This is a genomic window from Klebsiella sp. JB_Kp042 (genome assembly GCF_040065275.1).
In the GTDB taxonomy this organism is placed as follows: Bacteria; Pseudomonadota; Gammaproteobacteria; order Enterobacterales; family Enterobacteriaceae; genus Klebsiella; species Klebsiella quasipneumoniae.
The window spans coordinates 56,260-113,930 of sequence record NZ_JBEAJL010000115.1 but is presented as its reverse complement, the minus strand read 5'-3'; the positions used below and the strand labels follow the sequence as shown (position 1 = coordinate 113,930).

The following is a 57,671-nucleotide window of genomic DNA, read 5'->3' as shown; positions in this document are numbered from 1 at the left end:
CCGATTATCTGGATATTTTGTGGGGCGCGGAGACCATTCCGTGGTCGATGTACTATCTCAATGGTCTGGATAATAGCCTGATTCTCATCTCCACCCTGCCGTTGAAGGACCTCTCCTCAAGCTTTAAAGAGTCAACCATCAGCAGCGTGGTGGAATCCCGGCGCGCGGAAATGCTGCTGCAGGCCAATACCCTTGATGAGCGCGAGACCTTCTCGCCGCTGCGCCATCTTGCCTGGCAGAACGCGCACTACTTTACGTTACGTACTACCTTCAATCAGCCAGGACACCTGGCGACAGTGGTCGCCTTCGACCTGCCGATTAACGATCTGATCCCGCCTGGCATGGCGCTGGACAGCTTCCGTATCGAGCCTGATCCCTCGCAAAATGTTGCCGCCAGCCCCGAGAAAGAGGCTAGCGATCATATCGGGATCACCTTCAACGGCATGCAGATTGACATCGCCACCGACATCAGCACCACCGGTATGCAGGTGCTGTGGACGGTCCCGATGAGCACCATGCTGCTGGAGTCCCTGCAGAACATTCTTCTGCCGCTCCTGCTTAACATTGGCCTGCTGGCGCTGGCCCTGTTCGGTTTCACCGCCTTTCGGCATTATAAAGGACGCAGCAGCGCCTCGGGCGCCGGGCTCCCCTCCGCCGCCAATAGCGAACTGCGTTTACTGCGCGCCATTAATGAAGAAATTGTGTCTTTGCTGCCGCTGGGGCTGCTCGTCCACGATCAGGAAGCCAACCGAACGGTGATCAGCAACCCGATTGCCGACCATCTGCTTCCGCACCTGAACCTGCAGAACATCACCAACATGGCGGACCAGCATCAGGGGGTGATCCAGGCCACCGTCAACAACGAACAGTATGAGATCCGCCAGTATCGCAGCCAGGTAGCGCCGCGTACGCAGATCCTGATTATCCGAGACCAGGACCGCGAAGTGCTGGTTAATAAAAAGCTCAAACAGGCCCAGCGCTTGTATGAGAAAAACCAGCAGGGCCGGGCGGCATTTATGCAGCATATCGGCAGCGCCCTGAAGCAGCCCGCCCTGAACCTGGCGGCCGAGGCAGCAGCGCTCGACGGCGCGGAGAACCGGACGCTGGCGCAGCATGCCGATGAGCTGGTCACACTGATCGATGACATTCAGCTGGCTAACCTGCTGGAAAGCGATGCCTGGAAAACCAGCCAGTCGCTGTTCTCGGTGCAGGAGCTGATCGACGACGTCGTACCGGAGGTGCTGCCGGCGATGAAGCGCAAGGGGCTGCAGTTGCTTATCAATAACGCGCTGCCTGCCGGCGAGCAACGCTATGGCGACCGTGAAGCGCTGCGGCGCACGCTGGTGCTGCTGATCCAGTATTCCGTCACCACCACGCCGATCGGCAAGATCACCCTCGACGTCTGCCAGGAAGAGTCGGCCAGCGATCGCCTGACCTTCCGCATTCTCGATACCGGCAACGGGGTCTCGGCTAACGAGATCGACAATATGCACTTCCCGTATCTCAATGAGACCCAGAGCGATCTGTACGGCAAAGCGAACGCCCTCACCTTCTGGTTATGTGACCGCATGACGCGCAAGCTGGGCGGGCAGTTGACCATCAAAGCGCGGGAGTCGCTGGGGACTCGCTATAGCCTGCATCTGAAAATGCCGGCCAGCGAAGAGGCGCCAGAGGCGGGAGAACATCTGCTGGATGACGTTATCGTCCTGCTGGATGTGACCTCCAGCGAAGTGCGGCGAATTGTCACCCGCCAGCTGGAGAGCTGGGGGGCGTCCTGCATCACGCCGGACGATCGGGCGACAAGTCAAGCGTTCGATCTGTATTTAACGGATAATCCGTCTAATCTTACTGCTTCGGGCTTGCTTTTAAGCGATGATGAGGTTGGGATACGCAAAATCGGCCCGGGCCAACTGCGGGTCAACTTTAATATTAGCACGGCGATGCAGGAGGCTATCCTGCAGCTTATTGAGCAGCAGCTGGCGGAGGAGGCGGTTCAGCCCGCCACCTCAGGAAACGAGAGTAACGCCGAACTCCATGCCAGCGGCTATTACGCACTGTTTGCCGATACGGTACCGGATGATGTTCAGAGATTGTATACTGAAATCGAAGCGGGCGATTTTGCTGCTCTGGCACAAACCGCCCACCGCCTCAAAGGGGCATTTGCTATGCTTAATCTGATACCCGGCAAGCAGTTATGTGAAACGCTTGAGCATCTGATTCGCGAAAAGGATGCGCAAGGCATAGAAAAATATATCAGCGACATTGACGCTTACGTCAAGAGCTTGCTGTAGAAGGTAGCCTTATACATGAACACTATGAACGTAATTATTGCCGATGACCATCCGATCGTACTGTTCGGTATTCGTAAGTCACTTGAACAAATTGAGTGGGTGAACGTCGTTGGCGAGTTTGAAGACTCCACGGCCCTTATTAACAATCTTCCGAAGCTGGACGCCCATGTGCTGATCACCGATCTGTCCATGCCCGGTGATAAATACGGCGACGGGATCACGCTGATTAAATACATCAAGCGCCACTTCCCGGATCTGTCGATCATTGTTCTGACCATGAACAACAACCCGGCGATCCTCAGCGCGGTGCTGGATCTGGATATCGAAGGGATCGTCCTCAAGCAGGGGGCGCCGACCGATCTGCCAAAAGCGCTGGCCGCGCTGCAGAAAGGGAAGAAATTCACCCCGGAAAGCGTCTCTCGTCTGCTGGAAAAAATCAGCGCCAGCGGCTATGGCGATAAACGCCTGTCGCCGAAAGAGAGCGAAGTGCTGCGTCTGTTCGCCGAAGGCTTCCTGGTGACCGAGATCGCCAAAAAGCTTAACCGCAGCATCAAAACCATCAGTAGCCAGAAAAAGTCGGCGATGATGAAGCTGGGCGTCGAAAACGACATCGCCCTGCTGAACTACCTCTCCTCCGTCTCGCTGAGCGCGACGGACAAAGAGTAATCCTACGCTCTCTCCGTCTCGCCCCGGCGAGACGGAGTTCCCCGTTATTCCCGCCCTTTACGTACCCGCGCCGCATATACCGTCAGCGTTTGCTTCAGCACGTCAAGCGTCACCGGCTTGGACAGACAGCTGTCCATCCCCGATTCCAGACAGCGCTGCTTCTCTTCCGCCAGGGCATTGGCCGTGACGCCAATCACCGGCAGCGTCAGGCCAAGCTGACGAATGCGCTGCGTCAGGCGATAACCATCCATATTAGGCATGTTGACGTCGCTGAGCACGATATCGATGTGCTGCTTGCTGAGGACGTTGAGCGCGTCGACCCCGTCGTTCGCGGTCACGCACTGGTAGCCGAGCGATCCCAGCTGATCCGCCAGCAGGCGCCGGTTGATCGGATGATCGTCGACCACGAGGATCATCATGTCGTCGTTATTGCCGGCCTGCGCCTCTGGCGCCATCAGCGCCCGGCTATTGTCCGCACTGGCCAGCGCGACGTGGAAAATACGCCCCAACAGTGGCAGCAGTTCATGCGGCGTCGTCACGCTATGCAGCCACTCGCCGGCGGCCCGTTCCTGCGGAATACCGATATGACGACGGCAGAAGATGACCATCGCCCTTCCCTGCCAGCCGCTCAGCGCTTCATCGTCAGTGAGTAAGACATCCTCGGCGTCCGGGGTTTCTCCGGCATGACGACGTACCGTAAGGCCGTGATAGCTGAGCAGCGAGGTGACGAACATCGCCAGCGAGGTGTTGTGGATGGCCAGCCAGCAGGTCTTGCCAGCGAAACCGTTCGCCGTCATCTGCGGCGTGTTCTGCACGCCATACAGCGGGATGCGGATGGTAAAGCGGCTGCCCATTCCCGGCTCCGTTTCCACGGCGATATCGCCATCCATCATGCTGATCAGTTTTTCACAGATCGCCAGGCCAAGGCCGGTGCCCTGGAAGTTGCGCTGCACGCCGGTCCCCACCTGGAAGAAGGGGTCGAAGAGACGCAATACCTCTTTCGCCGGGATCCCCTCCCCGGTGTCGCGGACGCTAATCTGCAGATAATCCCCCGCGCACTGGACGTGCAGGATAATGCAGCCGGTGTCGGTGAACTTGATCGCATTGCTCAGCAGGTTGGAGATCACCTGCTGCAGGCGCATCGGGTCGCCGGACATCTGTTCCGGAACGTCCGGTTCGATAAAGCAGTACAGACCCAGCTGCTTGCGCACCACCAGCGGCAGATAGTTGGCGGAGATATGGTTCATGACCTCGCGCGGGGAAAATTCCCGCGGCTCGATCTTCAACTGCTCGGACTCGATTTTGGAGAAATCGAGAATATCGCTGATGATTTTCAACAGCAGGCTTGAGGAGTTGTTCATCGCCGTCACCAGGCGATCGACGCCCTTCGGCAACGCTTTGGTCTGCAGCAGATCGAGGTTGCCGATGATGCCATACAGCGGAGTACGCAGCTCATGGCTGACGGTGGCAAGGAACATCGATTTCGACTGGCTGGCCTGCTCCGCCGCCTGGGCCATCTCCTGCAGCGACTCTTCCATCTTCACGCGGGCGGAAACGTCCACCAGCACGCAAATCGCCACGTTTTCGTTGCGATAGCGCGAGTGGACAAAGCTAATCTGCAGATTGGTATGGTTGCTGGTCAGCACATCGACAAAGTTGACCTGCTGGCCGCAGATGATCTGCGTCAGCCGCTGGCGGTCCTCGTGGGTCAGCATGTTCAGATAGTTGTGCGCCAGCTCGTTACTGAGAATGTTGGTCCCGTCGAGGGTGCGCAGAATACAGATCCCCACCGGGGCGGAGGCCACGATTTTGCGGTTGAACTGCTCATGCTCTTCCAGCCGCTGAGCGTCATTTTCCGCAGGGATAAAAATGCGCCGCTCATACATCCGCGCCAGCGCAAACAGCATCGCGCCGCTGAGGATATTGAGAACGATGGCGTTGATGATCAGCATACGGATCCGCTCCAGCACCTGGTCTACCGAGACGGAATAGACGATGCTCAGGGAGGACGGCGCGAGGCTTTTCTTCAGCACCAGCTCGCGGAAACCCGCGCTGTAGCCAAACCACATTCGCTCCTGCATCCATTTCGCTTCGCTCTGGATTTTGCTTTCCGCGCCGGCCAGGGAGATCAGCGGCTGGCCGTTATCGTCGAAGATAGTCACGCTCATCGGCAGGCTGCCCGGCGTAAAGAAGCTTTCCATGCGGATGGTCTGCTCAACGCCGAGCATCGCCTGCAGGCGATTGGCCATATAGATCGGCGTCAGGGCGTAAAAGTAGCCCACTCCGGGGCGCATGCCCTGGCTTATCCAGAACAGGTTGTTGCCGCGCTCGTTTTGCGGCGCATTGCGGTATTGCTCAATGCGTTGATGCAGGACTTTCAGCGCCTGATCGCGCTCAATCGGCACGTCACGCAGGCCAAAGTTGGCCATACAGAGATTATCGCTGCCGATGAGAAAGATACGGTTAAGGTCGTAGGCGGCGGTAAAATTATCCCGCCAGTAGCGCATAAACCACGCCAGCGATTGGAGCGAATTACGCCAGGCGCTACTCATCGCGCTGCAGTCGGAGTCAGGATACAGGGGTTCAAAGCTGGGGATCGCAATATCGCCGCTTTGCCCTTGCGCTACCGCATCCCCTGCCGACAGCCGGTTACCGGCGACGTACTTCAGCTCTTTAATCACATCCGCCGTACGCTGAATGTAGCGCTGGGCCTGATCGGCGTTGAGATTGAGCTCCTGATGGATCTCGGCTTCCCGCTCGTGGAGCGCGTTGACGATATAAAATACAGAGACAAACGCAATCAGCAGCCACAGCAATACCGCCAGCGCTCTGAACAGATAACGTGAAACCTTCAGGGTTGTGTGAAAAGAGGCAAGATATTTCAATGTGGCGATGCTCGGCCGTCAGGGACTCAACAGAATGGGGTTAAAGTAGCGGTAAACCGGCTTTGCCGCAATGTTAATGCAAAAAGGGCCGGGAGAATACCCGGCCCTTTCAGAACATTTACCTGGGACGATTACTCTTCGTCTTCGGCGATGTCGTCATCGGTATCCGCTTCCGGGGCGATATCGTCATCGCCTTCCGCCGCGCTACCGTCGATGGCGTCCAGTTCTTCGTCGTCGACCGGCTCAGCGACGCGCTGCAGCCCCACCACGTTTTCATCTTCCGCGGTGCGGATGAGGATCACGCCCTGGGTGTTACGGCCCACGATGCTCACTTCGGAAACGCGGGTACGCACCAGCGTCCCGGCGTCGGTGATCATCATGATCTGATCGCAATCATCCACCTGTACGGCGCCGACCACGGAACCGTTACGCTCGGTGACTTTGATCGAGATAACGCCCTGGGTGGCACGCGACTTGGTCGGATACTCAGCCGCGGCGGTACGTTTACCGTAACCGTTTTGCGTCACCGTCAGGATCGCGCCTTCGCCGCGCGGAATAATCAGCGAGACGACGCTGTCGTTTTCCGCCAGCTTAATGCCGCGTACGCCGGTGGCGGTACGGCCCATGGCGCGAACGGCATCCTCTTTGAAGCGCACGACCTTGCCGGCCGCGGAGAACAGCATCACTTCGTCCTGACCAGAGGTCAGATCGACGCCGATCAGCTCATCGCCTTCGTTCAGGTTCACCGCGATAATGCCGGCAGAACGCGGACGACTGAACTCGGTCAGCGCGGTTTTCTTCACGGTACCGCTGGCGGTGGCCATAAAGACGTTGACGCCCTCTTCATACTCGCGGACCGGCAGGATAGCGGTGATACGCTCATCGGCTTCCAGCGGCAGCAGGTTGACGATCGGACGACCGCGCGCGCCGCGGCTGGCCTCCGGCAATTGATAGACCTTCATCCAGTACAGACGACCGCGGCTTGAGAAGCAGAGGATGGTGTCATGGGTGTTGGCCACCAGCAGGCGGTCAATAAAGTCTTCTTCTTTAATGCGCGCTGCCGATTTGCCTTTACCGCCACGACGCTGTGCTTCGTAGTCGGTCAGCGGCTGATACTTCACATAGCCCTGATGCGACAGGGTGACCACCACGTCTTCCTGGTTGATCAGATCTTCGATGTTGATATCAGCGCTGTTGGCGGTGATTTCGGTACGACGTTCGTCGCCGAACTGGTCGCGGATCAGCTCCAGCTCTTCGCGAATCACTTCCATCAGACGGTCGGCGCTGCCGAGGATGTGCAGCAGTTCCGCGATCTGCTCCAGCAGCTCTTTATATTCGTCGAGCAGTTTTTCATGCTCAAGGCCGGTCAGTTTCTGCAGACGCAGATCCAGAATCGCCTGGGCCTGCTGCTCGGTCAGGTAGTATTTACCCTCGCGCACGCCGAACTCTGGCTCCAGCCATTCCGGACGCGCGGCGTCATCACCGGCACGCTCCAGCATCGCCGCGACGTTACCGAGATCCCACGCCTGGGCAACCAGCGCCGCTTTCGCTTCAGCCGGGGTCGGCGCGCGACGGATCAGTTCGATAATCGGGTCGATATTGGCCAGCGCCACGGCCAGCGCTTCGAGGATATGCGCGCGGTCACGGGCTTTACGCAGCTCGAAAATGGTGCGACGGGTCACCACTTCGCGGCGGTGGCGCACGAAGGCGGCGATGATGTCTTTCAGGTTCATGATCTTCGGCTGGCCATGGTGCAGCGCAACCATGTTGATGCCGAAGGAGACCTGCAGCTGGGTCTGGGAATAGAGGTTGTTGAGCACCACTTCCCCTACCGCGTCGCGCTTCACTTCAATCACGATGCGCATCCCGTCTTTATCAGACTCGTCACGCAGCGCGCTGATGCCTTCCACGCGTTTTTCTTTTACCAGCTCGGCGATTTTCTCAATCAGGCGCGCTTTGTTCACCTGATAGGGAATTTCATGCACGATGATGGTTTCGCGGCCGGATTTCGCGTCCACTTCCACTTCCGCGCGCGCGCGGATGTAGACTTTACCGCGACCGGTGCGGTAGGCCTCTTCAATACCGCGACGGCCGTTGATAATGGCGGCGGTCGGGAAATCAGGGCCAGGAATATGCGCCATCAGCCCTTCAATGCTGATGTCTTCATCGTCGACATAGGCCAGACAGCCGTTGATCACTTCCGTCAGGTTATGCGGCGGTATGTTGGTGGCCATCCCGACGGCGATCCCGGAGGCGCCGTTTACCAGCAGGTTAGGAATTTTGGTCGGCATGACGTCCGGAATACGCTCCGTGCCGTCATAGTTGTCAACGAAATCGACCGTCTCTTTTTCAAGGTCGGCCATCAGCTCATGAGCGATTTTCGCCAGACGAATTTCGGTATAACGCATCGCCGCGGCGGAGTCGCCGTCGATGGAACCAAAGTTACCCTGGCCGTCCACCAGCATGTAACGCAGCGAGAACGGCTGCGCCATACGCACGATGGTGTCGTATACCGCGGAGTCGCCGTGCGGGTGGTATTTACCGATTACGTCACCAACGACACGGGCTGATTTTTTATAGGCTTTGTTCCAGTCATTGCCCAATACGTTCATGGCGTAAAGTACGCGACGGTGTACCGGCTTCAGGCCATCTCGGACATCCGGCAGCGCACGGCCAACAATGACCGACATCGCATAATCCAGATAAGAGTTCTTAAGCTCTTCCTCAATGTTGACCGGTGTAATTTCTCTCGCAAGGTCGCTCATCTAACCGCTATCCCTCTACTGTATCCCGGATTCAAAGGTCGCAAATTATAACACAGCCGCGCTAAGAGAGGTAAAGCAATACGGTTTATTCATGGCGCGCTGCTGATATACTCGCAGGTCTGAACAGAAAAGGAGTAAAAGCGCCCATGAATGCCGAAAAAACGTCGGTAGCCCCTAACGTCGATCATGCTGAAATCGCCAAATTCGAAGCCGTCGCCTCGCGCTGGTGGGATCTGGAGGGCGAGTTCAAACCGCTCCACCGCATTAACCCCCTGCGGCTGGGCTATATCGCCGAACGCTCTGGCGGCCTGTTCGGTAAAAAAGTCCTCGATGTCGGCTGCGGCGGCGGCATCCTCGCCGAGAGCATGGCGCGCGAAGGCGCGACGGTCACCGGGCTGGACATGGGCGCCGAGCCGCTGCAGGTGGCGAAACTGCACGCCCTGGAGAGCGGAATTCAGGTGGAGTATGTTCAGGAAACGGTTGAAGAACATGCCGCGAAGCATCCGCAGCAGTATGACGTCGTCACCTGCATGGAGATGCTGGAGCACGTCCCTGACCCACAGTCGGTCGTCCACGCCTGCGCGCGGCTGGTGAAGCCTGGCGGCCAGGTCTTCTTCTCCACCATCAACCGTAACGGTAAAGCGTGGCTGATGGCGGTGGTCGGCGCGGAATATGTCATGAAGATGGTGCCCAAAGGCACTCATGATGTGAAAAAGTTTATCAAGCCGGCCGAACTGCTGGGCTGGGTAGATCAGACTTCTCTGAAAGAGCAGCATATCATCGGCCTGCATTATAATCCGTTGACCAACACCTTCAAGTTGGCGCCGGGGGTTGATGTTAACTATATGTTGCATACCAGCGCCAAAAAAGCGTGACGTCAGCACCTGCGCTTATGATGATTGCGCGGCATCAAGCCGCGTGATTATTTCTTCCGATGAAGAAATCAGCACTCGATCAAATTTTCATTTTTTTTTCTGTTTTATTGACTTCTTCTCCAGGCCTTATGCGACGTGGACTTGCGGATTATTACCCTTCCGCAACCTCAATTTAACGTCAAAATCAACCCTTGTACTCAAAAGATTCCTTACTAAAATACTCACCATATAGCGTTCCTTTTATCGACAACCCCCTACATATAGTATTTATCCACAGAGTTAGTCACAACGGCCTTCTGTGGATAAACGGGGGATATTTTCTTTCACGGACAGGTAAAATCCACATGAATCAGAGTCTGCTGGTGACAAAGCGCGACGGAACCACCGAGCGCATCAATCTCGACAAAATCCATCGCGTACTGGATTGGGCGGCAGAAGGACTGAATAACGTTTCGATTTCCCAGGTAGAGCTGCGCTCGCATATCCAGTTCTATGACGGCATTAAAACCGCGGACATCCACGAAACCATTATCAAAGCCGCTGCGGATTTGATCTCCCGCGAGGCGCCGGATTACCAGTACCTCGCCGCGCGTCTGGCGATTTTCCATTTGCGTAAAAAAGCCTTCGGCCAGTTTGAGCCGCCGGCGCTTTACGATCACGTGGTGAAGATGGTCGAGAAGGGTAAATACGATCATCATCTGCTGGAAGACTACACGGAAGAAGAGTTCCAGCAGATGGACGGTTTCCTCGACCACTGGCGCGACATGAACTTCTCCTACGCTGCCGTTAAGCAGCTGGAAGGCAAGTATCTGGTACAAAACCGCGTCACCGGCGAAATTTATGAGAGCGCGCAGTTCCTCTATATTCTGGTGGCTGCCTGCCTGTTCTCTAACTACCCGCGCGAAACGCGTCTGGACTACATCAAGCGTTTCTACGACGCGGTGTCGACCTTTAAAATCTCGCTGCCGACGCCGATCATGTCCGGCGTGCGTACCCCAACCCGTCAGTTCAGCTCCTGCGTGCTGATCGAGTGCGGCGACAGCCTGGACTCCATCAACGCCACCTCCAGCGCGATTGTGAAATACGTTTCCCAGCGCGCCGGCATCGGCATCAACGCCGGCCGCATTCGCGCGCTGGGCAGCCCGATCCGCGGCGGCGAAGCCTTCCACACCGGCTGCATTCCGTTCTACAAACATTTCCAGACCGCGGTGAAGTCCTGCTCGCAGGGCGGCGTACGCGGCGGCGCGGCGACCCTCTTCTACCCAATGTGGCATCTGGAAGTGGAAAGCCTGCTGGTGCTGAAAAACAACCGCGGGACCGACGCCAACCGCGTTCGTCACATGGACTACGGGGTGCAGATCAACAAGCTGATGTACACCCGTCTGCTGAAGGGCGGCGACATTACCCTGTTCAGCCCTTCCGACGTCCCGGGCCTGTATGACGCTTTCTTCGCCGATCAGGACGAATTTGAGCGCCTGTACACCCAGTACGAGCAGGACGACAGCATTCGTAAGCAGCGCATTAAAGCGGTTGAGCTGTTCTCGCTGATGATGCAAGAGCGCGCCTCCACCGGCCGCATCTACATCCAGAACGTCGACCACTGCAACACCCACAGCCCGTTCGATCCGGTGGTCGCCCCGGTGCGCCAGTCTAACCTGTGCCTGGAGATCGCCCTGCCGACTAAACCGCTGGAAGACGTCAACGACGAAAACGGCGAAATCGCGCTGTGCACCCTGTCGGCCTTCAACCTCGGGGCTATCGACAGCCTCGACGAGCTGGAAGAGCTGGCGGTGCTGGCGGTGCGTGCCCTGGACGCGCTGCTCGACTATCAGGATTACCCCATCCCGGCCGCCAAACGCGGCGCGATGGGCCGCCGTACGCTGGGCATCGGCGTGATCAATTTCGCTTACTATCTGGCGAAGCATGGCAAACGCTACTCCGACGGCAGCGCCAACAACCTGACCCACAAAACGTTCGAAGCGATTCAGTACTACCTGCTGAAGGCCTCCAACGAACTGGCTATCGAACAGGGCGCTTGCCCGTGGTTCAACGAAACCACCTATGCGCAGGGTATCCTGCCGATCGATACCTATAAAAAAGACCTGGACGGCATCGTCAGCGAAGCCCTGCACTACGACTGGGAAGCGCTTCGCGCGTCCATCAAAACCCACGGACTTCGCAACTCCACGCTCTCCGCGCTGATGCCGTCCGAGACCTCGTCGCAGATCTCCAACGCTACCAACGGCATCGAGCCGCCGCGCGGCCACGTGAGTATTAAAGCGTCGAAGGATGGGATCCTGCGCCAGGTGGTGCCTGACTACGAAAACCTGCAGAACGCCTACGAACTGCTGTGGGAAATGCCGAACAACGACGGCTACCTGCAGCTGGTGGGTATCATGCAGAAGTTTATCGACCAGTCGATCTCTGCGAATACCAACTACGATCCGACGCGCTTCCCTTCCGGAAAAGTGCCGATGCAGCAGTTGCTGAAAGACCTGCTCAACGCCTATAAATTCGGCGTCAAAACGCTGTACTATCACAACACCCGTGATGGCGCTGAAGACGCTCAGGATGACCTGGCCCCGTCCATCCAGGACGACGGCTGCGAAAGCGGCGCTTGTAAGATCTAAGGTATTTTTGCCGGGTGGCGCTACGCTTACCCGGCCTACGATTTTGTAGGCCCGGCCAACGCATCGCCGCCGGGCAATACAGTTCAACAGGACTCACTTCAATGGCATACACCACTTTTTCACAGACGAAAAACGATCAGCTGCTTGAGCCAATGTTTTTTGGCCAGCCGGTTAACGTGGCCCGCTACGATCAGCAAAAATACGATATCTTTGAAAAGCTGATTGAAAAACAGCTCTCCTTCTTCTGGCGCCCGGAAGAGGTTGACGTCTCCCGCGATCGCATTGACTACCAGGCGCTGCCGGAACATGAAAAACACATTTTCATCAGCAACCTGAAGTACCAGACGCTGCTCGACTCCATCCAGGGCCGCAGCCCGAACGTGGCCCTGCTGCCGCTGATCTCCATCCCGGAGCTGGAGACCTGGGTGGAAACCTGGGCCTTCTCCGAGACCATTCACTCGCGCTCGTACACCCATATCATCCGCAACATCGTCAACGACCCGGCGACCGTGTTCGACGATATCGTCACCAACGAACAGATCCAGAAGCGTGCCGAGGGGATCTCCCACTATTACGATTCGCTGATCGAGATGACCAGCTACTGGCACCTGCTGGGCGAAGGCACCCACACCGTCAACGGCAAGACCGTGACCGTCAATCTGCGCGAGCTGAAAAAGAAACTCTATCTGTGCCTGATGAGCGTCAACGCCCTGGAAGCGATCCGCTTCTACGTCAGCTTCGCCTGCTCCTTCGCCTTTGCCGAGCGCAAACTGATGGAAGGCAACGCCAAAATTATCCGCCTGATCGCCCGCGATGAAGCGCTGCACCTGACCGGCACTCAGCATATGCTGAACCTGCTGCGCTCCGGCAGCGACGATCCGGAAATGGCGGAAATCGCCGAAGAGTGCAAGCAGGAGTGCTATGACCTGTTCGTGCTGGCGGCGCAGCAGGAGAAAGAGTGGGCGGACTATCTGTTCCGCGACGGCTCGATGATTGGCCTGAACAAAGATATTCTCTGCCAGTACGTCGAGTACATCACCAATATCCGCATGCAGGCGGTGGGCCTCGATCTGCCGTTCCAGACCCGCTCCAACCCGATCCCGTGGATCAACACCTGGCTGGTCTCCGACAACGTCCAGGTGGCGCCGCAGGAAGTAGAGGTCAGCTCTTACCTGGTCGGCCAGATCGACTCTGAAGTCGATGCCGACGACCTGAGCAACTTCCAGCTGTAATGAAGCGGATCTTCTTGAAAATCTCTGACACTCGCCTTGAGTGTCAGGATGAACACCCTTCCCTGTTGGCTGCTCTTGAATCGCATAATATCGACGTCGAGTATCAGTGCCGCGCAGGCTATTGCGGCTCCTGCCGCACTCGTCTGGTCTCCGGCCAGGTTGACTGGCTGACCGAGCCGCTGGCCTTTATCCAGCCGGGAGAGATTTTGCCCTGCTGCTGCCGGGCGAAGGGCGATATTGAGATCGAGATGTAGTCTTGTCAGGTGGCGCTACGCTTACCTGACCTACTGTTCCAGGACCGGCCGTTTACGCACTGCCGCCCTGGGCTGCTGAAACTGCTGGTGTTGCGGCCTCAAAATCGCTGAGACGTTCCCGGAAGGCCGGGGCAGCCCGCATGGATGCGGGCTGAGGGCCGTGTTTTGCACGGACGCTGCCTCGGCCCGACCCGAAGCCTGCAGGGATAAGTCGAAGGGACCGCGCAGCGGCGATTTTGCTGGCCGGAGCCCGGGGGTACAGGGGGCGGCGGCGACTGGCCGCCCCCTGTGCGCTCCCTGCGCTATGAAAGGCATAACGCAGAAGAGATATCGGGAGCGCAATCTTCCAGGAAATAACATAGAACAAACGTTATTCCCGGGTCGAAATCGTTGCACACCGAGAACAGTGTCAACAAAACCGCAGTTCGTACGCCGGGTAAGGCGCAACCGCCACCCGGCTTTTTAGCGTTTAGCGTCCAGGAATTGCACCGCTTTATCCGGGAAATCGGTAAACAAGCCATCGACGTCCGCCTGGCGATACAGCAGGTCATAGAGCTGATTGACGTTGCTGGCGTACTCCGGCAGTTGATCCGCGCGCACAGTATACGGATGCACCTGCAGATGGCTGGCGTGCGCCTCCTTCACCATCGCCGTCAGCTTCACCGCCCCCGGTTTTGAGCCTTCCGCCACCAGCATATGATAATCCGGACCAATGCCGTCGGCGTACTGCGCAATCTGCGCCATGGCCCCCGGCTTGAACATCCAGTCATAGCTGTAGTTCACCCACTTGCCGTCAGCCTGCCGCTGCTGGGTTTCATTCCAGTCGGTATAGGCGATAAGCTGCACCAGCTTGAGATCCATGCCCATCTTCGGCTCCAGCTCATGCTTAATACGCTTGAGCTCGTTGGCGTCAAAGCACTGCAGATAGACCTTATCCTGCTTGCTGGTGTAGCCATATTCTTTCAGCACTTTCAGCGTGCTGGCGGCAATATCTTTGCCTTCCTGATGGTGGAACCACGGCGCTTTGATTTCCGGGTAAATACCGATGTTTTTGCCGGTGGAATGATTCAGCCCCTGGACAAACTCAATCTCTTCTTCAAAGGTATGAATGCGGAAATCGGATTTGCCCATCGGGAAACGCCCGGGATAGGTTTGCACATTCTTGCCGTCTTTCGGCTCAAAGCCTTCGGTAAACGTCAGCGACTTGATCTCGGCCAGGGTAAAGTCGATGGCGTAAAAACGGCCATCTTGACGCGCCCGCTGCGGGAAACGCTGAGCGACGTCGGTCACCCGATCCAGATAGTGGTCGTGCAACACCACCAGTCGGTCGTCTTTGGTCATCACCAGGTCTTGCTCAAGGTAATCCGCCCCCTGAGCGTAAGCCATCGCTTTCGCCGGCAGGGTATGTTCCGGCAGATAACCGCTGGCGCCCCGGTGGGCGATAACCATTTTATCCGCCGCTGCCGCGCTGAAGCACAGCGCCGAACTGGCCAACATCATGCCGCTCATTAGCGCGGTGAGTTTCATGTTCATCGCCGCTCCTTAGGCTTGCTTCATCTGTTGATGGTGGCGTCGTTCACCCAGCATCACGATAATCAGCAGCACAACCGCCAGCACGCTGCCGCCGATCATCACCATAAAGCCGCCGTCCCAGCCGAAGAAATCGACGGTGTAGCCGACGATGGCGCTCGCGGCCACGGAACCGCCGAGGTAACCGAACAGGCCGGTGAAGCCTGCGGCGGTGCCGGCGGCTTTCTTCGGCGCCAGCTCCAGCGCATGCAGGCCAATCAGCATCACCGGGCCGTAGATCAGGAAGCCGATAATAATCATACAGGCCATATCGACGCCCGGGTTACCCGGCGGGTTCAGCCAGTACACGACGGTGGCGATGGTCACCAGGGTCATAAAGAACACGCCGGTGGCGCCGCGGTTGCCTTTAAACACTTTATCCGACATCCAGCCGCACAGCAGGGTGCCCGGGATCCCCGCGTACTCGTACAGGAAGTAGGCCCAGGAGGATTTATCCAGCGCGAAGTGCTTCACCTCTTTCAGGTAGGTCGGCGACCAGTCGAGAATGCCGTAGCGCAGCAGATAAACGAAGACGTTGGCGACCGCGATGTACCACAGCAGCTTGTTCGGCAGAATGTACTGCATAAAGATCTGCTTCGCCGTCAGCTCTTGTTCATGCTCTTCGCTGTAATCGTCCGGGTAGTCGTTTTTATACTCTTCGATCGGCGGCAGGCCGCAGGATTGCGGCGTATCGCGCATCATCGCGAAGGCGAAAATCGCCAGCAGAATAGCGCCGAAAGCCGGCATATAGAGCGCCGCATGCCAGTCGTTAAACCAGGCCATACCCAACAGGAACAGCAGCGGCGGAATCCCCCCGCCGACGTTATGCGCGCAGTTCCACACTGAAACAATTCCGCCGCGCTCTTTCTGCGACCACCAGTGGACCATGGTACGGCCGCACGGCGGCCAGCCCATTCCCTGGAACCAGCCGCAGAGGAACAGCAGTACGAACATGATCATGATGCTCGAGGTGGCCCACGGTACGAAGCCCATCACCAGCATCACCAGCGCGGCGAGGATCAGCCCCGCCGGCAGGAAAATGCGCGGATTCGAACGGTCAGAGACCGATCCCATGATGAATTTCGAAAATCCGTAGGCAATGGAGATGCCGGAAAGGGCGAAACCGAGATCGCCGCGGGAGAAACCTTGCTCGATAAGATAGGGCATCGCCAGGGCAAAGTTCTTACGAACCAGATAGTAAGCGGCATAACCAAAGAAGATGCCGATAAAAATCTGCCAGCGTAACCGACGATAGAGCGGGTCGATCTCCGCGGCTGGCAAACGCGCTTTATGCGCGGCGGGTTTAAAAATACTTAACATATCAGCCTCCGTGGCCCTTGCTGTTTTTTACTGACGTCACGACAACAATCCCAGATTAATCACCAACTTCGAATCTGGCCGCGGTGGTAGGCAATACGTAGAGCTGATACTGTGAAACATCGCACAATTTGTTACAGAAATATGACAAAAGGTTCCAATGTGAGCACAAAATCACATAATGCGCTCAAATAACGCGCGAATATGCTCGAAATCAAACAATAACCTTATTGATTGTGGCTAAATGGCGGTAAACGAAAGCAGAGGAGCTGAAGATGACGGGACGTCTTGATAGCGAGGTCATCATCATCGGCGGCGGAGCAACCGGCGCCGGCATCGCCCGCGACTGCGCCCGACGCGGATTACGTACAGTGCTCATTGAGCGCCATGATATCGCCACCGGGGCCACCGGCCGTAATCATGGGCTGTTGCACAGCGGCGCCCGCTATGCGGTGACCGACAACGAATCCGCCCGCGAATGCATCAGTGAGAACCGCATCCTGCGCCGCATCGCCCGTCACTGTATCGAACCGGCCGGCGGTCTGTTCATTACCCTGCCTGAAGACGATCTGGCCTGGCAGCAGACCTTTATCGCCGCCTGCCAGCAGGCTGGCATAGAGGCCACGCCGCTTTCTGCGCAGGAGGCGCTGCGCCGCGAGCCCGCCGTCAACCCGACGCTGCTGGGGGCGGTGCAGGTCCCGGATGGCACCATTGACCCGTTTCGCCTCACCGCGGCCAATATGCTCGACGCCCGCGAACACGGCGCGCAGATCCTCACCGGCTGCGAAGTGACAGGCCTGCTGCGCCAGGGCGACCGCGTCTGTGGCGTCCAGGTATACGATCGTCAGCTTCACCAGACCCGCGCCCTGTACGCCGGGGTAGTGGTCAATGCCGCCGGGATCTGGGGGCAGCGCATTGCGGAATATGCCGACCTGCGCATCACCATGTTCCCGGCGAAGGGATCGCTGTTGATCCTTGACCACCGGATTAACAACCTGGTGATCAACCGCTGCCGTAAGCCGGCCGATGCCGATATTCTGGTGCCCGGGGATACCATCTCGCTGATCGGCACCACCTCGATGCATATTCCTTATGACGAAATTGACGACAACCGGGTAACGACCGCGGAAGTCGAAACCCTGCTGCGCGAAGGTGAAAAGCTGGCGCCGGTCATGGGCCGCACCCGGATCCTCCGCGCCTACTCCGGCGTCCGCCCGCTGGTGGCCAGCGACAACGATCCCAGCGGACGCAGCGTCAGCCGCGGCATCGTCCTGCTCGACCATGCTCAGCGCGACGGCATGGAAGGCTTCATTACCATCACCGGCGGCAAGCTGATGACCTATCGCCTGATGGCCGAGTGGGCCACCGACGCCGTCTGTCGTAAGCTGGGCAACACCACCCCCTGTTCCACGGCCGAGAGCCCGCTCCCCGGGTCGCAGGAGCCGACGGAAAGCACCCTGCGAAAAATTATCTCCCTGCCGGGCCCGCTGCGCGGCTCTGCTGTCTACCGCCATGGCGATCGCACGCCGGCCTGGCTTGGCGACAGCCGCCAGCACCGTAGTCTGGTCTGCGAATGCGAAGCCGTCACCGCTGGTGAAGTGAAATACGCGGTGGAAAATCTGGCGGTCCACACCCTGCTCGACCTGCGCCGCCGTACCCGGATTGGCATGGGGACCTGCCAGGGGGAACTCTGCGCCTGCCGCGCCGCCGGTCTGCTGCAGCGCTTTAACGTCACCACCCCCGCGCAGTCGTTGACCCAGCTGTCGGCGTTTCTCAATGAGCGCTGGAAGGGCGTGCAGCCCATCGCCTGGGGCGACGCGCTGCGCGAAAGCGAATTCACCCGCTGGGTCTACCTCGGCCTGTGCGGACTACCACAGGAGCATCAGGATGAAATTTGACTGCGCGATTATCGGCGGCGGACTGGCCGGCCTGCTGTGCGGCCTGACGCTGAATCAGTCCGGCCTGCGCAGCGTTATCATCAGCCGCGGGCAAAGCGCGCTGCATTTTTCCTCCGCGTCGTTAGATCTGCTCTCGGCGCTGCCGAGCGGCGATAACGTCACTGACCTCGCGCAAGGTCTGCAGCAGCTCGCTGAACTGCTTCCTGAGCACCCTTATTCCCGGCTCGGCGCCGGGGCGGTGCTCGAATACGCAAAACAGACTGAAGCCCTGCTGGCGGCCTGCGGCGCGGTGATGCAGGGCGACGCGCACCGCCCGCACCGGCGGGTAACGCCGCTGGGGACGCTGCGCGCGGCGTGGCTATCGCCGCAGGAGGTTCCTGTCGCGCCACTCCCCCGACAGGGGGTCTGTCTGGTGGGGATCAGCGGCTTTGCCGATTTTCAGCCGCATCTCGCCGCCGCCGCGCTCGGGCAAACCGGCGTCACCGCCGTGGCGGTGGAAATCGAGTTACCGCTGCTGGATGTTTTACGTGACAACCCCACCGAGTTTCGCGCCGCCAATATCGCCCGCCTCCTCGACGATGAAAACCACTGGCCTGCCCTGCATGCGGCGCTGCTGCCGCTGGCGCAGCAGCATGAGCTGCTGATCATGCCCGCCTGCTTTGGCCTCGCCGACGATCGCCTGTACCACTGGCTGCAGGCGCGCCTGCCCTGCCCGCTGCGTCTGCTGCCGACGCTGCCGCCTTCGGTTCCCGGGATGCGCCTGCACAGTTTGCTGCAGCGGCAGTTTATTCGCGGCGGCGGCACCTGGCTTGCCGGCGATGAAGTGGTGAACATCAGCCATCGACAGGGCGCCGTCGAGGCTGTCTGGACGCGAAATCACGGCGATATTGCGCTGCGTCCGCGTTTTACCGTGCTGGCCAGCGGCAGCTTTTTCAGTAACGGTCTTGTCGCCACGCGGGATAGCGTGCGCGAACCCATTCTCGGTCTCGATCTACAGCAGACCCTGCCGCGCGACGACTGGTACCAGCGCGACTTCTTTGCCTCCCAGCCGTGGCAACGCTTCGGGGTGAAAACCGATGCCCTGCTGCGCCCCATGCTGGGCGGGCAGCCGTTCAGCAATCTTTTCGCCATCGGTTCGCTGCTCGGCGGGTTCGATGCCATTCAGCTCGGCTGCGGCGGCGGGGTCTGCGCCGTCACCGCACTGCACGCCGCCAGACAGATCCACGCCCTCGCCGGAGGCCGACCATGAACGATACCCGTTTTGAAAGCTGCATTAAGTGCACGGTCTGTACCACCACCTGTCCGGTCAGCCGGGTCAATCCGCGCTATCCCGGGCCGAAACAGGCGGGGCCGGACGGCGAACGCCTGCGCCTGAAGGATGGCGCGCTGTACGATGAGGCGCTCAAGTACTGCATTAACTGCAAGCGCTGTGAGGTCGCCTGCCCGTCGGATGTGAAAATTGGCGATATCATTCAGCGCGCCCGGGCACAGTATGGTCAGCAAAAACCGACCCTGCGCGACGCTATTCTCAGCCATACCGACCTGATGGGCACCCTTTCCACCCCCTTTGCCCCACTGGTAAACGCCACCACCGGCTTAAAACCGGTGCGCCGCCTGCTCGACGCGGCGCTCAATATCGATCATCGCCGCACGCTGCCCAAATATGGCTTCGGTACCTTCCGCCGCGCTTACCGCCAGCTCGCGGCCAGACAGGCGCAGTACCCTGAGCAGGTGGCCTTCTTTCATGGTTGCTACGTCAACTATAACCACCCGCAGCTGGGCAAGGATCTGATTCGCGTCGTCAATGCGCTGGGCACCGGCGTGCAGTTGTTATCAAGGGAAAAATGCTGCGGCGTGCCGCTGATCGCCAACGGCTTTTTTGACAAAGCGCGTAAGCAGGCGCAGAGCAACGTCGCCGCGATGCGGGAAAACGCGCTGCCGATCATCGCCACCTCCTCGACCTGCACCTTTACGCTGCGCGATGAATACCCGCACCTCCTTGATATCGACAACAGCGATCTCCGCGACCGGGTGGAGCTGGCCACTCGCTGGATCTGGAAACAACTGGATAGTGGCAAAACGCTGCCGCTGCGCCCGCTGCCGCTGAAGGTGGTCTATCACACGCCGTGCCATATGGAGAAAATGGGCTGGTCGCTGTATACCCTCGAACTGCTGCGGCTGATCCCTGGCCTGCAGCTGGAAGTGCTGGATTCGCAGTGCTGCGGCATCGCCGGCACCTACGGGTTTAAGACTGAGAATTACGCGGTATCCCAGGCTATCGGCGCCCCCCTGTTCCGTCAGATTGAGGAGAGCGGCGCCGACATCGTCGTCACCGACTGCGAGACCTGTAAATGGCAGATAGAAATGTCCACCAGCAAACGCTGCGAACATCCGCTGACGGTGCTGGCGCAGGCGCTCGCCTGAGTCCGGCGCCAGCCTGCGCCGTCAATAGCTCGCTTTCTCCTGCGGCTGAGCGCTGGCGGATTTAAACATCGCCAGCCGGCGGTCCAGCGCCTGGGTGTACAGCATGGTATCGACCCCGACGGCGACGAAATTGGCCCCCCAGGCGAGACATTTTTCCGCCATCGCCGGGTCGACCGCCAGAAATCCGGCCGCTTTTCCCGCCGCGCGAATGCGCCGGATGCTCTGCTCAATCACCCGCTGCACGTCAGGATGGCCAGCATCGTCCGGGTGTCCCAGCGAAGCGGAGAGATCCGCCGGCCCGATAAACACCCCGTCAATGCCCTCCACCTCGAGGATAGCGTCCAGATTTTCCAGCGCGGTTCGGCTCTCCACCTGAATCAGCAGACAGAGTTCGTCATTCGCCTGCGCCATATAATTCTCCACTCTGCCCCAGCGCGCCGCCCGGGCCACGCCGGCGCCAACGCCGCGGCTACCGACGGGAGGATAACGGGTTGCCGAGACGACTTCCCGCGCCTGCTCGGCGGTATCGACCATCGGCACCAGCAACGTTCTGGCGCCAATATCCAGCACCTGTTTTATCAGGCTGCGGCTGCCCTCCACCGGACGGATCACCGGCTGACTGGCGTAAGGGGCGATGGCCTGGAGCTGATGATAAAGGTCCTGAATAGTGTTCGGGGCATGCTCGCCGTCGATCAGCAGCCAGTCATATCCGGAAGTGGCGGCAATCTCCGCCAGATAGGAGGAGGTCGAGCTCAGCCACAGGCCTATTTGCGTCTCACCGCGTAATAATCCACGTTTGAAGGGGTTTGATAACAGTGCGTTCATAGCGATTCCTTTAATCAATGCTGTACGCCGCCGCGCTGAGGAACCGCGCGGGTGAGGCTTAATGAGAAGATGATGATCACCCCGATGATGGCCACGCCGGCCAGGGTTAACAGTCCAGCGGCGCTGCTGGCGAACAGCGTTTCGGCCTGCACGCGAACGATCGGCGCCAGAAAGCCGCCGATGGCGCCAAACAGGTTAACGAAGCCAATCCCGGCGGCCAGCGCCGTGCCGGAGAGCAGCTGCGTCGGCATCGTCCAGAAGACCGGCTGCACGGCAATCACCCCAACCGCCGCCACGCACAGCGCGATGATAGCCAGCACCGGCGCCACCAGCCCGGAAACCGCAATCCCGACCGCTGCCGCCAGCAGCGTCAGCGCGGCAATATTGCGCCGCTCGCCGGTACGATCGGAGTAGCGAGGGATAAGCCAGGTACCGAACAGCGCCGCCACCCACGGAATAGCCGTCACCACCGAGGCAATGAAGCCGACTTTGGTGCCCAACAGCGCGGCGACCTGAGTGGGCAGGAAGAAAATCAGGCCATAGACCGCCACCTGAATGGTCATGTAGATCAGCGCCAGCTGCCAGACCCGCCCGTTACGCAGCGCATCGGACAGACGCGAGGTGACCTTTTTCTCCTCCTCTCGCGCCAGCTCGCTTATCAGGGCCTGTTTCTCCGCCGCGCTCAGGAAGCGGGCATGCTGCGGCGAATCGTCCAGCCAGAAGAAGGTGAACGCTCCTGCGGCGACGGCGAGCAGGCCTTCAATCACAAACATCCAGAACCAGCCGGGATGGCCCATAAACCCATGCATCTCCAGCAGCGCGCCGGATAAAGGCGAACCGAGGGTCAGCGCCAGCGGCGCCCCCATATAAAAAAGCCCCATAATGCTGGCGCGGTTTTGCTGGGGAAACCACTGAGACGTGAGGTAGATCATGCCGGGGAAGAAGCCCGCCTCCGCCGCGCCCAGCAGGGTACGTACCAGCAGGAATTTCGCTTCCGTATCCGCCCACGCCATCGCCGCCGACAGCACGCCCCACAGTAGCGTGGTGCAGCCGATCCATTTTCTGGCGCCAAATTTGCGCATCAGCAGATTGGCCGGCACCCCAAGAAAGGCATAGACCACAAAGAAAATCCCCGCCCCCAGCGCATAGGCTTCGTTGCTGAGGCCAGTGTCCAGCTGGTAGGTCTCTTTGGCGAAACCGATATTCGAACGGTCAAGAAACGCCAGCACGTACAGCGCCAGCATAAAGGGGATTAAGCGGGCGCGGTTTTTCTTCACCACGCTCTCCAGCAGAGTGTTGCTCATCATAATATCCTCAGGCGTGGGCCGCCGGGCGGCCCGGGGGATCAGTGTTGATAAGGACGTTTCAGGTTGCAGTCGCGATTGAGCTCGACGCCAAAGCCGGGTTTATCCAGTACCGATTTATGAATGCGCCCCCTCTCCGGCACCGGCTCGCCGAGCAGGATCGGGTCGAACTGCGGACGCAGCGTGGCGCAGTCAGGACTGGTCATCAGAAACTCGCTGAACGGCGTGTTGGTGAAAGTGATCACCGCATGATGTGAGTAAACCGACGAGCCGTGCGGCACCACCAGCTGCCCGCGCGCTTTAGCAATAGCCGCTATCTCCACCAGCGTGGTTAAGCCGCCGCACCAGCCGACGTCGGGCTGCATAATATCGATTCCGGTCTCCGACAGGGTGCGGAAGGACTGCAGGGTGCCGTGGTGCTCGCCGCTGGTCACCATCATCCCGGCCGGCGCCTGGCGCTTCAGCTCGCGATAACCTTCATACTGCTGCGGCGGCAGGCACTCCTCGATCCACTTGAGGTTGTAAGGGGCGCAGGCATGGGCAAGTTTGGTGGCATAGTTAACGTCCTGTCTCATCCAGCAGTCCAGCATTAACCAGAAATCCGGGCCGCATTTTTCGCGCATGTCCGCCACCATGGCGACGTCTTTGCGGATCCCGGCGTCGCCATCGTGCGGGCCCCAGTGGGTGGGCATTTTGCCGCCGATAAAGCCCATCTCTTGCGCCAGATCCGGACGAGCGCCGGTGGCATAGAACTGGATTTCGTCACGCACCGCTCCGCCCAGCAGTTTGTAGACCGGCAGGCCAACCACTTTCCCGAACAGATCCCACAGCGCGAGGTCGACACAGGAGATAGTGTTCATCACCAGACCACCGGATCCTGCGTAGTAAAGGGTGGCGTTGAGCATCTGGTCGTGGATCAGTTTGATATCGCTGACGCATTTGCCTTCGATAAAGCGGTTGAGATGTTTTTCCACGATAAAGCAGCCCATCTCTCCGGCCGTCGACACGGCAAAGCCGGTCTGCCCGTTGTCGGCTTCCACTTCCACAATCAGCGTGCCCAGCACGTTGATGCCAAACGACTGGCGGGACTGCTCATACTGTTTGTATTTGCTCATCGGGGTGGCGATATGATCGTCAATCCAGTGGTTAGCCCCCTGATCGTGGTAATCGCCGCCGCCGGCGCCCTGCTCTGCGGTGGCGCCGCCGGTAAACCAGGCGCGGACGTGTTTAATTTTCGGTAGGGTCATGGTGTTCTCCTTATGATGAGGCGAGTTGTTCAAAGGGGCTTTTCCACCCCAGCAGTCGTGAAATATCTTTCGCGCAGGCAATCGCCTTACCGGCAAGGTAATCGCGATTGTCTTCATTGATTTGCAGACGGGTACCCACCACCGAGATGGCGGCGGTCAGATCGTTATTGGCGTTAAAAACCGGGGCGGCCACGCAGCGCACGTCCGGATAGTCCTCGCCATTATCAAAGCTCCAGCCCCGGGCGCGGATCCGCCCCAGCTCCTCCCGCAGCTGTTGAGCATTGCTGATGGTCGTTGGCGTAGCCCGCTCCCACTGCAGATCATCGATAATCGATGCCTGAACCCCGGCGGGCTGCCAGGCCAGCAAACATTTGCCGATCCCGGAGCGGTAAAGCGACAGGCTCTTTCCTTCGTGCGAACGCACGCTAATGGTGGCGGGTGATTCAATTTTCAGAATGTAGTAGGCGTTACCGTGATCGATAATGCCCAGATGGCAGAGCAGGCCGCACTCATCCATCAGGCGAGTCAGGCGCGGCCGCGCCAGCTCGCGCAGGTCCATTTTGCTTAGCGCCTGCCCGGCCAGCTCCACCAGTTTGGTCCACAGGCAGTAGTTATCCTGATTATCCATACTGATGAAGCGCTGCTTTTTCAGCTCGCCCAGCAGCAGATAAACCGTGCTTTTCGGGATCCCCAGCTCCGCTATTATCGTCGCCGCGCTGCAGGGTCCGATGCGGCCAATTAAATTGAGGATCTCAATCGCGCGGGTCAGCGCCGGGACTTTCGTTGATTCCAACATACTGGACTCCAATCCTGAATACTGGAATCAGTGTTGCGGTTGTCCGGGCGGTAAAGTGTGAGCGACATCGCGGGGCAATCGCTTTCCCGTATGCTGGACCGTTCGCAGCGGAAAATTGCGACTTAACGCACAGAATTTTTTCAGGAGAGTACAACAGGCTGGACAACCGGCGCCCGGGAGAAGCCCGCGCGCCGGGAAACGACTTACATTGAGAGGGAATCCACCACGTTAATCCAGCCATGTTCACTGGCCAGCGGTTGGCCATTCAGCCAGCGACGCAGCAGGTTTAATGCCATCATGGCGCAGACTTCCTGGCGTACCGCCAGGCTGTGGCGGGTGACGCTAAACTTCACCCGCAGCGCGAAGGTGCCGTCGGGGGTGGCCAGGGCCACGTTAAGATGATCGTTTTCCTGGCCGCTCACCGCCAGGGCCAGGCCGGCAAAATGGTTAATGCGCCGCTCGGCCGCCCAGCGGGCCGCCTGCGCCAGCGTCTCCTCCTGCGCCGGGACCACTTCGCTGGCCAGCAGCGGCGCGCCGGCGCGGGACAGCTGGAGCGCCAGCAGACCGCCGGTAAACTGCTCGCTGAGCGTCAGGCTCAGCTGCCGCTCCTGCAGGCAGCGTGCAATCTGCGCCGGTAACCCTTCAGTGCCTTCGAAAATCAGGCTGTCGCCAGCCACTTTACGCACTTCCGGCCACAGGGCCAGCATGGCGTCACGCTGGTCAGCCGGTCCGGTCAGCTTCAGCTCAATGATCGGCATCGACGAGCGGTAGCCCATTACTACGCCAGGCGGTAACGTCAGCGGATTGAGGTTTTGCGCCAGCTCGCTTTCCGAGCGGCCAAAAGTGGTCAGCCGCAGGCATACCGGCGGTTCCGGCAGCGTAAAGCGCTGGCGCAGGCGCGGTAAAATCTCCTGCTCGACCATCACTTTGAATTCAGAGGGAACGCCGGGGGTGAAAAACATCAGGCAGCGATTGAGCTGGATGGCAAAGCCGCAGGCCGTGCCCACCGGGTTATTGATCATCTCGGCGCTGGCGGGGATTTCCGCCTGCTTACGGTTGCTTTCCGCCATCGGCCGCCCGCGTTCAGCAAAGAAGCGGGTCATGGTTTCCAGCCACTCCGGATGCAAAATAAGTCCTTCGCCTTTCGCGGTGGCCGCGGCCAGCGCGCTCAGGTCGTCGCTGGTTGGGCCGAGGCCGCCATTGACGATCAGCACATCCGCCTGTTCGCTGCGTTCGCGAAGAATCGCCACCAGCGCATCGAGATCGTCGCCGACGGTATTACGGCGCGTTAATGGTAAACCCTGATTAAAAAAGAAATCCGCCAGCCATGCTGCATTGGTGTCAACGATTTGACCATGCAACACTTCATCGCCAGTGGACAGCATTTCCACATTCAACATTGCTCACTCCTTGCCTGCCAGGTGGCAAATACTATAACGCAAAGCGGGAGGCTGACGAGGAGGAAAATCTGGCGCGGCAAGAAGAGACCGCGCTGGAGGAGATTAGAAGCTGGCGCTGGCGCCGATGTACGGGCCGTCGGCGATGGTGTTATCGCGGTTGCCATCTTTGCCCGCCAGGTTCAGATAGCGATAGCCTGCCTGGATGCTGAGCGGACGCATAATGGTCCAGCTGGCGCCGACGTTGGCTTCCTGATAGCTGTCAATGCCGCTGGAGAGGGAATCTGGAGAGTAGTAGTAGTCGCCATACAGACGGAAGCTGTCGCCGATTTTCCACTGCAGGCCGCCGCCGACCGCGGCCGCATAACCTTCATCACCCTGTTTCGGGTTGGTGTATACCCCTTTACCGCCCACGGTCGCCAGGAACGGCCCCAGCGGAATATTCAGGCCCAGGCCTAAACCCGCGGCGTCGCCATCGTTATCGCTGTGCAGCCAGTTACCCGAAACAGCCAGACCGGTGGACTCGGTGCCGAAGCCGACCCCAAGGTTGGTGTAATGCTCGCCTGCTTCGCCGGTAACGCTGATCGCATGGGCCGCCGAAGAGACCAGCATGACGCCAGCCAGCGCCATAAAAATGCTTTTTTTCATTATTTACTCTATCCAGAAAATTAAAATCAAAGAAGTCCCGAAAAAACCTGAAAATTCTACTGCGCACTCGTCAGGAATCAATGACCTGGCGAAATGATTTTTCACAAGAGTGTAACCAGTTGCGTCTTTTTACAGCAATACCGCCGCGCATTTGCGAAAGAATGTAAATTTCACCGCATTCATATTCAGTAGAATTATATTTAATTAGGTTGTATTGATTGAATAAATCTATATTTACCTGCGCAATCGCCATTGCGCAGGCTGTTTGAAGGAAGCAGAAAAATTAATGGGCGAGCAGGGCCAGGCGCTCCGGCGCAAGCCCCGTCAGCTTCGCCACCAGCGCCAGATCAAGCCCGTTTTCCAGCATCGCCTTGGCAATACGTTGCGCAGCCAATTGTTCTCCCTGTTCAAGACCTTGCTGCAGGCCCTGCTGATGGCCGCGTTGTTCCAGAAACTGGGCAATGTTCATTAGCGTCTCCTTATGCAGCCGTCTGGGGACATTTTGCGCAAGATTACGTAAAAAGGCGACCGGATCGGCGGCATTTCCTGCCTGTAAAAAATAGTGAAGCAGCGTCCTGAGCTGTCTGCGGCTAGTGTATCCCAGCGCCAACAGGCTGGCTAGTTGCTCCTGCAGTTCCATCATATCGCGTTGCCGGATATGCTTTTGCAGCAACTCAAGCATCGCGACCCGTCGGTGCTGCATTATTGTATCGTCAGGAAGCACCGTGATATCGATTAAGTGAAAATCCTGATTGTATACTTGCCGCGCGGTTTGCGGATGAGCAAATCCTTCCAGCCAGCACATGGGATACGGCCAGGGCGAGACTTGCCCATGATAAAAAAGCAGCGGGATCACCAATGGCAGTTGCGTATGTCCTTTATCCAGATGGCGCTGCATCGCTGCTATCGCATAACGCATCAGGCTAAATGCCATATGACGGTCCGCAGAGCTTTGATGTTCGATAAGCAGATAGATATATCCGTCCCCCGCCTGGGTTTGCAGCGAGTAAAGAATATCGGAATGGCTGGCGCGCAGGTCTTCATCGATAAAACTTCCGGACTCCAACTGCAGCGTTTGCAGATTGCATAATTCTCGCAAATGTTCAGGAAGGTGAATGTCCAGAAAATCCCGCGCCGTCGCCCGATGCGACAGGAGGTGTTTAAACACGGCGTCATGTGGGGAATGGGTGGTCCTTTCCATGGTGGCTCTCCATACGATAATTTTCGCTTAACTTATCACTCTGTAAAGCCAGCGCCGTATTTCCCTTGCGGTTTGCCGAGGCGCCTCGCAAACTGTTTCCTCGATACCCGGCCCGACTTACTGCGAAGGAGAAAAATCATGCGTCAAAGGACGATTGTTTGCCCGCTAATCCAAAATGATGGCCATTACCTGTTGTGCAAGATGGCTGCCGACCGCGGGGTTTTTCCCGGACAATGGGCCTTGTCCGGCGGCGGCGTGGAGCCGGGGGAAAGTATTGAAGAGGCGCTGCGACGCGAAATCCGCGAGGAGCTTGGCGAAAAACTGCAGTTGACCCGTATCACGCCATGGAGCTTCCGCGACGATACCCGCGTGAAAACCTATCCCGACGGGCGCCAGGAAACGATCTATATGATCTATCTGATCTTCGACTGCGTTAGCGCCAATCGCGACGTAACGATCAACGAGGAGTTTGACGATTACGCCTGGGTGAAAGCGGATGAGCTTAAAAACTACGATCTCAATGCCGCCACCCGCCTCACCCTGAGCATGAAGGGGCTACTCTGACGCCACGGTCAGCAGGCGCAGCGTCGCCTTCAGTCCGCCCAGGCTTTCGCTGCGCGAAAGCTGCAGGTGGCTACGATGCAAACGTGCGATATCGTTAACCAGCGCCAGGCCCAGCCCGGCGCCGGGAATCGCGCCCGCGTTATCGAGGCGGCGAAACGGCATCAGCGCCTGGTGTACCTGGTGGTCGTCAATTCCCGGACCGCTGTCTTCCACGCTGAGCAACACGGCGTCGCCGTCGCGATGCAGGCTAAGCGTGACCGTTCCATATTCCGGGGTATAGCGAATGGCATTGTCGAGCAGGTTAGCGCACAGCTCCCCCAGCAGAACGCTATCGCCTGCCACATATACCGCCGACTGCTCGCCCTCGTAGCCAAGATCGATATGTTTGCTCCGCGCTTGCGCGATACGTGAAAAGCAGCTGTTGCGCACAATCTCCGGCAAGTTAATCACCGCAAACGCCTGCTCCCGCTGTTTTACCGTCGCCAGCTGCAGCAACCGCTCCGTTAACAAGACCGTATCGTCCAGCGTGGCGCTCATCGCCTGCAGACTTTCGCGCCACAGTTGCGGATCGTCGCTGGCCAGGGCTACCGAAGCCTGCGTTTTCAGCACCGCCAGCGGTGTTTTCAGCTGATGGGACGCATCGGCGCTGAAGCGCTCCTGGCGGGAGATCATCACCCGCAGGCGGTCGATATAGCGGTTGAACGCGACAATCAGCAGCCGCGTTTCCGACCAGGGCAGCAGCTCCGGCAGCGGCGTCAGCAGACCGGGTTCACGGCGCACCATCAGCGCGGAGAGCTGACGCATGGGCCGCAGCACGCGACGCAGCAGCCAGGCTGCCAGCACCAGCGTCAACAGGACCAGTAACCCCTGCGACACCCAGGATGAGAAGAGTAATTGTCCGGCCAGCCAGCGGCGGGACTGCAGCGTTTCGGCAATATATATCTCCGCCATGCCAACGATGCCGCCTTCGTTGATGGGCTGCAGCAGGCGCGCCACGCGGATTGCCTGACCGCGATATTCGGTATGATAAAACCACGCCAGCGCCGGATAGAGCTGAGTTCGCGAGGTGGAGGGCGGCATCGCGGGCAGATCGTCATAGCCGGAAATGACCTTCCCCTGCGGGTCGAGCACCTTGTAATAGAGACGATCGTTCATATTGAGCTCGAAGCTGTCCAGCACCACCCAGGGCACATTCACCTCCAGTTGCCCTCCGCGAACCACCAGCTGCTCGGCCACCGTCCGCGCCGACGACAGCAGGGTACGATCGTAGGCTTGCGTCGCCGCCTGCAGCGCGCTGACGTAGCTGTTAAACGCGGAGAGTCCCCACAGCAGGACCAGCGGCAGGCCGAGAAACAGCAACAGTTGGGCATAGAGCGATTGCGGCTTACTCCATCTCATGGCGCTCGCACTCAAGCAGATAGCCTAAACCGCGCAGGGTGGTTATACGCACATTGCTCGCCTGAAGTTTCTTGCGCAGACGGTGAATGTAGAGTTCGATGCTTTCCGGACTGACGTCATCGCTGAGGCTGAACACCTGTTCGAACAGCTGCTGACGGGAAACCGGGCGAGTGCGGCGAAACATCAGCACCTTCAATAGCGCCAGCTCGCGCGGCGTCAGAGACAACATCTGGCCGCGGAGTAAAAAATAGCCTTCGTCACAATACGCCAGCTCGCCAAGCTGCTGCACCTCATGCACCTGCCCTTCGCTGCGCCGGAGCAGCGCCCGCAGGCGGGCGTCGAGCTCTTCCAGCTCAAAGGGCTTGGGTAAATAGTCATCCGCGCCGGCATTTAAGCCCTTCACCCGGTCCGCTACCGCGCTGCGGGCGGTCAGCAACAGCACCGGCAGGGTCTGCCCGCGCTTGCGCAGCCGCTGCACCACTTCAAGGCCATCGAACCCCGGCATACCGATATCCAGCACCGCCAGCGCATATTGCTCGCTTTGCAGCAGATGGTCGGCCGCACGCCCGTCAGCGACGCAATCTACGGCAAAACCGCCCTGCACCAGCGCTTTTTCCAGCCAGTGAGCCAGCTCACGATTATCCTCGGCTAATAAGAGACGCATATCACATCCTGTAACGTTGCTGCTGCATTGAAAGGGAAATGAAAGGTAACTGTTTTAACAATCATGCAACCGAATCGCCATATGTCGGTTCACATAATCAAAAAAACCTGCCCTGTACCTGCTGAGGAAGCCTATGAAAACGCCATTTTTCCGCCATCTGAGCGCCATCGCGCTGTGCCTTTGCACCACATCCGCCTTCGCCGCAGAGGCCCCGTCCCGCACCGAATGTATCGCGCCCGCTAAACCCGGCGGCGGCTTTGACCTGACCTGTAAGCTGATTCAGGTGAGCCTGATGGAAACCGGCGCTATCGAGAAACCGATGCGCGTCACCTATATGCCCGGCGGCGTGGGCGCGGTAGCCTACAACGCCATTGTCGCCCAGCGCCCGGCAGAGCCGGGGACCGTCGTCGCCTTCTCCGGCGGCTCGCTGCTGAACCTGTCGCAGGGTAAATTCGGCCGTTACAGCGTCGATGACGTGCGCTGGCTGGCGAGCGTCGGCACCGACTACGGCATGATCGCCGTGCGCGCCGATTCGCCATGGAAAGATCTGAAGTCGTTTATGACCGCGATGGAGAAAAATCCCTCCAGTATCGTGATTGGCGCCGGGGCCTCCATCGGCAGCCAGGACTGGATGAAAGCGGCGCTGCTGGCGCAAAAAGCCAACGTCGACCCGCATAAAATGCGCTATGTCGCCTTTGAAGGCGGCGGCGAGCCGGTGACCGCGCTGCTCGGTAACCATGTGCAGGCGGTCTCCGGCGATCTCAGCGAGATGGTGCCCTATCTGCAGGGCAATAAAATCCGCGTGCTGGCGGTCTTCTCCAGTGAACGACTGCCGGGCGCGCTCGCCGATGTCCCCACCGCTAAAGAACAGGGCTACGACCTGGTCTGGCCGATTATTCGCGGCTTCTTTATGGGCCCGAAAGTCAGCGACGCCGAGTACCAGTGGTGGGTCGATGAATTCACTAAACTGCAGCAAACCGAAGCGTTCAAAAAGCAACGTGAACTGCGCGGCCTGTTTGAATTCAACATGAACGGCAAGGAGCTCGATACCTACGTTAAGCAGCAGGTCAGCGACTATCGCGAACAGGCGAAAGCCTTTGGCCTGGCAAAATAATCCGCGGAGGCGCTAATGAGCGATCGTATTTTTGCCGGAGTGTGGCTGTTGTTATGTATTGGCGGTCTGTTTATCGCCTGGCAGATCCACAGCGAATACGCCTATGAACCCGTCGGCCCGCGTCCCTTCCCGCTCGGGATCATTGGCCTGATGCTGCTGTGCTCGGCGTTAATGTTGCTGCGTCGCCCGGACGCCGTCGAGTGGCCGGGACGGCATGTGCTGCAGCGTCTGCTGACCATGGTCGTGGTGCTGGTGGTCTACGCCTGGGGGTTTGAATGGCTCGGTTTTCCACTGGCCACCGCGCTGCTGACGGCGATCATTGGTCTGCTGTTCGGCGCGACGCTGCCGGCGGCGGGCATTGCCGGCGTCGCGATGGGCGTGTCGTTATGGTACGCCTTCGACACCCTGCTCGATGTCACCCTGCCCCTTGGCATCTGGTTTAATTAACGGAGGCGTTTATGGATACCTGGATCTATCTCTCGCAGGGCTTCGCCGTCGCCATGACGCCGGAGAACCTGCTGATCGCCCTGATCGGCTGCTTTGTCGGGACTATCGTCGGCCTCCTGCCGGGGCTGGGGCCTATCAACGGCGTGGCGATTCTGCTGCCGCTGGCTTTCGCCCTGCATTTACCCGCGGAATCGGCGCTGATCCTGCTGGCGACGGTCTATATCGGTTGCGAATACGGCGGGCGTATTTCATCAATTCTGTTGAACGTGCCCGGCGATGCCGCCGCCATTATGACCGCCCTCGACGGTTATCCGATGGCCCAGCAGGGTCGCGGCGGCGTTGCGTTGTCGATTTCCGCCGTCAGTTCCTTCTTTGGCTCAATGATCGCCATCGGCGGTATTATTTTGTTCGCGCCGCTGCTCGCCCAGTGGTCGCTGGCGTTCGGTCCGGCGGAGTACTTCGCGCTGATGGTCTTCGCCATCGCCTGTCTTGGCAGCATGATGGCGCAGAACCCGCTGAAGTCGTTCCTCGCGGCGTTAATCGGCCTGGGTCTGGCGACGGTAGGGGTGGACGCCAATACCGGGGTTTACCGCTTCACCTTCGACAGCGTCCATCTCTCGGACGGCGTACAGTTTATTGTGGTGGTGATCGGCCTGTTCTCGGTTTCAGAGATCCTGTTGATGCTGGAGAGCACCAGCGGCGGACAAACGCTGGTGCGGAAAACCGGACGGATGCTGTTTAACACCAAAGAGGCCGCGCAGTGCGTCGGCGCGACCCTGCGCTCTTCGGTGGTGGGTTTCTTCGTCGGCATTCTGCCCGGCGCCGGGGCGACCATCGCCAGCGCCATTACCTACATGACGGAGAAAAAACTCAGCGGTAACAGCGATAACTTCGGCAAGGGCGATATTCGCGGCGTGGCGGCGCCGGAAGCGGCCAATAACGCCTCCGCCTGCGGTTCCTTTATTCCCATGCTGACGCTCGGCGTGCCGGGGTCCGGCACCACCGCGGTGATGATGGGCGCGCTGACGCTGTATAACATCACCCCCGGCCCGGCAATGTTCACCGAGCAGCCGGATATCGTCTGGGGGCTGATTGCCGCCCTGCTGATCGCCAACGTGATGCTGCTTATCATGAACATTCCGCTGATCGGCCTGTTCACCCGTATGCTGACCATTCCGCTGTGGTTTCTGGTCCCGGCCATCGCCGCGGTCTCCGCCGTCGGCGTCTACGCGGTACACAGCACCACTTTTGACCTGCTGCTGATGGTGGGGCTCGGGGTGCTCGGCTACATCATGCGCAAAATGCACTTCCCGATGTCGCCGCTGATCCTTGGCTTCGTGCTGGGGGAGATGCTGGAGCAGAACCTGCGTCGCGCGCTGTCGATCAGCAACGGCAATCTGGCGATCCTGTGGCAAAGCGGGGTGACCAAAACGCTGCTGGTGCTGGCTATCGCCGTGCTGGTGGTGCCGCCGCTGCTGCGTCTACGGCGTAAACAGCGCCAGCGTCGCGCCGAAGCCAATATCGGCTAAGCCGGCGAATTGACCCATTCGCGCAGCGCCCGGCGCGAGATCTTAATCCCACCGTTCTTTAACGTTTCCGGCAGCCGCAGCCAACGCACCGGCTGCTGGAAACGCGCCAGCCGTTCCGCGCTCCATGCCGCCAGCACGCTCATTTCGCAGCCGTCATCGCATTCCACCACCGCTACCGGACGCTGGCCATATTCCGCATCGTCCAGCGGCACGACAAACGCCTGCTGTATCTGCGGATGCGCCCCGATGATCCGTTCCACCTCCTCCGGCTGGATCCCTTCCCCACCGCTGAAAAAGAGATTATCCAGGCGCCCGAGGAGAGTAAGCCGTCCATCGATGATCTCGCCGCGATCGCGGGTGGCAAACCACCCTTCGTCGTTGGTCAATGGCAACAATTGACCGTCGCGCCAGTAGCCCGCGGCCATGCTCGCCGCCCGCAGCCAGACCTCGCCGGCAACGATTTTCATCTCCCGCCCCGGCAACGGCGCGCCCACATCCGCCGCGCCGTCGGCCTCTTTAGCGCAGACGGTGGAAGCGAATTCGGTCAGGCCGTAGCCGCAGTAGGTGCGTACCCCCTGCCCCCGCGCCCGCTCGGTCAATTCGACCGGGATCGCCGCGCCGCCGAGCAGCACCGCCTTGAGGGAAAGCGCAGCATCGTCATTCAGCAGGCGCCACAGCTGAGTCGGCACCAGCGAAGCATGGGTACAGCCCTGCAGCATCTGCGCCAGCGGTTGTTTATCGCGCACCGTCAGCCGCGCGCCGGCCAGCAGCCAGCGCCACATAATCCCCTGGCCGGAGACATGAAACAGCGGCAGCGACAGCAGCCAGTCATCTTCTGCGGCAAACGGCATCAGCGCCAGCACGCCGGCGGCGCTGGCCAGATGGGCGCTGGCATGATGCACCGCCGCCTTCGGTAAACCGGTCGACCCCGAGGTCAGCGTCATTGAGGCGAAACGATCCTCACGCCACGGCACAGCATGGGTTCCCGCTGTCGCCTGCAGGGTTAACGCCGGTAAATCCCCCGGCAGCGCATCGCCGTTAAGCACCAGCTGATGCTGGACGGTCAACGCTGGCAGCAGTTCCTGCAGCAACGCCGTCGGCAGCTGCGGATTCAGCGGCAGCACCCGCGCGCCGCACTGCAGCAGCGCCAGCCAGGCCAGCAGCGTCGACGGCTGGTTAAAAGCCTGCAGCGCCACCCCGTGACCTTCGGTTACGCCCTGCGCGGCAAACCCGGCCGCCAGCGCGTCAACGCGGGCGCACAGGTCGCGCCAGGTCAGCGGCTGGTCATTCAGGCGCAGCGCCTGCGCCTCTCCGCGCCGCTGGCGCCAGTGCCGCCAGGGCCAGTCGCGAAAGGTCACAGCAGCGGCTCCAGCGTATCGATGCTGAGCATCGGCAGGGTGCTTTCCGGCCACGCCCGCACCAGCTGGGCGCCCATCAGCGACAGGGTGTCCAGTCCGGGGATGGTCTGCGGCGTCAGCCAGGCGGCAACCCGCGCCAGCTGGGTTAACCCGAGGCTGGACTCGATCGACGAGCTGATCACCGCGCTCAGCCCCAGCGCATGGGCCGCGGCGACCTGCTGCTGAACCCGGTGTAAACTGCCGGTTAGCGTCGGCTTGATCACCACCGCGCGCACGCCCGGCTCGGCGACGAAGCGAAAATCCGCCTCGCGCAGGCTTTCATCCCAGGCGATAGCGATCCCGGTTTCGCGACTAAAGGCCCGCGAGTCCTCCCGCGTTTTACAAGGTTCCTCAAGAAAGGCAATGCGCTGGCGATACGCCGGATCGACATATTTCGCAAACTGCTGCGCTTTCAGCGGCGTCCAGGCCCGGTTGGCATCCAGACGCAACTGCAGGTCGGGGATGGCTTCCAGCAGCAGATTAACCACCATGCCGTCGCGGACCGCCTCCCAGAGCCCCACTTTCACCTTAGCGACTTTCTCGCCGGGCATCGCCGCCAGTCTGGCGAACAGCTCATCCGGATCGCCTGAGCAGAGCGGCGCCGCGCGATAATCCGCGGCCTGCGGCAGCTCGCCGCTGAGCTCCGCCTGCGCGCAGCTGATGCCAAAGGCGACAGAGGGCAGCGCAGGAAGCGCCGGCTCCGCGCCGTCGCGCCAGGCCTGAGCCCAGAGCAGTAGCGCCGCCTGCGCCTCCGCCAGGGTCTCTGCGCTGAATCCCGGCAGGGGAGAAATTTCCCCCCAGCCCTCCCGCTCACCCTCCCGCAGGTGGATGAACAGCCCGTCGCGGGTTTTTAACCGCCGTTCTCGCAGCACCACGCCCGCGTCCATCGGTATCTGCCAGCGGTAAACCTGCGAAACGCGCATTAGGGATTCCGTTTAAATTTGCTGAAGTCCGGCTGACGTTTCTGGTTGAAGGCATTGCGGCCTTCCTGTCCCTCTTCCGTCATGTAGAACAGCATGGTGGCGTTGCCCGCCAGCTCCTGCAGACCGGCCTGGCCGTCGCAGTCGGCGTTCAGCGCCGCTTTCAGGCAGCGCAGCGCCATTGGGCTGTTCTGCAGCATTTCACGACACCAGCGCACCGTCTCTTTTTCCAGATCCGCCAGCGGCACCACGGTGTTCACCAGCCCCATGTCCAGCGCCTGCTGCGCGTCATACTGACGGCAGAGGAACCAGATTTCGCGCGCTTTTTTCTGCCCGACGATGCGCGCCATATAGGAGGCGCCCCAGCCGCCGTCGAAGGAGCCGACTTTCGGCCCGGTCTGACCGAAGATGGCGTTTTCCGCCGCGATGGTCAGATCGCACATCATGTGCAGCACGTGGCCGCCGCCGATAGAGTAGCCGGCCACCATCGCCACCACCGGTTTCGGGCAGGTGCGGATCTGGCGCTGAAAGTCGAGTACGTTGAGATGATGCACGCCGGAGTCGTCCTGATAGCCGCCGTAATCGCCGCGGACTTTCTGATCGCCGCCGGCGCAAAAGGCTTTCTCACCTTCCCCGGTCAGGACAATCACCCCGATATTGTCGTCATAACGAGCATCCGCCAGCGCCTGGATCATCTCTTTGACGGTCAGCGGGCGGAAGGCGTTGCGCACCTGCGGGCGATTGATTGTGATTTTGGCAATGCCGTCGGCCGATTTGTGATAGCGAATATCGGTATAGCCTTCGGAACAATCGTGCCATTCAACAGGGGCATAGAGCATTGCTTCATCAAGAGAGATCATAGAATGTCCTTCAGTTAACTTGCCAGAATCTGCGCCAGACAGGCAATCACCGCCGCCGGGTTGTCCCGGTGCGCGTTGTGTCCGGCATGGTGAATAAGATGGAGATCCGCCGCGAGCGCCTGCGCGATGGCACGAAACTTCGCGTCGCGCTCGCCGCACAGGTAATGAAAGGGGAAATCGCGCGCCTGCAGGGACGCGCGCAGATCGGCCTGCCCGGCAAGGGAGGTCGCCTGCAGCATCTCGGCCAGCGTCGCGCCGTTGTTCCGGCTGCGTAAGGCGACCAGCGCCGCGCGCTGCCCGGCATCCAGTGAAGCGAAGACCGGCTGCTGATACCAGTCGGCAAAGACCTGCGCCAACGGCTCATGGCGAAAACGTTCCGCCCAGGCGCTGTCGTTGCTGCGCCGCGCCTGCCGCGCTTCGGCATCCTGCAGCCCCGGATGGCCGCCCTCAACGATCAGGCCGCGCAGGCCCGCGCGCGGCTGGCAGGCGAAGTTCATCGCCACCCGGCCCCCCAGCGAGTAACCGATCAGCCAGTAGTTAAGTATGTTGTAACTATTAAGCGTAGCCTGCAGCAGAATATTGACCCCGGCAAAGTCCTGCACCGCGATATCCGCCGAGCCGCCGTGGCCCGGCAGATCGAGATACAGCCGCGGCCAGGCGCGAAACGCGTCGCCTACTTCCCGCCACTCATGGCGGTCGCCGGAAAAACCGTGCAGAAAGACCAGCCAGGGATAACCCGGCTGGCCATGTTCGACTGCAGCGCTGAGGGTCACAGGCGACTTACCTGCGCCAGCAGCTGCTGGAGGGTCTGCGTGCCGTCGGTCTCATTGACCGCCAGCTCAATCACCGTCGCCCCTGCCCTGCGCCAGGCGCCGGCCAGCGCCTCATCCAGCGCCTGCCAGTCAGCCGGGCGATGATAGACCAGGCCGAACATCGCCGCCGCGTGGCTGAAATCAACGTCCTGCGGCATTAAGTAGAACTGGCGCCGCTCGTCCTGCGGCGTCGGCAGCATGGAGAAAATCTGCCCGCCGTTGTTGTTCACCACGATCAGCACCAACGGCGCCGACGCCTGGCGCAGCAGGGCCAGCGAGTTGAGATCGTACAGCGCCGAAAGATCGCCGACGATAGCCAGGGTTGGCCGGGCGCTGGCGCGCTGGACGCCGGCGGCGGTGGCGATCAAGCCATCAATGCCGCTGGCGCCGCGGTTGCTGTAAACCGGGTAGCCAGCCGGCAGCTGCGCCAGGGCGTCGATCAGGCGCACCACCAGGCTGTTGCCGACAAACAATTGCCCCTGTTCCGGCAGATAGCGCCGAATTCGCTGCGCCAGCTGCGCTTCGCCAAAGGGTTCGTTGCTGGCGACCGCCGCCTCCCACGCCTGTCGGGCCAGTTCAGGAATAGCCGTCGCCCACGGCTGGCGTTTCTCCGCCGGGTGAAGCTCAAGCCAGCGGTCAATGCTGGCGAGCAGACGACGGCCGCGGTGCTGCGCCGGATCGAGACGGCCGGGCAGATTATCCACCAGCCAGTATTCATCAGGCTCGCAGGTGGCCTGCCACTGCAGGACCCGCTTGCCGGTCAGGCTGCTGCCGAGCTGAACCACGATCTGCGCCTGCGCCAGCTCGCTCACCGCTTTGCCGTTGCCCAGCCACAGGTCAGCGCACGGCAGCGGCTGCCCGGTCTGTGACAGGATATCGCCGATCAGCGGCCAGCCGAGGGTTTGCGCCCACTCGGCCACTTTTTTCCCTTCGGCGGCGCTCATTCTGCCCCCCACGACCACGCCGCGCTTTTGCCGCCAGAAGAACCAGTCGCGCTGTTTCTCACTTTCCATCTGCAGCGCCTGACGTAACCAGGGTTTATCGCTCTGCCACCAGTTGCCGAGCTGCTGCTGCCACTCCACGCCGGTATCATCCATATCGCCATACAGCGGTTCGGCGAACGGGCAGTTGATATGCACCCCGCCGGCGTGCAGCTCGCCCAAGGCCTGGTCGAGGGTCGAGACCAGCCAGCGGGCGGAAATATCCTGCGAGGGACGCGGCAGAGAAATCGTCTGCGACGGATGGGAGGCGAACATCCCCGGCTGACGAATCGCCTGATTGGCGCCGCAGTCGATCAGCTCCGGCGGACGGTCAGCAGTCAGGAGAATCAGCTTTTCCCCGGTAAGCCCCGCCTCAATCAGCGCCGGATATAGGTTCGCGGTGGCGGTCCCGGAGGTCACAATAACCGCCACCGGCTGGCGACTGGCTTTCGCCAGACCGAGCGCCAGGTGGCCAAGGCCGCGTTCGTCAAAATGGGTATGATGGATAAAGGCGCGGTTTTCCGCCGCCGCCAGGGTTAAGGGTGTCGAGCGCGAGCCCGGCGCAATGCAGATATGCTGCACGCCGTGGCGCGTTAAAGCTTCCAGGATCACCGCCGCCCAGCGTCGGTTAAATGCGCTTACTGACATGAAATTGTCCGGTATCAAATATTGATGCTAAGTATAGATAAGGCAAAGTGACGGCGTTTTGATATGCATCGTCATTCCCGTCTTATGGACACAGCAGCGAGCGCAGCCCGGCCGCTTTGTTGTCAATCTCCTGCCACTCCTCCTGCGCATCGGAGCCGCTGACGATCCCCGCCCCGGCATACAGTCGCAGAGTGTCGTTGTCCACTTTCGCCGAACGCAGCGCCACGCAAAACTCGCTTTGCGCCAGCGACAGATACCCGGCGGAGCCGGCGTACCATTCACGGGAAAAAGGTTCATGGCGCTGAATGAATGCCAGCGCCGCCTGCCGCGGCAGGCCGGCCACCGCGGCGGTGGGCTGGAGCTGCAGCAGACAGCGGCTGTCGTCAGGCTCCGCCAGCTCGGTCCAGATGCAGCGTCGGAGATGCTGCACCTTGCGCAGCCTCACCACCTGCGGCGGCAGAACGTCCAGCGTCGAGGCCTCACTCTGCAGGCGCTGGCAGATATCCTCCACCACCAGCATGTTTTCCCGCTGATTTTTGTCGTCTTTCATCAACCAGTCGGCCAGCTGCTGCGCCTTCGCGTCATCCTGATGATTAGCGACGGTGCCCGCCAGCGCTTCGGTGCGCAGCAGCGCGCCGCGCCGGCGCCACAGCCGCTCCGGCGTGGAGCCGAAAAACGCCTGCCGGGCATTGAACGCCATCAGGAAATGAAAACAGTTAAGATTGCGGCTGCGGCTGGCGGCCATGATGCTCACGGCATCCAGCGGGGCGGCAAACTGCAGGTCGGTTGCCCGCGCCAGCACCACTTTATCCATGTCGCCGGCGGCGATGGCCTGCGTCGCCTGGTCTATCATTGCCTGCCACTGGGGATAATCGGAGGAGTGGCGCTCGCTCAGCAGCGGCGGCACGCCGCCAGGTGTCGCCTGGGCGGTGGTCAGACTGGCGAGAAAATCACGCGCCGTCACGGCATCGTCGCGCAGGGAGAGGTCGCTGTGCAGCACCAGCCGCATCACGGCCCTGCCGCCGCACCGACGCCACTCCAGACGCGGCAGCACCAGCCGGCCCTGCTGCGGGGCAAACGCATTCAGGCCGCAGATGCGCAGATCCTGCCGCCCGGCCTGGTGTAAAAAGCGGTTTGCGGCGTCGAGCGAGGGAAAGCTTTTTACCGCCCCCAGCGCCGCCAGCTCCTCGTCGCCATTGCGCTGCTGCCAGTAGAACTGCGGCCACTGCGGCTGCTGGCCGCACCATAGCAGCGGATCGAAGGCATCATTCAGCGGAAAGGCAATATCGATAATTCGCGTGCCGGGTGAGTCAGGAAAGGGCTCACTCAGGCCGTCACGTAAACGGGCCAGCGCAGTGGAAACAGACAGCACGCAAACCTCCACGGTAGTAAAACCCCACATTATAAGGGGTTCAACGGCGGAATAGCAGTACCCATGACGAGGGAGCGGGTTTTAACTCCCCCGCTCGCCGGCCCGGAACAAGGTTGGGACGCGAGTGTTCAGGGGTCAGAGAGCGCGGCTTTCCCGCGCCATGCCGATGTGCGGAATGCCATCCTCATCATAGACCTCAGTCACTGGCGTAAAACCGAAGTGGGCGTAAAAGGCTTGCAGATGCGCCTGCGCCCCGAGGTAAATCGCCTTTTGCGGCCAGTGCCGCTGACAGCTGGCCAGCGCCTGCGCCATCAGCTGATGGCCGAGCTTTTCGCCGCGCGCGGCGGGGCTGACGATAACCCGGCCAATCACCACCGGATCGTACGTCTCTTCGCTTTTAAGGATCCGCGCATAGGCCACCAGTTCGCCATCGCGCCAGCCGAGCAGATGGCGATTTTCCCCGACCAAATCATCGCCGTCGACATCCTGATAGGCGCACTGCTGCTCCACGACAAAGACTTCGCTGCGCAGCTTCAGCAGCGCATACAGCTGGGGAACGGTAAGTTCACTATGATGGAGATCCTGCCAGGTCATCATCTGCTGCTCCTTATTGATATACTGATACTTTGCGACTCGCCCTGAGGACACTGGACGATGGAATTAACTTTTTTGGGGACATCCGCCGGGGTGCCGACCCGCACGCGTAATATGACGTCGATAATACTCAATTTGCAACAGCCAACCCGCGCCGAAATGTGGTTGTTTGACTGCGGCGAAGGGACCCAGCATCAATTTCTGCATACGCCCCATCATCCAGGCAAACTGAATAAGATCTTTATTACCCATCTGCACGGCGACCATCTGTTCGGCCTGCCCGGCCTGCTGTGCAGCCGCTCGATGCAGGGGAATTCGCTGCCGCTGACGGTCTACGGACCAAAAGGAATAAAAGAATTCATTGACACCGCGCTGCGCCTCAGCGGTTCGTGGACCGATTATCCCCTGACCATCGTCGAAGTCGGCCCCGGTCTGGTGTTCGACGAAGAGGGCTATCGGGTCACCGCGTTCCCGCTCAGCCATCCGGTGGAGTGCTACGGGTATCGCATTGAGCAGCATGACAAGCCCGGCGCCCTCGACGCCGCCCAGCTGATTGCCGACGGCGTGCCCCCCGGACCGCTGTTTCACCGGCTTAAGCGCGGTGAACAGGTCACGCTGGCGGATGGCCGGACGATCGACGGCAGCCGCTACCTGGGGCCCGCTACGCCGGGTAAAACGCTGGCCATCTTCGGCGATACCGCCCCCTGCCCGCAGGCGCTGGAAATGGCGCGCGGGGCGGATGTGATGGTGCACGAAACCACGCTGGAGCAGGCGATGGCGGAGAAAGCCAATAGCCGCGGCCACTCTTCCAGTCAGCAGACCGCAGCGCTTGCCAAAGAAGCGGGGGTCGGCACGCTAATCGCCACCCACTTTAGCTCTCGCTACAATGCCGAAGGCTGCCTGCGGATGCTGGCGGAATGCCGGGAGATTTTCCCGGACACCCTGCTGGCGGAAGACTTTATGGTCTACAGGGTGGCGTAACATTCCGGGCATAAAAAAAACCGCCATTCCGGCGGTTTTTTTATTGAGGCAATCAACTTACATCAGCGGCGTCGCCAGCTGCACGATGCTAATCAGCGGCTGCGGCCAGATACCGAGCACCAGCACCAGCAGGGCAGAGATCAGCACCACGATACCGCCCGCGCTGTACTGCCAGTTCGACGGCGCATCACGGTTCAGCTGCTCCGGCGCGCTCAGGTACAAACTCACCGCCACGCGCAGGTAGTAGTAGAGACCGATCGCCGAGCCGACAACCACCGCGGCAACCAGCCACCACAGATGGGCGTGAACACCGACGGCCAGCACGTAGAACTTACCGATAAAGCCGAGCGTCATTGGGATACCGGCCAGGGAGAGCATCATCACCGTCATCACCGCCGACAGGATCGGACGGTGCCAGAACAGACCGCGGTAGGAGAACAGCGAGTCCGCGTCCGGGCCACGGTATGGGCTGGACATCAGGCTGACCACGCCGAACGCGCCGAGGCTGCTGAACAGGTAGCCGGCCAGGTAGACGCCAACGGCTTCCATCGACATTTCGCCGCTTTGCAGGGCGATCAGCGCCACCAGCAGATAGCCGAGGTGGGAGATAGAAGAGTAACCGAGCAGACGTTTGATATTGGTCTGGCTCAGCGCCATCAGGTTACCGAAGATGATAGAGGCGAAGGCGATCAGCCCCAGCACCACGCGCACCGCTTCGCTGTTGCCCACCGGCATGTACAGGAACAGACGCATCACCACGCCGAAGATAGCAATCTTGCTGGCGGTCGCCAGGAAGGTGGAGACCGGCGCAGGCGCCCCCTGGTAAACGTCCGGCGTCCACAGGTGTAACGGCACCAGCGACAGCTTAAAGCCAAGACCGACGATCATCAGGCCGAGCCCTGCCAGCAGCAGCGGCTCGTGAAGGGTGTTGTCCGCCAGGCTCTTGCCCAGCGCAAGGAAGGACAGGTTGCCGGAGTTCGCATACACCAGCGCCATACCGAACAGCAGGAAAGAGGAGGCTGCCGCGGAGAGGATGGTGTATTTGATGCTCGCTTCCAGCGAACGCTTCTGGCGGAAGGCGTAGCCGACCAGGCCGAACAGCGGCAAGGAGATCAACTCGATGCCGAGGAACAGCGCCGCCAGATGATTCGCACCGGCCAGCAGAATGCCGCCCAGGGCGGCAATCAACACCAGCAGGTAGAACTCTTCTTTGTTGTCCTTGTAACCCTCAAGCCACGGGTAGGCGAAAGTACAGGTCGCGAGGCTCGCCAGCAGCACCAGCCCGGTATAGAGCATAGCGTAGCCGTCAACGCGGATCAGCGGCGTGACGTCCATCGCCCCATTCTGGCCGACGAACCAGAGCGAGACCAGCGCGGCGTTAAGTCCGAGAACCGACAGCGTGGCATTGAGAAAATGATTGCGTCGCCACGCAATGGAGAGCATCACAACCACCACCGTCAAGCCGACGATCAGCAGCGGTAGCAGTGCGATCAGTTGTTGTGGAGTTATTGTCATGGCGAATTACGGCCTTGTAGTAGAAACAGAATTAACAAACCACTGCTGAATGTTGCTCATCGCAGCATGCGAGGTGTCGAGGATCGGCTGCGGGAAGAAGCCCAACAGCACCAGCAGCACCACCAGCAGCAGGATGATAGACAGTTCACGCAGGGACATCCCCGGCAGCGCTTTCGCCGCGATTTCGCTTTTCGCTTTACCGAAATAAGCGCGATGCAGCATCGACAGCGAGTAAACGGACGCGAATACCAGACCAAAGGTCGAGATCACGGTGATCACCGGCACCACTTTATAGCTGCCGAACAGGATCATAAATTCGCCGACGAAGTTACCCGTGCCCGGCATCCCCAGGGTGGCGACGGCGAAGAACATCGACATCGCCGGCAGCCATTTGATTTTGCTCCACAGACCGCCCATCTGACGCATGTCACGGGTATGCAGACGTTCGTACAGCTGGCCGCAGAGAATAAACAGACCCGCCGCGGAGAGACCGTGAGCAATCATCTGGATCACCGCCCCCTGATACGCCAGCTGGCTGCCGGTGTAGATAGCAATCAGCACGAAGCCCATGTGGGACACGGAGGTGTAGGCGATAAGACGTTTGATATCCGTCTGCGCAAAGGCCATCCACGCGCCGTAGAAGATCCCGATCACGCCCAGCCACATCGCGATGGGCGCAAACTCGGCGGAGGCGTTCGGGAACAGCGGCAGCGCAAAGCGCAGCAGACCGTAGGCCGCGGTTTTCAGCAGGATCCCCGCGAGGTCGACGGAACCGGCGGTCGGCGCCTGGGAGTGGGCGTCCGGCAGCCAGCCGTGCAGTGGCACCACCGGCATTTTCACCGCGAAGGCGATGAAGAAGCCGAGCATCAGCAGGTATTCCACGCCGTGGGACATCGGGGTTTTCAACAGCTCTTCATAGTTGAAAGTCCACACGCCGGTGGCGTTGAAGTGGACGAATGCCAGCGCCAGAATGGCGATCAGCATCACCAGGCCACTCGCCTGGGTGTAGATGAAGAACTTGGTGGCCGCCGTGATACGCGTTTTACCGTCAGAGGCTTTGTGGCCCCACAGCGCGATCAGGAAGTACATCGGCACCAACATCATTTCCCAGAAGAAGAAGAACAGGAACATGTCGATGGCGAGGAACACGCCGATGACGCCGCCCAGGATCCACATCAGGTTGAGGTGGAAGAATCCCTGGTATTTTTCGATTTCGCGCCAGGAACAGAGCACCGCCAGCACGCCGAGCAGGCCGGTCAGCACCACCATCAGCAGCGACAGGCCGTCGATCGCCAGATGAATGCTAATGCCGAAGCGTGGGATCCACGGCAGCACGAACTCAGACTGCCACTGCGGAATACCCGCGGATTGCGTCAGAGAATAGCCGCCCTGCATCCACAGCTGCAGGCCAAGCGCCAGCGTCAGTCCCATAGTAATCAGCGCGATCCAGCGCGGCACTTTCACGCCAAAGCGTTCGGTCTGCCAGCACAGGAAGCCGCCGATAAAGGGGATTAATATCAACCAAGGCAATAACATGGTGATTTTTATTCCTTATTTAAGTCCGGTTCAGGCTATCTTACTCGTCATAGCGAACTCCGGCTGTGCTCACAATCCTCACGTACTTTAATACGCTCCGGTTGCTCCGCGCAGGCGGCGTCCACGTTGACTTCGCCGATAATGCCTGTCCTTTACGACCTGATTTTCAACGAATTCTCACAGAAAATTCACTTCGGTTTGAGGCTTGTTGTGTCGGGTGGCGCTAACGCTTACCCGACCTACGGTCCCGTAGGCCCGGCAAGCAGCGCGCCGCCGGGCAACACAATGGTTCTCAAACTCAACGCAATACCATCAGCAGCGCCAGCACCACCACCGCGCCGATGCTCATTGACGCCACATACCAGCGCAGATAGCCGTTCTCGCTCACCAGCAGGCCTTTACCTGCGAAGCGGGAGAGGATCGCCGGGATGTTCATCAATGCGTTCAGCGGATCGCTCTTCAGCAGCCAGGCAATGCCGAGGAATGGCTTAACGAAGACTTTGTCGTATAACCAGTCGAAGCCCCAGGCATGGAACCACCAGGTACCGAAGAAGCGGCCAGGCGCGCTGTTGGCGATAGAGGTCACCAGGGTGCGTTTGCCCAGCCACAGCCATGCGGCGATCAGGATGCCGGCAATGGCGATGATCCCGGAGGCAATCTCCAGCGTCATCACGTTGCCGTGCGCCAGTTCAGTGGTCTGCGGCAGGACGCCTTCCAGCGGCGGCACGATCAGCGCGCCAACGAAGGTGGACAGCACCAGCAGCACAATCAGCGGCAGATGATGGGTGATCCCCTTCCCTGCGTGCGCGTGAATTTGCTCTTTACCGTGGAACACGATGAAAATCATGCGGAAGGTGTACAGCGAGGTCATAAAGGCGCCGACCAGGCCCGCCACCATCAGGTTGATATGGCCGTTGGCCATCGCCCCCGCCAGAATCTCATCCTTACTGAAGAAGCCTGCGGTAATGAGCGGCAGAGCGGACAGCGCCGCGCCCCCCACCAGGAAGCAGACGTATACCAGCGGAATAGATTTGCGCAAGCCGCCCATCTTGAAGATGTTCTGTTCGTGATGGCAGGCGAGAATCACCGAACCCGACGACAGGAACAGCAGCGCTTTAAAGAACGCGTGGGTCATCAGATGGAAAATCGCCGCATCCCATGCCTGCACGCCCAGCGCGAGGAACATGTAGCCAATCTGGCTCATGGTGGAGTAAGCGAGAACGCGTTTGATGTCGGTCTGCACCAGCGCGGCGAAGCCCGCCAGCACCAGCGTTACCGCCCCGACGATCCCGACCAGATGCAGCACTTCCGGCGTCATCAGGAACAGACCGTGGGTACGGGCGATCAGGTAGACGCCCGCGGTAACCATGGTGGCGGCGTGGATCAGCGCGGAGACTGGCGTCGGACCCGCCATCGCATCGGCAAGCCACGTTTGCAGCGGCAGCTGGGCGGATTTACCGACCGCGCCGCCGAGCAGCATCAGCGTCGCCCACTGCAGCGTGGTGCTGCCGTTAGCGAAGTGCTGCGGCGCCAGCTCAACCATTTCGCGGAAGTTGAGGGTACCCAGTTCGTTATAAAGAATGAACAGCGCGAAGGCGAGGAACACGTCGCCGACGCGGGTCACCACGAACGCTTTCATCGCTGCGGCGCCGTTCTTCGGATCGGTGTAGTAGAAACCGATCAGCAGGTAAGAGCAGAGCCCCACCCCTTCCCAACCCAGGTACATCAGCAGCAGGTTATCGGCCAGTACCAGAACCACCATGCTGGCGATAAACAGGTTGGTGTAGGCGAAGAAGCGGGAATAGCCCTCTTCACCGCGCATATACCAGGAGGCGAACATATGGATCAGGAAGCCGACGCCGGTCACCACGGAGAGCATGGTCAGCGACAGGCCGTCCAGCACCAGGTTGAAGCCGATGTTGAAATCCCCAACCGACATCCAGGTCCACAGCGGCACGCTGACCGCCTGTTTGCCGTTAGCGAAAAAGTCAACGCCGACGTAGGCGGTGACCAGCGCCGCCAGGCCTACCGAGCCCATGCCAACGGTGGCGGAAAGGTTTTCCGACCAGCGCCCGCGGGAAAAGGCCAGTAGCACAAAGCCAATCAATGGCAAAAGAATGGTTAAGGCAAGCATGTTCATCCACGCAACTCACTTACTGAATCGATGTTCAGGTTCTGGCGGCGACGATGGAGCTGCAGCAGCAGCGCCAGACCGATACTCGCTTCCGCAGCCGCGAGGCTGATAGCGAGGATATACATAATCTGACCATCAGTCTGGCCCCAGTAGCTGCCCGCCACCACAAAGGCCAGCGCGGCGGCGTTAATCATGATTTCCAGGCTGATCAACATAAACAGCAGATTGCGGCGGATCACCAGCCCCGTCAGACCAAGCACAAACAGGATGGCCGCGAGGATCAGTCCATGTGTTAAGGGGATCATGCGTGTTCCTCCGTTTTTCTTTTGTCGCTGTCGTTCACGCGGTTGCTCAGCACCTCGCCGGCGCGCTCTTCGCGACCGATGTGGAAGGCGACCACCAGGCCCGCCAGCAGCAGCATGGAGGCCAGCTCCACCGCCAGGACGTACGGCCCAAACAGCGCAATACCCACTTCTTTGGCGTTGATCGCCGCGCCGTCGATACCCTGGTCGTTAATCCCCAGGATGGCGTAAACGATAACCACCAGCAGCACCGCGGAGAGGATGGCCGGGCCAATCCAGATCCCCGGCTGCAGCCATTTGCGTTCCTGTTCGATTTCGCTGCCGCCCAGGTTGAGCATCATCACCACGAAGACGAACAGCACCATAATGGCCCCGGCGTAGACGATAATCTCCAGCGCCCCGGCGAAGTAAGCGCCCAGCGAGAAGAACACCCCGGCAATCGCTAACAGCGAAATGATCAGGTACAGCAGCGCATGCACCGGATTGGTGTGGGTGACGACCCGCAAGGTTGCGAGGATGGCGATCAGGCCACAGATATAAAAAGCGAATTCCATTGCCCTCTCCTTACGGTAACAGGCTCTTGACGTCGATCGGCTTAGCTTCGTTTTCCGCTTCGCCCTTATCTTTGCCGTCGATTGCCATACCCGCCATCCGGTAGAAGTTATATTCCGGGTATTTGCCCGGACCGGAAATCAGCAGATCCTCTTTTTCGTACACCAGATCCTGACGCTTGTATTCACCCAGCTCAAAGTCCGGGGTCAACTGGATCGCCGTGGTCGGGCACGCTTCTTCGCACAGACCGCAGAAGATGCAGCGTGAAAAGTTGATGCGGAAGAACTCAGGGTACCAGCGGCCGTCTACCGTCTCTGCTTTCTGCAGCGAAATACAGCCCACCGGGCAGGCTACCGCACACAGGTTACAGGCGACGCAGCGCTCTGCACCGTCCGGATCGCGCGTCAGCACGATCCTGCCGCGATAGCGCGGCGGCAGATAGACCGGCTCTTCCGGGTACATCCGGGTTTCACGTTTGGCGAAGGCATGCAGGCCGATCATCCAGATACTGCGGACCTGGGTGCCGAACCCCACCAATAATTCTTTTAAGGTCATGTTCAATTCACCCCTTATTGCGCCTGCCAGAGAATGACAGCCGCCGTTACCAACAAGTTGACCAGCGTTAACGGCAGGCATACCTTCCAGCCAAAGGACATTACCTGGTCATAGCGCGGACGCGGTAATGATGCGCGGATCAAAATGAACATCATCATGAAGAACGCGGTTTTCAGCGCGAACCAGATGAAAGGAGGTAACCACGGGCCATTCCAGCCGCCGAAGAACAGCGTGACGATCAGCGCTGAAACGGTGACGATACCGATGTATTCACCGACGAAGAACAGACCGAACTTCATGCCGGAATATTCAATGTGGTAACCATCGGCCAGCTCCTGCTCCGCTTCCGGCTGGTCGAACGGGTGACGGTGACACACCGCCACGCCGGCGATGGCGAACGTCACGAAGCCGAAGAACTGCGGAATAACGTTCCACAGATGCGCCTGGTTGTTGACGATATCGGTCATGTTGAATGACCCCGCCTGCGCCACCACGCCCATCAGGGAGAGGCCGAGGAACACTTCGTAGCTCAGGGTCTGCGCGGAAGCACGCATCGCCCCCAGCAGGGAGTATTTGTTGTTGCTCGACCAACCGGCGAACAGCACCGCATAGACCGCCAGGCCTGCCATCATCAGGAAGAACAGGATCCCGATGTTCAGATCGGCCACCACCCACGTCGGGCTGACCGGCACGATAGCGAAGGCCAGCAGCAGCGAAGTAAAGGCGATCACCGGCGCCAGAGTAAAGATCACGCGATCCGAGAAGCGCGGAACCCAGTCCTCTTTAAAGAACATTTTGATCATGTCGGCGACCAGCTGCAGCGAACCGCCCCAGCCCACCCGGTTTGGCCCGTAGCGGTTCTGGAACAGACCGAGCAGACGACGCTCGCCGAAGCTCATGAACGCGCCGCAGGTGACCACCACCAGCAGAATGACCACGGCCTTCAGGATGCTTAACAGAATGTCGATAAGATCCGGCGTTAACCAGCTCATGCTTTCGCCTCCTGCAGTGAATCAATACGCGATCCGGTCAGTACCGGCGCAATGCCCGGCATGCCCATCGGTAAGCCAACCTGTCCTGCGGTCAGACCTTCAGAGATAACCAGCGGCAGACGCAGAGTCTGGCCTTCCACGCTAAAGGAGAGCATCGCCCCGGCGTTGACGCCAAGCTTCGCGGCATCCGCCGGGTTCAGCTTGATGTACGGCTCAGGCATCCGGCTCTGGAACACCGGCGCGCGCTGTGACAGCTCATCGCTACCAAACAGGTGGTAGTACGGCGCGATACGCCATTTCCCGTCTTCCGCCTGGAAGCTGGCCGGCACCGCCGTGAAGTATTCCAGCCCGCTGGCGGACGCTTCAAACAGACGGACGCCCGGATCGCCGTGGCGCAGTTTCCCGCCCACTTCATCCTGGAACTTGTTCCATGCCTGCGGGGAGTTCCAGCCCGGCGCCCAGGCGAACGGGATCTGCGAACGCGGGGCGGACGGCTGGTTGTTCCCTTCCATGGAGAAGGCGAACATGGTGTCTTTATCCTGCGGCTGACGCGGTTCGTGGACGCTGATGTTGGCGCGCATCGCTGTGCGGCCGCTGTAGCGGTGCGGTTCACGCGCCAGCTTCTGACCGCGAATGCGGAAGGTCGCATCCGGCGCGGCGTCTTTAATGCCCGCCAGCTGCGGCAGGGCGGCAATCGCGGCATCGATGACGTGGTCCAGCTGCGTCCAGTCAACCTGACGGTTGTTAACGGTGCTGTGCAGGGAATGCAGCCAGCGCCAGCTTTCCAGCATGACGGTTTTCGCGTCGTAGTAGGCCGGGTCGTAGACCTGGAAGAAGCGCTGAGCGCGGCCTTCGTTGTTGACCACGGTACCGTCGCTTTCCGCAAAGCTTGCCGCGGAGAGCACCAGGTGCGCTTTGTCCATAATCGCCGTGCGCTGATGGTCAACCACCATCACCAGCGGCGCTTTGGAGAGCGCTGCGTCGACGCGGGCGGCGGAAGCATGACGGTGAAGGTCGTTTTCCAGCACGATGACCGCGTCTGCGGCGCCGCTTTCCAGTTCGTCCAGCGCCTCTTCAAGAGAACCGCCGCCGATCATACCCAGACCGACGCTGTTCACCGCGCGGGCAACCATCGTCACGCCGACGTCGGCGCCGCGGCCTTTCAGGGCTTTCGCCACGTTAGCGGCGGCCTGGATGATCTCCATGCTGCCGGCGTTGGTCCCGGAAATAATCAGGGGTTTTTTCGCCCCGGCCAGCGCCTGGACGATGACATCGACTTTCCCCTGCAGTTCGCGGCTCAGGCCGTCAACCGCCGGAGCGCTGTCGTCCAGCGCATGGGCGATGGCGAAGCCGAGACGCGCCTGATCTTCCACCGGCGCGCGGTAGGTCCACGCGGCGATGTCATCCAGGCGGGTGTCATCGATGTTGGTGACGAATAGCGGGTGTTTGGCGCGCTGGCCGATGTTGAGGATCGCGGCGATCTGCCAGTCGGCCACTTTCTGCGCCGCCGCCATTTCGCGAGCTTTCCCTTTCACCGCCTGACGCACCGCCAGCGCGACGCGCGCGCCGGTCTGGGTAATGTCTTCGCCCAGCACCAGTACCGCGTCGTAGGATTCGATATCGCGCAGGCTTGGGGTGTGGATCCCACCTTCGCGCAGCACTTTCAGCATCATCTGCAGGCGCGCTTGTTCGCCTTTGGCGATGCCGGTATAGAAGTTGTCGGCGCCCACCAGTTCGCGCAGCGCGAAGTTGCTTTCAATGCTGGCGCGCGGGGAGCCGATGCCGATCACTTTCTTCGACTGGCGCAGAATATCCGCCGCGCCCTGCATCGCCTGCTCGGCGTTGAGGGTAATCAGATCGTCGCCGCGGCGCTGAACCGGCTGACGCGGACGGTCTTTCAGGTTCACGTAGCCATAGCCGAAACGACCGCGGTCGCAGAGGAAGTAGCGGTTAACGGTCCCGTTATAACGGTTTTCGATACGACGCAGTTCGCCATAGCGTTCGCCCGGACTGATGTTACAGCCGATGGAACACTGCTGGCAGATGCTCGGCGCAAACTGCATGTCCCATTTACGGTTATAGCGCTCGGAGTGGGTTTTATCGGTGAAGACGCCGGTCGGGCAGACTTCCACCAGGTTACCGGAGAATTCACTTTCCAGGGTGCCATCTTCCGGGCGGCCGAAGTAGACGTTGTCGTGGGCGCCATAGACGCCCAGATCGGTGCCGTCGGCATAATCTTTGTAGTAGCGCACGCAGCGGTAGCAGGCGATGCAGCGGTTCATTTCGTGAGAAATAAACGGCCCCAGATCCTGATTGCGGTGGGTACGCTTGGTAAAACGATAGCGGCGGAAGCTATGGCCGGTCATCACCGTCATATCCTGCAGGTGGCAGTTGCCGCCCTCTTCGCAGACCGGGCAGTCGTGCGGGTGGTTGGTCATCAGCCACTCCACCACGCTTTCGCGGAACTGCTTCGCTTCGCCATCGTCGATAGAAATAAAGGTGCCGTCGGATGCCGGAGTCATACAGGACATCACCAGGCGACCACGCGTGTCTTCCGCGTTCTGATATTGCTTCACCGCACACTGGCGGCAAGCACCGACGCTCCCTAGCGCCGGGTGCCAGCAAAAGTAGGGAATATCAAGCCCAAGAGAGAGACAAGCCTCCAGCAGGTTGTCCGCTCCGTTGACCTCGTATTCTTTGCCGTCTACATGAATCGTAGCCATTAGCGTGCTTCCAAAAATAAAAAAACCTTTAGATTACCAGCGCGTCTTAAGCAGGTTCGGCTGAATCCCGTTGATTGCATGGGTATTGCTGAACTGCTGCTTAATGCCAGCCTCGAATTCTTCGCGGAAATATTTAATCGCGCTCTGCAGCGGCTCAACCGCGCCCGGCGCGTGCGCGCAGAAGGTTTTACCCGGGCCCAGGAATCGACACAGTTGCTCAAGGGTTTCGATATCGCCAGGCTGGCCTTCGCCGCGCTCCAGGGCGCGCAGGATCTTCACGCTCCACGGCAGCCCATCGCGGCACGGCGTACACCAGCCACAGGACTCGCGGGCGAAGAACTCTTCGAGGTTGCGCACCAGCGAGACCATGTTGATCTCGTGGTCAACGGCCATCGCCAGCGAGGTGCCCAGACGGCTGCCCGCTTTACCAATGCTTTCGAACTCCATCGGCAGATCGAGGTGCGCTTCGGTGAGGAAGTCGGTCCCTGCCCCACCCGGCTGCCAGGCTTTAAACTTCAGGCCATCGCGCATGCCGCCGGCGTAATCTTCCAGGATCTCGCGGGCAGTGGTGCCGAACGGCAGCTCCCAGACGCCCGGGTTCTTCACGCGGCCGGAGAAGCCCATCAGCTTGGTGCCGGCATCTTTACTGGTGGAGATGTTCTGGTACCACTCAACGCCGTTGGCCAAAATCGCCGGCACGTTGCACAGGGTTTCCACGTTGTTGACGCAGGTCGGCTTACCCCACACGCCGGAGCTCGCCGGGAACGGCGGCTTGGAGCGCGGGTTAGCGCGGCGACCTTCCAGGGAGTTAATCAGCGCCGTCTCTTCGCCGCAGATATAGCGCCCTGCCCCGGTGTGGACAAACAGCTCGAAGTCAAAACCGGTGCCGAGGATGTTTTTCCCCAGCAGGCCCGCCTCGGTGGCTTCGGCAATCGCGCGGCGCAGATGCTGGGCCGCTTCGATATACTCTCCGCGCAGGAAGATGTAGCCGCGCCAGGCCTTCAGCGCAAACGCGGAGATCAGCATGCCTTCCACCAGCAGGTGCGGCAGTTGCTCCATCAGCAGGCGGTCTTTATAGGTGCCCGGCTCCATTTCATCGGCGTTACACAGCAGGTAACGGATGTTCATGGACTCGTCTTTCGGCATCAGGCTCCACTTCAGACCGGTGGAGAAGCCCGCGCCGCCGCGCCCTTTCAGGCCAGCGTCTTTTACCGCCGTGACGATCTCGTCCGGCGCCATGCCGGTCAGCGCTTTTCGCGCCCCTTCATAGCCATTTTTGCTGCGATACTCGTCCAGCCAGACCGGCTGCTTGTCGTCGCGCAGGCGCCAGGTGAGCGGATGCGTTTCCGCAGTACGAATTACGGTTTTCATTTGTACTGCTCCAGCAGGTCAGGAATTGCCTCCGGCGTCAGATGGCTGTGAGTGTCCTCATCAATCATCATGGTCGGTCCCTTGTCGCAGTTGCCCAGGCAGCAGGTCGGCAGCAGGGTAAAGCGGCCATCAAAGGTGGTCTGCCCTGGCTTGATGTTCAGCTTCTTCTCGATGGCGGCCTGAATTCCCTGATAGCCGGTAATGTGGCACACCACGCTGTCGCAGTAGCGGATCACGTGACGGCCAACCGGCTGGCGGAAAATCTGGCTGTAGAACGTCGCCACGCCTTCGACGTCGCTGGCCGGGATGCCCAGCACATCGGCAATGGCGTAGATCGCGCCATCCGGCACCCAGCCGCGCTGTTTCTGAACGATTTTCAGCGCTTCGATGGACGCCGCACGCGGGTCTTCGTAGTGGTGCTTCTCGTGCTCAATAGCCTCACGCTCTGCCGCACTCAGCTCAAAAGCCTCGGTTTGTGGTTGTTGATTCTCGTGCATAATTAGCGGTCCACGTCTGACATAACAAAATCGATACTACCCAGATAGACGATCAGGTCGGATACCAGGCTGCCGCGGATCGCCGACGGGATCTGCTGCAGGTGCGCAAAGCTCGGCGTGCGGACGCGGGTACGGTAGCTCATGGTGCTGCCGTCGCTGGTCAGGTAGTAACTGTTAATCCCCTTGGTCGCCTCAATCATCTGGAAGGATTCGTTGGCCGGCATGACCGGGCCCCACGATACCTGCAGGAAGTGGGTGATCAGGGTTTCGATATGCTGCAGCGTGCGCTCTTTCGGCGGCGGCGTGGTCAGCGGGTGATCCGCTTTGAACGGCCCTTCCGGCATATTGTCGAGGCACTGCTGAAGAATGCGCAGGCTCTGGCGCAGCTCTTCGACTTTCAGCATCACGCGGGTGTAGCAGTCAGAGACGCCGCCCCCGGTCGGGACTTCGAAGTCGAAGTTTTCATAGCCAGAATAAGGACGCCATTTACGCACGTCGAAGCCGATACCGGTGGCGCGCAGGCCTGCGCCGGTGGTGCCCCACTCCAGCGCCTCTTTAGCGGTATAGGCTGCCACGCCGACGGAACGGCCCTTCAGAATGGTGTTGCGCAGGGCGGCTTTTTCATAGGAGTCCAGACGCTTCGGCATCCACTCGAGGAACTCACGCAGCAGACGATCCCAGCCGCGCGGCAGATCGTGCGCGACGCCGCCGATGCGGAACCACGCCGGGTGCATACGGAAACCGGTGATCGCTTCCACCAGATCGTAGATTTTCTGCCGATCGGTAAAGGCGAAGAAGACCGGGGTCATCGCGCCGACGTCCTGAATAAAGGTAGAGATATACAGCAGGTGGCTGTTGATGCGGAACAGTTCGGAGAGCATTACGCGGATCACGTTGACGCGATCCGGCACGGTGATCCCGGCCAGTTTTTCCACGGCCAGCACGTACGGCATCTCGTTGACGCAACCGCCAAGGTATTCGATACGGTCGGTGTACGGGATGTAGCTGTGCCAGGACTGGCGCTCGCCCATCTTCTCGGCGCCGCGGTGGTGGTAACCAATGTCCGGCACGCAGTCGACGATCTCTTCGCCATCCAGCTGCAGAATAATGCGGAACGCACCGTGCGCGGAGGGGTGGTTCGGACCGAGGTTGAGGAACATGAAGTCCTCGTTGTCGGTGCCGCGCTTCATGCCCCACTCTTCCGGTTTGAAAGTCAGCGCTTCCATCTCCAGATCCTGTTTGGCTTTGGTCAGCTCAAACGGATCGAATTCGGTGGCGCGCGCCGGGTAGTCTTTACGCAGCGGGTGGCCTTCCCAGGTCGGCGGCATCATGATGCGACGCAGGTTCGGGTGGCCATCGAAGGTAATACCAAACATTTCCCAGGTTTCACGCTCATACCAGTTGGCGTTGGGGAACAGTTTGGTGAAGGTCGGCAGATGCAGATCGTTTTCAGACAGCGCCACCTTGAGCATGATGTCGCGGTTGCGGTCGATGGAAATCAGGTGATAGAAAACGGAAAAATCCGCGGCGGGCAGGCCATCGCGGTGCGTGCGCAGACGTTCGTCCATGCCGTGCAGGTCAAACAGCATCACGTAAGGCTTCGGCAATTTCTTCAGGAAATCACCCACCTCAAGCAGCTGCTCGCGCTTGACCCATACCACCGGTACGCCGGTACGGGTTGGCTGAACGGTAAAGGCATCCGGCCCAAAGCGGTTGCGCAGTTCGCCGATCACCGGGTCATCAAGGTGATCGCGGGTTTGCCAGGCTGGTGCGGCGTCATGCGCGGTTAAATCGGTCATATTGTTCACCATTGCAAAAGGTCCGTGGTGACTGCCGGGCGAGACTTCGCGCTGTTGTAGATTGATTTGCGAAGTGGTTCTCCCGCCCGCAGGCGCAAATTAAATCTCGTCCGGCGTCCGCAGATTGGTCACTGCAATACGTTCGCCGCGTTTACGCTCGCGTTCCGACTGCATATTGGCGCGATAGACGCCCTGATCGCCAACCACCCATGAGAGCGGACGACGTTCTTTACCAATGGACTCCTGCAGCAGCATCAGCGCCTGCATATAGGCCTCCGGACGCGGCGGGCAGCCCGGGATGTACACATCGACCGGAATGAATTTATCCACGCCCTGGACGACGGAATAGATGTCGTACATGCCGCCGGAGTTCGCGCAGGCGCCCATGGAGATCACCCACTTCGGCTCCAGCATCTGATCATAGAGACGCTGAATAACCGGCGCCATTTTGGTGAAGCAGGTTCCGGCGACCACCATCAGGTCCGCCTGACGCGGAGAGGCGCGCAGAACTTCGGCCCCAAAGCGCGCAACGTCATGCACCGCAGTGAATGACGTCACCATTTCCACATAACAGCAAGAAAGGCCGAAGTTATACGGCCAAATTGAGTTCTTACGGCCCCAGTTCACCATGTCATGCAGCGCGTGTTCGAGTTTCCCCATATACACGCTTTTGTTGACTTCCTGCTCCAGGGGGTCGGTAACGATCTCCTGTTTCTGCAGGGGGTAACGGTCGTTCTCACCGTTAGGATCTATGCGGGTGAGCGTATAATCCATCTTATTGCCTCGCTTTTACTGCATATGACGGTTAGTGGGACTGTCTGTTTCCGGGTTAACCAGCGTGCGACGGGAACGCGCAGGCGTCCAGTCCAGTGCGCCGATGCGAACGAGATAAACCAGACCAGCCAGTAGCACTAAAATGAAAATTGCGGCTTCCACAAAGCCGACCCAGCCGCTCTCGCGGATGGAGGTCGACCATGCGTAGAGATACAGGGCTTCCACGTCGAAGATAACGAAGAACATGGCAACCAGATAAAACTTCGCAGAAAGACGTAAGCGGGCCGAACCAACGGAGTCGATCCCCGATTCAAACGGCGTGTTTTTGCTACGCGCGCGCGCGCGACCGCCAAGGTACCAGCCGCCGACGAGCATCAGGCAGCACAGACCGATAGCGATGATGAGAAATATAGCGAA

Annotated in this window: 47 protein-coding genes (2 of these 47 only partly in view); 14 read left to right on the top strand and 33 right to left on the bottom strand. The window is 59.9% G+C overall.

Features of this window, described 5'->3' with window-relative positions; translation table 11 throughout:
- Both rcsD and rcsB read left to right on the top strand, forming a co-directional pair.
- Positions 1-2,291 carry the 3' portion of a phosphotransferase RcsD gene (rcsD, locus tag ABLV54_RS24545; protein ID WP_165457838.1) on the top strand. Its footprint begins 367 nt before the window's first position, so only the last 2,291 of its 2,658 coding nucleotides appear in the window; the start codon falls outside the window, past its left edge; its stop codon occupies positions 2,289-2,291.
- Positions 2,292-2,306: 15 nt separating this feature from the next.
- A complete protein-coding gene (gene rcsB, locus ABLV54_RS24540) occupies positions 2,307-2,957 on the top strand; it encodes a response regulator transcription factor RcsB (RefSeq protein ID WP_002913007.1) in 651 nt (216 codons plus the stop codon).
- A gap of 44 nt (positions 2,958-3,001) precedes the next feature.
- On the opposite strand, the gene rcsC is transcribed toward rcsB, so the two are convergent.
- Entirely contained in the window at positions 3,002-5,842 is a 2,841-nt protein-coding gene (gene rcsC / locus ABLV54_RS24535; protein WP_023290484.1) for a two-component system sensor histidine kinase RcsC, read from the bottom strand.
- Positions 5,843-5,973: 131 nt separating this feature from the next.
- Positions 5,974-8,607 (bottom strand): DNA topoisomerase (ATP-hydrolyzing) subunit A, encoded by a 2,634-nt coding sequence (gyrA, locus tag ABLV54_RS24530; protein ID WP_004201688.1) that lies wholly within the window; start codon positions 8,605-8,607, stop codon positions 5,974-5,976.
- A 146-nt stretch (positions 8,608-8,753) separates the two neighbouring features.
- On the opposite strand from gyrA, the gene ubiG reads away from it, so the two are divergent.
- The 4 genes from ubiG to yfaE all read left to right on the top strand — a co-directional run bounded on the left by ubiG (position 8,754) and on the right by yfaE (position 13,598).
- Complete coding sequence (gene ubiG / locus ABLV54_RS24525; protein WP_023290485.1) at positions 8,754-9,482, top strand: bifunctional 2-polyprenyl-6-hydroxyphenol methylase/3-demethylubiquinol 3-O-methyltransferase UbiG; 729 nt, start codon at positions 8,754-8,756, stop codon at positions 9,480-9,482.
- 344 nt (positions 9,483-9,826) lie between these two features.
- On the top strand, positions 9,827-12,112 hold the full coding sequence (gene nrdA, locus ABLV54_RS24520; protein ID WP_048297918.1) for a class 1a ribonucleoside-diphosphate reductase subunit alpha: 2,286 nt from the start codon (positions 9,827-9,829) through the stop codon (positions 12,110-12,112).
- Positions 12,113-12,213: 101 nt separating this feature from the next.
- A complete protein-coding gene (nrdB, locus tag ABLV54_RS24515; RefSeq protein ID WP_004140835.1) occupies positions 12,214-13,344 on the top strand; it encodes a class Ia ribonucleoside-diphosphate reductase subunit beta in 1,131 nt (376 codons plus the stop codon).
- The gene (gene yfaE / locus ABLV54_RS24510) at positions 13,344-13,598 is read left to right on the top strand and encodes a class I ribonucleotide reductase maintenance protein YfaE (RefSeq protein ID WP_004201692.1); all 255 of its coding nucleotides are present in this window, start codon (positions 13,344-13,346) and stop codon (positions 13,596-13,598) included. Before nrdB ends, yfaE begins: the two co-directional genes overlap by 1 nt.
- Before the next feature lie 462 nt (positions 13,599-14,060).
- On the opposite strand, the gene glpQ is transcribed toward yfaE, so the two are convergent.
- Positions 14,061-15,131, bottom strand: coding sequence for a glycerophosphodiester phosphodiesterase (gene glpQ / locus ABLV54_RS24505; RefSeq protein WP_065882915.1), 1,071 nt, complete (start codon positions 15,129-15,131; stop codon positions 14,061-14,063).
- Between the two features lie 9 nt (positions 15,132-15,140).
- Positions 15,141-16,487: a glycerol-3-phosphate transporter gene (glpT, locus tag ABLV54_RS24500; protein ID WP_101881352.1), complete on the bottom strand. Its 1,347-nt coding sequence runs from the start codon at positions 16,485-16,487 to the stop codon at positions 15,141-15,143.
- Between the two features lie 272 nt (positions 16,488-16,759).
- Here glpT and glpA point away from each other — a divergent pair, with 272 nt between their 5' ends.
- Genes glpA through glpC form a run of 3 tightly spaced genes read left to right on the top strand, consistent with a single transcriptional unit; the run spans position 16,760 to position 20,806 of the window.
- Positions 16,760-18,382: an anaerobic glycerol-3-phosphate dehydrogenase subunit A gene (gene glpA, locus ABLV54_RS24495; RefSeq protein WP_023290489.1), complete on the top strand. Its 1,623-nt coding sequence runs from the start codon at positions 16,760-16,762 to the stop codon at positions 18,380-18,382.
- Positions 18,372-19,631 (top strand): glycerol-3-phosphate dehydrogenase subunit GlpB, encoded by a 1,260-nt coding sequence (gene glpB / locus ABLV54_RS24490; RefSeq protein ID WP_101881354.1) that lies wholly within the window; start codon positions 18,372-18,374, stop codon positions 19,629-19,631. The genes glpA and glpB overlap by 11 nt, the downstream gene beginning before the upstream one ends.
- The gene (gene glpC / locus ABLV54_RS24485) at positions 19,628-20,806 is read left to right on the top strand and encodes an anaerobic glycerol-3-phosphate dehydrogenase subunit GlpC (protein ID WP_109547092.1); all 1,179 of its coding nucleotides are present in this window, start codon (positions 19,628-19,630) and stop codon (positions 20,804-20,806) included. Before glpB ends, glpC begins: the two co-directional genes overlap by 4 nt.
- A 21-nt stretch (positions 20,807-20,827) precedes the next feature.
- Here the strand turns inward: glpC and yfaU are convergent, their stop codons facing one another.
- From yfaU to ABLV54_RS24450, 7 genes are all read right to left on the bottom strand, one after another.
- Positions 20,828-21,631, bottom strand: coding sequence for a 2-keto-3-deoxy-L-rhamnonate aldolase (gene yfaU, locus ABLV54_RS24480; RefSeq protein ID WP_049013194.1), 804 nt, complete (start codon positions 21,629-21,631; stop codon positions 20,828-20,830).
- Between the two features lie 14 nt (positions 21,632-21,645).
- Positions 21,646-22,935 carry an MFS transporter gene (locus tag ABLV54_RS24475; protein WP_032453561.1) on the bottom strand — a complete coding sequence of 430 codons (1,290 nt, stop codon included), beginning with the start codon at positions 22,933-22,935 and terminating at the stop codon, positions 21,646-21,648.
- A 41-nt stretch (positions 22,936-22,976) separates the two neighbouring features.
- Positions 22,977-24,182 carry an L-rhamnonate dehydratase gene (gene rhmD / locus ABLV54_RS24470; protein ID WP_348814245.1) on the bottom strand — a complete coding sequence of 402 codons (1,206 nt, stop codon included), beginning with the start codon at positions 24,180-24,182 and terminating at the stop codon, positions 22,977-22,979.
- Positions 24,183-24,192: 10 nt separating this feature from the next.
- Entirely contained in the window at positions 24,193-24,978 is a 786-nt protein-coding gene (locus tag ABLV54_RS24465) for an IclR family transcriptional regulator (RefSeq protein ID WP_044524252.1), read from the bottom strand.
- A gap of 203 nt (positions 24,979-25,181) precedes the next feature.
- On the bottom strand, positions 25,182-26,378 hold the full coding sequence (locus tag ABLV54_RS24460) for a nicotinamide mononucleotide deamidase-related protein YfaY (protein ID WP_123822834.1): 1,197 nt from the start codon (positions 26,376-26,378) through the stop codon (positions 25,182-25,184).
- Between the two features lie 102 nt (positions 26,379-26,480).
- Positions 26,481-27,023 (bottom strand): YfaZ family outer membrane protein, encoded by a 543-nt coding sequence (locus ABLV54_RS24455; RefSeq protein WP_004201712.1) that lies wholly within the window; start codon positions 27,021-27,023, stop codon positions 26,481-26,483.
- 283 nt (positions 27,024-27,306) lie between these two features.
- Complete coding sequence (locus ABLV54_RS24450; RefSeq protein ID WP_348814244.1) at positions 27,307-28,224, bottom strand: Rpn family recombination-promoting nuclease/putative transposase; 918 nt, start codon at positions 28,222-28,224, stop codon at positions 27,307-27,309.
- A 138-nt stretch (positions 28,225-28,362) separates the two neighbouring features.
- Between ABLV54_RS24450 and nudI the strand changes: the two genes are divergently transcribed.
- Entirely contained in the window at positions 28,363-28,788 is a 426-nt protein-coding gene (gene nudI / locus ABLV54_RS24445; protein WP_123822832.1) for a nucleoside triphosphatase NudI, read from the top strand.
- Here nudI and ABLV54_RS24440 read toward each other — a convergent pair.
- Positions 28,780-30,186, bottom strand: coding sequence for a sensor histidine kinase (locus tag ABLV54_RS24440; RefSeq protein ID WP_123822831.1), 1,407 nt, complete (start codon positions 30,184-30,186; stop codon positions 28,780-28,782). The genes nudI and ABLV54_RS24440 overlap by 9 nt on opposite strands.
- Positions 30,173-30,850 (bottom strand): transcriptional regulator TctD, encoded by a 678-nt coding sequence (tctD, locus tag ABLV54_RS24435; RefSeq protein WP_032453566.1) that lies wholly within the window; start codon positions 30,848-30,850, stop codon positions 30,173-30,175. Before tctD ends, ABLV54_RS24440 begins: the two co-directional genes overlap by 14 nt.
- A gap of 133 nt (positions 30,851-30,983) precedes the next feature.
- Between tctD and ABLV54_RS24430 the strand changes: the two genes are divergently transcribed.
- Genes ABLV54_RS24430 through ABLV54_RS24420 form a run of 3 tightly spaced genes read left to right on the top strand, consistent with a single transcriptional unit; the run spans position 30,984 to position 33,940 of the window.
- Entirely contained in the window at positions 30,984-31,964 is a 981-nt protein-coding gene (locus tag ABLV54_RS24430; RefSeq protein WP_048297924.1) for a tripartite tricarboxylate transporter substrate binding protein, read from the top strand.
- A gap of 15 nt (positions 31,965-31,979) precedes the next feature.
- Complete coding sequence (locus ABLV54_RS24425) at positions 31,980-32,411, top strand: tripartite tricarboxylate transporter TctB family protein (protein ID WP_023290501.1); 432 nt, start codon at positions 31,980-31,982, stop codon at positions 32,409-32,411.
- Between the two features lie 11 nt (positions 32,412-32,422).
- Positions 32,423-33,940: a tripartite tricarboxylate transporter permease gene (locus ABLV54_RS24420; protein ID WP_023290502.1), complete on the top strand. Its 1,518-nt coding sequence runs from the start codon at positions 32,423-32,425 to the stop codon at positions 33,938-33,940.
- On the opposite strand, the gene menE is transcribed toward ABLV54_RS24420, so the two are convergent.
- From menE to ABLV54_RS24385, 7 genes are all read right to left on the bottom strand, one after another.
- Positions 33,937-35,298, bottom strand: a complete 1,362-nt coding sequence (gene menE / locus ABLV54_RS24415) for an o-succinylbenzoate--CoA ligase (RefSeq protein WP_050533215.1) — start codon at positions 35,296-35,298, stop codon at positions 33,937-33,939. The two genes, ABLV54_RS24420 and menE, sit on opposite strands and share 4 nt — an antisense overlap.
- Positions 35,295-36,260, bottom strand: coding sequence for an o-succinylbenzoate synthase (menC, locus tag ABLV54_RS24410; protein WP_072422096.1), 966 nt, complete (start codon positions 36,258-36,260; stop codon positions 35,295-35,297). Before menC ends, menE begins: the two co-directional genes overlap by 4 nt.
- Complete coding sequence (menB, locus tag ABLV54_RS24405) at positions 36,260-37,117, bottom strand: 1,4-dihydroxy-2-naphthoyl-CoA synthase (RefSeq protein WP_004201730.1); 858 nt, start codon at positions 37,115-37,117, stop codon at positions 36,260-36,262. The genes menC and menB overlap by 1 nt, the downstream gene beginning before the upstream one ends.
- Positions 37,118-37,131: 14 nt before the next feature.
- Complete coding sequence (gene menH, locus ABLV54_RS24400; protein ID WP_032453571.1) at positions 37,132-37,890, bottom strand: 2-succinyl-6-hydroxy-2,4-cyclohexadiene-1-carboxylate synthase; 759 nt, start codon at positions 37,888-37,890, stop codon at positions 37,132-37,134.
- Complete coding sequence (gene menD / locus ABLV54_RS24395) at positions 37,887-39,557, bottom strand: 2-succinyl-5-enolpyruvyl-6-hydroxy-3-cyclohexene-1-carboxylic-acid synthase (protein WP_064155536.1); 1,671 nt, start codon at positions 39,555-39,557, stop codon at positions 37,887-37,889. The genes menH and menD overlap by 4 nt, the downstream gene beginning before the upstream one ends.
- Before the next feature lie 82 nt (positions 39,558-39,639).
- Positions 39,640-40,929, bottom strand: coding sequence for an isochorismate synthase MenF (gene menF / locus ABLV54_RS24390; protein ID WP_064155537.1), 1,290 nt, complete (start codon positions 40,927-40,929; stop codon positions 39,640-39,642).
- A 135-nt stretch (positions 40,930-41,064) separates the two neighbouring features.
- Complete coding sequence (locus ABLV54_RS24385) at positions 41,065-41,526, bottom strand: GNAT family N-acetyltransferase (protein WP_032428946.1); 462 nt, start codon at positions 41,524-41,526, stop codon at positions 41,065-41,067.
- A 57-nt stretch (positions 41,527-41,583) separates the two neighbouring features.
- Between ABLV54_RS24385 and rnz the strand changes: the two genes are divergently transcribed.
- Complete coding sequence (gene rnz / locus ABLV54_RS24380; RefSeq protein WP_101881359.1) at positions 41,584-42,504, top strand: ribonuclease Z; 921 nt, start codon at positions 41,584-41,586, stop codon at positions 42,502-42,504.
- A 57-nt stretch (positions 42,505-42,561) separates the two neighbouring features.
- Here the strand turns inward: rnz and nuoN are convergent, their stop codons facing one another.
- The 13 genes from nuoN to nuoA all read right to left on the bottom strand — a co-directional run.
- Positions 42,562-44,019 (bottom strand): NADH-quinone oxidoreductase subunit NuoN, encoded by a 1,458-nt coding sequence (gene nuoN / locus ABLV54_RS24375; RefSeq protein ID WP_248861005.1) that lies wholly within the window; start codon positions 44,017-44,019, stop codon positions 42,562-42,564.
- A gap of 6 nt (positions 44,020-44,025) precedes the next feature.
- Positions 44,026-45,555: an NADH-quinone oxidoreductase subunit M gene (gene nuoM, locus ABLV54_RS24370; protein ID WP_048297929.1), complete on the bottom strand. Its 1,530-nt coding sequence runs from the start codon at positions 45,553-45,555 to the stop codon at positions 44,026-44,028.
- Positions 45,556-45,853: 298 nt separating this feature from the next.
- Positions 45,854-47,695, bottom strand: a complete 1,842-nt coding sequence (gene nuoL / locus ABLV54_RS24365; RefSeq protein WP_032453592.1) for an NADH-quinone oxidoreductase subunit L — start codon at positions 47,693-47,695, stop codon at positions 45,854-45,856.
- The gene (nuoK, locus tag ABLV54_RS24360) at positions 47,692-47,994 is read right to left on the bottom strand and encodes an NADH-quinone oxidoreductase subunit NuoK (protein ID WP_004865088.1); all 303 of its coding nucleotides are present in this window, start codon (positions 47,992-47,994) and stop codon (positions 47,692-47,694) included. Before nuoK ends, nuoL begins: the two co-directional genes overlap by 4 nt.
- The gene (nuoJ, locus tag ABLV54_RS24355; protein ID WP_004201743.1) at positions 47,991-48,545 is read right to left on the bottom strand and encodes an NADH-quinone oxidoreductase subunit J; all 555 of its coding nucleotides are present in this window, start codon (positions 48,543-48,545) and stop codon (positions 47,991-47,993) included. Before nuoJ ends, nuoK begins: the two co-directional genes overlap by 4 nt.
- 10 nt (positions 48,546-48,555) lie before the next feature.
- Positions 48,556-49,098 (bottom strand): NADH-quinone oxidoreductase subunit NuoI, encoded by a 543-nt coding sequence (nuoI, locus tag ABLV54_RS24350; protein ID WP_002913152.1) that lies wholly within the window; start codon positions 49,096-49,098, stop codon positions 48,556-48,558.
- 14 nt (positions 49,099-49,112) lie between these two features.
- On the bottom strand, positions 49,113-50,090 hold the full coding sequence (gene nuoH, locus ABLV54_RS24345; RefSeq protein WP_023290510.1) for an NADH-quinone oxidoreductase subunit NuoH: 978 nt from the start codon (positions 50,088-50,090) through the stop codon (positions 49,113-49,115).
- Complete coding sequence (gene nuoG, locus ABLV54_RS24340; protein WP_044524268.1) at positions 50,087-52,813, bottom strand: NADH-quinone oxidoreductase subunit NuoG; 2,727 nt, start codon at positions 52,811-52,813, stop codon at positions 50,087-50,089. The genes nuoH and nuoG overlap by 4 nt, the downstream gene beginning before the upstream one ends.
- A 33-nt stretch (positions 52,814-52,846) precedes the next feature.
- Positions 52,847-54,184 (bottom strand): NADH-quinone oxidoreductase subunit NuoF, encoded by a 1,338-nt coding sequence (nuoF, locus tag ABLV54_RS24335; RefSeq protein WP_060590083.1) that lies wholly within the window; start codon positions 54,182-54,184, stop codon positions 52,847-52,849.
- Positions 54,181-54,681, bottom strand: coding sequence for an NADH-quinone oxidoreductase subunit NuoE (nuoE, locus tag ABLV54_RS24330; RefSeq protein WP_002913160.1), 501 nt, complete (start codon positions 54,679-54,681; stop codon positions 54,181-54,183). Before nuoE ends, nuoF begins: the two co-directional genes overlap by 4 nt.
- Positions 54,682-54,683: 2 nt before the next feature.
- Positions 54,684-56,492 carry an NADH-quinone oxidoreductase subunit C/D gene (gene nuoC, locus ABLV54_RS24325; protein ID WP_004201746.1) on the bottom strand — a complete coding sequence of 603 codons (1,809 nt, stop codon included), beginning with the start codon at positions 56,490-56,492 and terminating at the stop codon, positions 54,684-54,686.
- Between the two features lie 87 nt (positions 56,493-56,579).
- Positions 56,580-57,254: an NADH-quinone oxidoreductase subunit NuoB gene (gene nuoB, locus ABLV54_RS24320; RefSeq protein ID WP_002913178.1), complete on the bottom strand. Its 675-nt coding sequence runs from the start codon at positions 57,252-57,254 to the stop codon at positions 56,580-56,582.
- 15 nt (positions 57,255-57,269) lie between these two features.
- Positions 57,270-57,671, bottom strand: partial view of an NADH-quinone oxidoreductase subunit NuoA gene (gene nuoA, locus ABLV54_RS24315; protein WP_002913181.1) — the 3' portion only. 45 nt of this gene lie beyond the right edge of the window; only the last 402 of its 447 coding nucleotides appear in the window; its start codon lies off the right edge, out of view — the gene reads right to left on this strand; the stop codon is at positions 57,270-57,272.

Coding starts and splice junctions, on each gene's coding strand:
- nuoF (WP_060590083.1), bottom strand. CDS start 54,184: ATGAAAACCGTAATTCGTACTGCGGAAACGCATCCGCTCACCTGGCGC.
- nrdA (WP_048297918.1), top strand. CDS start 9,827: ATGAATCAGAGTCTGCTGGTGACAAAGCGCGACGGAACCACCGAGCGC.
- rnz (WP_101881359.1), top strand. CDS start 41,584: ATGGAATTAACTTTTTTGGGGACATCCGCCGGGGTGCCGACCCGCACG.
- glpB (WP_101881354.1), top strand. CDS start 18,372: ATGAAATTTGACTGCGCGATTATCGGCGGCGGACTGGCCGGCCTGCTG.
- ABLV54_RS24430 (WP_048297924.1), top strand. CDS start 30,984: ATGAAAACGCCATTTTTCCGCCATCTGAGCGCCATCGCGCTGTGCCTT.
- ABLV54_RS24475 (WP_032453561.1), bottom strand. CDS start 22,935: ATGAGCAACACTCTGCTGGAGAGCGTGGTGAAGAAAAACCGCGCCCGC.
- nuoC (WP_004201746.1), bottom strand. CDS start 56,492: ATGGTGAACAATATGACCGATTTAACCGCGCATGACGCCGCACCAGCC.
- ABLV54_RS24385 (WP_032428946.1), bottom strand. CDS start 41,526: ATGATGACCTGGCAGGATCTCCATCATAGTGAACTTACCGTTCCCCAG.
- ABLV54_RS24425 (WP_023290501.1), top strand. CDS start 31,980: ATGAGCGATCGTATTTTTGCCGGAGTGTGGCTGTTGTTATGTATTGGC.
- ubiG (WP_023290485.1), top strand. CDS start 8,754: ATGAATGCCGAAAAAACGTCGGTAGCCCCTAACGTCGATCATGCTGAA.
- nuoE (WP_002913160.1), bottom strand. CDS start 54,681: ATGCACGAGAATCAACAACCACAAACCGAGGCTTTTGAGCTGAGTGCG.
- gyrA (WP_004201688.1), bottom strand. CDS start 8,607: ATGAGCGACCTTGCGAGAGAAATTACACCGGTCAACATTGAGGAAGAG.
- ABLV54_RS24440 (WP_123822831.1), bottom strand. CDS start 30,186: ATGAGATGGAGTAAGCCGCAATCGCTCTATGCCCAACTGTTGCTGTTT.
- menD (WP_064155536.1), bottom strand. CDS start 39,557: ATGTCAGTAAGCGCATTTAACCGACGCTGGGCGGCGGTGATCCTGGAA.
- glpQ (WP_065882915.1), bottom strand. CDS start 15,131: ATGAACATGAAACTCACCGCGCTAATGAGCGGCATGATGTTGGCCAGT.
- ABLV54_RS24460 (WP_123822834.1), bottom strand. CDS start 26,378: ATGTTGAATGTGGAAATGCTGTCCACTGGCGATGAAGTGTTGCATGGT.
- nuoM (WP_048297929.1), bottom strand. CDS start 45,555: ATGTTATTGCCTTGGTTGATATTAATCCCCTTTATCGGCGGCTTCCTG.
- nuoI (WP_002913152.1), bottom strand. CDS start 49,098: ATGACCTTAAAAGAATTATTGGTGGGGTTCGGCACCCAGGTCCGCAGT.
- nudI (WP_123822832.1), top strand. CDS start 28,363: ATGCGTCAAAGGACGATTGTTTGCCCGCTAATCCAAAATGATGGCCAT.
- tctD (WP_032453566.1), bottom strand. CDS start 30,850: ATGCGTCTCTTATTAGCCGAGGATAATCGTGAGCTGGCTCACTGGCTG.
- nrdB (WP_004140835.1), top strand. CDS start 12,214: ATGGCATACACCACTTTTTCACAGACGAAAAACGATCAGCTGCTTGAG.
- ABLV54_RS24465 (WP_044524252.1), bottom strand. CDS start 24,978: ATGTTGGAATCAACGAAAGTCCCGGCGCTGACCCGCGCGATTGAGATC.
- rhmD (WP_348814245.1), bottom strand. CDS start 24,182: ATGACCCTACCGAAAATTAAACACGTCCGCGCCTGGTTTACCGGCGGC.
- yfaU (WP_049013194.1), bottom strand. CDS start 21,631: ATGAACGCACTGTTATCAAACCCCTTCAAACGTGGATTATTACGCGGT.
- nuoK (WP_004865088.1), bottom strand. CDS start 47,994: ATGATCCCCTTAACACATGGACTGATCCTCGCGGCCATCCTGTTTGTG.
- glpC (WP_109547092.1), top strand. CDS start 19,628: ATGAACGATACCCGTTTTGAAAGCTGCATTAAGTGCACGGTCTGTACC.
- nuoG (WP_044524268.1), bottom strand. CDS start 52,813: ATGGCTACGATTCATGTAGACGGCAAAGAATACGAGGTCAACGGAGCG.
- nuoL (WP_032453592.1), bottom strand. CDS start 47,695: ATGAACATGCTTGCCTTAACCATTCTTTTGCCATTGATTGGCTTTGTG.
- glpT (WP_101881352.1), bottom strand. CDS start 16,487: ATGTTAAGTATTTTTAAACCCGCCGCGCATAAAGCGCGTTTGCCAGCC.
- ABLV54_RS24455 (WP_004201712.1), bottom strand. CDS start 27,023: ATGAAAAAAAGCATTTTTATGGCGCTGGCTGGCGTCATGCTGGTCTCT.
- yfaE (WP_004201692.1), top strand. CDS start 13,344: ATGAAGCGGATCTTCTTGAAAATCTCTGACACTCGCCTTGAGTGTCAG.
- nuoN (WP_248861005.1), bottom strand. CDS start 44,019: ATGACAATAACTCCACAACAACTGATCGCACTGCTACCGCTGCTGATC.
- ABLV54_RS24450 (WP_348814244.1), bottom strand. CDS start 28,224: ATGGAAAGGACCACCCATTCCCCACATGACGCCGTGTTTAAACACCTC.
- glpA (WP_023290489.1), top strand. CDS start 16,760: ATGACGGGACGTCTTGATAGCGAGGTCATCATCATCGGCGGCGGAGCA.
- ABLV54_RS24420 (WP_023290502.1), top strand. CDS start 32,423: ATGGATACCTGGATCTATCTCTCGCAGGGCTTCGCCGTCGCCATGACG.
- nuoH (WP_023290510.1), bottom strand. CDS start 50,090: ATGAGCTGGTTAACGCCGGATCTTATCGACATTCTGTTAAGCATCCTG.
- nuoB (WP_002913178.1), bottom strand. CDS start 57,254: ATGGATTATACGCTCACCCGCATAGATCCTAACGGTGAGAACGACCGT.
- nuoJ (WP_004201743.1), bottom strand. CDS start 48,545: ATGGAATTCGCTTTTTATATCTGTGGCCTGATCGCCATCCTCGCAACC.
- menC (WP_072422096.1), bottom strand. CDS start 36,260: ATGCGCGTTTCGCAGGTTTACCGCTGGCAGATACCGATGGACGCGGGC.
- menB (WP_004201730.1), bottom strand. CDS start 37,117: ATGATCTCTCTTGATGAAGCAATGCTCTATGCCCCTGTTGAATGGCAC.
- rcsB (WP_002913007.1), top strand. CDS start 2,307: ATGAACACTATGAACGTAATTATTGCCGATGACCATCCGATCGTACTG.